The sequence below is a fragment of the Methanobrevibacter millerae genome (genome assembly GCF_900103415.1).
GTDB lineage: Archaea > Methanobacteriota > Methanobacteria > Methanobacteriales > Methanobacteriaceae > Methanocatella > Methanocatella millerae.
The window spans coordinates 1-54781 of the sequence record NZ_FMXB01000017.1 but is presented as its reverse complement, the minus strand read 5'-3'; the positions used below and the strand labels follow the sequence as shown (position 1 = coordinate 54781).

The 54781-nt window shown below is 36.0% G+C and carries 40 protein-coding genes; 27 read left to right on the top strand and 13 right to left on the bottom strand.

From position 1 onward, the window contains the following. On the top strand, positions 1 to 193 hold a 193-nt coding region (locus tag F3G70_RS12125; protein WP_223166062.1), incomplete at its 5' end, for a hypothetical protein. Positions 194 to 212: 19 nt separating this feature from the next. On the opposite strand, the gene F3G70_RS09410 is transcribed toward F3G70_RS12125, so the two are convergent. Beyond that, the gene (locus tag F3G70_RS09410; protein ID WP_149732451.1) at positions 213 to 806 is read right to left on the bottom strand and encodes an NAD(P)H-binding protein; all 594 of its coding nucleotides are present in this window, start codon (positions 804 to 806) and stop codon (positions 213 to 215) included. A gap of 185 nt (positions 807 to 991) precedes the next feature. On the opposite strand from F3G70_RS09410, the gene F3G70_RS09405 reads away from it, so the two are divergent. After that, the gene (locus F3G70_RS09405) at positions 992 to 1681 is read left to right on the top strand and encodes a hypothetical protein (protein ID WP_149732450.1); all 690 of its coding nucleotides are present in this window, start codon (positions 992 to 994) and stop codon (positions 1679 to 1681) included. Here the strand turns inward: F3G70_RS09405 and F3G70_RS09400 are convergent. Continuing rightward, positions 1678 to 2970, bottom strand: a complete 1293-nt coding sequence (locus tag F3G70_RS09400) for a cobalamin-dependent protein (RefSeq protein WP_149732449.1) — start codon at positions 2968 to 2970, stop codon at positions 1678 to 1680. The genes F3G70_RS09405 and F3G70_RS09400 overlap by 4 nt on opposite strands. A 580-nt stretch (positions 2971 to 3550) precedes the next feature. On the opposite strand from F3G70_RS09400, the gene F3G70_RS09395 reads away from it, so the two are divergent. The 14 genes from F3G70_RS09395 to F3G70_RS09330 all read left to right on the top strand — a co-directional run bounded on the left by F3G70_RS09395 (position 3551) and on the right by F3G70_RS09330 (position 17736). Further along, positions 3551 to 5569 (top strand): DEAD/DEAH box helicase family protein, encoded by a 2019-nt coding sequence (locus F3G70_RS09395; protein ID WP_149732448.1) that lies wholly within the window; start codon positions 3551 to 3553, stop codon positions 5567 to 5569. Continuing rightward, positions 5566 to 5745 carry a hypothetical protein gene (locus tag F3G70_RS09390; protein ID WP_149732447.1) on the top strand — a complete coding sequence of 60 codons (180 nt, stop codon included), beginning with the start codon at positions 5566 to 5568 and terminating at the stop codon, positions 5743 to 5745. The genes F3G70_RS09395 and F3G70_RS09390 overlap by 4 nt, the downstream gene beginning before the upstream one ends. Then, complete coding sequence (locus F3G70_RS09385; protein WP_149732446.1) at positions 5746 to 7722, top strand: AAA family ATPase; 1977 nt, start codon at positions 5746 to 5748, stop codon at positions 7720 to 7722. Next, a complete protein-coding gene (locus F3G70_RS09380) occupies positions 7712 to 8176 on the top strand; it encodes a hypothetical protein (RefSeq protein ID WP_149732445.1) in 465 nt (154 codons plus the stop codon). The genes F3G70_RS09385 and F3G70_RS09380 overlap by 11 nt, the downstream gene beginning before the upstream one ends. A 41-nt stretch (positions 8177 to 8217) precedes the next feature. Beyond that, positions 8218 to 8403, top strand: coding sequence for a hypothetical protein (locus F3G70_RS09375; protein ID WP_149732444.1), 186 nt, complete (start codon positions 8218 to 8220; stop codon positions 8401 to 8403). 1 nt (position 8404) lies between these two features. Continuing rightward, positions 8405 to 10378, top strand: a complete 1974-nt coding sequence (locus F3G70_RS09370; RefSeq protein ID WP_149732443.1) for an AAA family ATPase — start codon at positions 8405 to 8407, stop codon at positions 10376 to 10378. After that, positions 10368 to 10805 (top strand): hypothetical protein, encoded by a 438-nt coding sequence (locus F3G70_RS09365; protein WP_149732442.1) that lies wholly within the window; start codon positions 10368 to 10370, stop codon positions 10803 to 10805. The genes F3G70_RS09370 and F3G70_RS09365 overlap by 11 nt, the downstream gene beginning before the upstream one ends. Positions 10806 to 10832: 27 nt before the next feature. Beyond that, complete coding sequence (locus tag F3G70_RS09360) at positions 10833 to 11675, top strand: hypothetical protein (RefSeq protein WP_149732441.1); 843 nt, start codon at positions 10833 to 10835, stop codon at positions 11673 to 11675. Between the two features lie 61 nt (positions 11676 to 11736). Then, positions 11737 to 12054: a hypothetical protein gene (locus F3G70_RS09355; RefSeq protein ID WP_149732440.1), complete on the top strand. Its 318-nt coding sequence runs from the start codon at positions 11737 to 11739 to the stop codon at positions 12052 to 12054. Then, complete coding sequence (locus F3G70_RS09350) at positions 12051 to 12623, top strand: (deoxy)nucleoside triphosphate pyrophosphohydrolase (RefSeq protein WP_149732439.1); 573 nt, start codon at positions 12051 to 12053, stop codon at positions 12621 to 12623. The genes F3G70_RS09355 and F3G70_RS09350 overlap by 4 nt, the downstream gene beginning before the upstream one ends. Beyond that, complete coding sequence (locus F3G70_RS09345; protein WP_149732438.1) at positions 12620 to 15532, top strand: DEAD/DEAH box helicase; 2913 nt, start codon at positions 12620 to 12622, stop codon at positions 15530 to 15532. The genes F3G70_RS09350 and F3G70_RS09345 overlap by 4 nt, the downstream gene beginning before the upstream one ends. Positions 15533 to 15646: 114 nt before the next feature. Further along, on the top strand, positions 15647 to 16282 hold the full coding sequence (locus F3G70_RS09340; protein WP_149732437.1) for a zinc ribbon domain-containing protein: 636 nt from the start codon (positions 15647 to 15649) through the stop codon (positions 16280 to 16282). Between the two features lie 242 nt (positions 16283 to 16524). Next, entirely contained in the window at positions 16525 to 17121 is a 597-nt protein-coding gene (locus F3G70_RS09335) for a hypothetical protein (RefSeq protein ID WP_149732436.1), read from the top strand. Positions 17122 to 17139: 18 nt separating this feature from the next. Then, the gene (locus F3G70_RS09330; RefSeq protein WP_149732435.1) at positions 17140 to 17736 is read left to right on the top strand and encodes a zinc ribbon domain-containing protein; all 597 of its coding nucleotides are present in this window, start codon (positions 17140 to 17142) and stop codon (positions 17734 to 17736) included. 499 nt (positions 17737 to 18235) lie between these two features. Here the strand turns inward: F3G70_RS09330 and F3G70_RS09325 are convergent, their stop codons facing one another. After that, positions 18236 to 21565 (bottom strand): C1 family peptidase, encoded by a 3330-nt coding sequence (locus tag F3G70_RS09325; protein WP_149732434.1) that lies wholly within the window; start codon positions 21563 to 21565, stop codon positions 18236 to 18238. Positions 21566 to 21680: 115 nt separating this feature from the next. Continuing rightward, positions 21681 to 26468 (bottom strand): C1 family peptidase, encoded by a 4788-nt coding sequence (locus tag F3G70_RS09320; protein WP_188118143.1) that lies wholly within the window; start codon positions 26466 to 26468, stop codon positions 21681 to 21683. Between the two features lie 291 nt (positions 26469 to 26759). On the opposite strand from F3G70_RS09320, the gene F3G70_RS09315 reads away from it, so the two are divergent. After that, positions 26760 to 29027 (top strand): ABC transporter permease, encoded by a 2268-nt coding sequence (locus F3G70_RS09315; protein WP_149732432.1) that lies wholly within the window; start codon positions 26760 to 26762, stop codon positions 29025 to 29027. 681 nt (positions 29028 to 29708) lie between these two features. Here the strand turns inward: F3G70_RS09315 and F3G70_RS12120 are convergent. Together F3G70_RS12120 and F3G70_RS09310 are read right to left on the bottom strand one after the other, a co-directional pair. After that, positions 29709 to 29864: a hypothetical protein gene (locus F3G70_RS12120; RefSeq protein WP_188118142.1), complete on the bottom strand. Its 156-nt coding sequence runs from the start codon at positions 29862 to 29864 to the stop codon at positions 29709 to 29711. A 277-nt stretch (positions 29865 to 30141) separates the two neighbouring features. Then, positions 30142 to 33318, bottom strand: a complete 3177-nt coding sequence (locus F3G70_RS09310; RefSeq protein ID WP_149732431.1) for a C1 family peptidase — start codon at positions 33316 to 33318, stop codon at positions 30142 to 30144. 311 nt (positions 33319 to 33629) lie between these two features. Here F3G70_RS09310 and F3G70_RS09305 point away from each other — a divergent pair, with 311 nt between their 5' ends. The 3 genes from F3G70_RS09305 to F3G70_RS09295 all read left to right on the top strand — a co-directional run bounded on the left by F3G70_RS09305 (position 33630) and on the right by F3G70_RS09295 (position 43614). Continuing rightward, entirely contained in the window at positions 33630 to 38663 is a 5034-nt protein-coding gene (locus F3G70_RS09305; RefSeq protein ID WP_188118141.1) for a right-handed parallel beta-helix repeat-containing protein, read from the top strand. Positions 38664 to 39277: 614 nt separating this feature from the next. After that, positions 39278 to 42343, top strand: coding sequence for a hypothetical protein (locus F3G70_RS09300; protein ID WP_149732429.1), 3066 nt, complete (start codon positions 39278 to 39280; stop codon positions 42341 to 42343). 371 nt (positions 42344 to 42714) lie between these two features. Next, the gene (locus tag F3G70_RS09295) at positions 42715 to 43614 is read left to right on the top strand and encodes a hypothetical protein (protein WP_223166061.1); all 900 of its coding nucleotides are present in this window, start codon (positions 42715 to 42717) and stop codon (positions 43612 to 43614) included. 118 nt (positions 43615 to 43732) lie between these two features. On the opposite strand, the gene F3G70_RS12115 is transcribed toward F3G70_RS09295, so the two are convergent. After that, positions 43733 to 43873: a hypothetical protein gene (locus F3G70_RS12115; RefSeq protein ID WP_188118140.1), complete on the bottom strand. Its 141-nt coding sequence runs from the start codon at positions 43871 to 43873 to the stop codon at positions 43733 to 43735. Between the two features lie 215 nt (positions 43874 to 44088). Here F3G70_RS12115 and F3G70_RS09290 point away from each other — a divergent pair, with 215 nt between their 5' ends. Then, complete coding sequence (locus tag F3G70_RS09290; protein ID WP_149732427.1) at positions 44089 to 45276, top strand: acyltransferase; 1188 nt, start codon at positions 44089 to 44091, stop codon at positions 45274 to 45276. Here F3G70_RS09290 and F3G70_RS09285 read toward each other — a convergent pair whose 3' ends face one another. Next, positions 45277 to 46137 (bottom strand): alpha/beta hydrolase fold domain-containing protein, encoded by an 861-nt coding sequence (locus F3G70_RS09285; RefSeq protein WP_149732426.1) that lies wholly within the window; start codon positions 46135 to 46137, stop codon positions 45277 to 45279. A gap of 149 nt (positions 46138 to 46286) precedes the next feature. Between F3G70_RS09285 and F3G70_RS09280 the strand changes: the two genes are divergently transcribed. After that, a complete protein-coding gene (locus tag F3G70_RS09280) occupies positions 46287 to 46898 on the top strand; it encodes a DUF11 domain-containing protein (protein WP_223166060.1) in 612 nt (203 codons plus the stop codon). 40 nt (positions 46899 to 46938) lie between these two features. On the opposite strand, the gene dmpI is transcribed toward F3G70_RS09280, so the two are convergent. Beyond that, positions 46939 to 47127 carry a 4-oxalocrotonate tautomerase DmpI gene (gene dmpI, locus F3G70_RS09275; protein ID WP_149732424.1) on the bottom strand — a complete coding sequence of 63 codons (189 nt, stop codon included), beginning with the start codon at positions 47125 to 47127 and terminating at the stop codon, positions 46939 to 46941. Between the two features lie 65 nt (positions 47128 to 47192). On the opposite strand from dmpI, the gene F3G70_RS09270 reads away from it, so the two are divergent. Both F3G70_RS09270 and F3G70_RS09265 read left to right on the top strand, forming a co-directional pair. After that, complete coding sequence (locus F3G70_RS09270; RefSeq protein WP_149732423.1) at positions 47193 to 47651, top strand: dCTP deaminase; 459 nt, start codon at positions 47193 to 47195, stop codon at positions 47649 to 47651. Then, on the top strand, positions 47648 to 49183 hold the full coding sequence (locus F3G70_RS09265; RefSeq protein ID WP_149732422.1) for a thiamine pyrophosphate-binding protein: 1536 nt from the start codon (positions 47648 to 47650) through the stop codon (positions 49181 to 49183). Before F3G70_RS09270 ends, F3G70_RS09265 begins: the two co-directional genes overlap by 4 nt. Here F3G70_RS09265 and F3G70_RS09260 read toward each other — a convergent pair. The 3 genes from F3G70_RS09260 to F3G70_RS09250 all read right to left on the bottom strand — a co-directional run bounded on the left by F3G70_RS09260 (position 49176) and on the right by F3G70_RS09250 (position 50451). After that, positions 49176 to 49445, bottom strand: a complete 270-nt coding sequence (locus F3G70_RS09260) for a hypothetical protein (RefSeq protein ID WP_149732421.1) — start codon at positions 49443 to 49445, stop codon at positions 49176 to 49178. The genes F3G70_RS09265 and F3G70_RS09260 overlap by 8 nt on opposite strands. Then, positions 49438 to 49884: a DUF2953 domain-containing protein gene (locus tag F3G70_RS09255; RefSeq protein ID WP_188118139.1), complete on the bottom strand. Its 447-nt coding sequence runs from the start codon at positions 49882 to 49884 to the stop codon at positions 49438 to 49440. The genes F3G70_RS09260 and F3G70_RS09255 overlap by 8 nt, the downstream gene beginning before the upstream one ends. A 147-nt stretch (positions 49885 to 50031) precedes the next feature. Further along, positions 50032 to 50451: a GerW family sporulation protein gene (locus F3G70_RS09250; protein WP_149732419.1), complete on the bottom strand. Its 420-nt coding sequence runs from the start codon at positions 50449 to 50451 to the stop codon at positions 50032 to 50034. Between the two features lie 171 nt (positions 50452 to 50622). Here F3G70_RS09250 and F3G70_RS09245 point away from each other — a divergent pair, with 171 nt between their 5' ends. Both F3G70_RS09245 and F3G70_RS09240 read left to right on the top strand, forming a co-directional pair. Beyond that, entirely contained in the window at positions 50623 to 50772 is a 150-nt protein-coding gene (locus F3G70_RS09245) for a TfoX/Sxy family DNA transformation protein (RefSeq protein ID WP_149732418.1), read from the top strand. Positions 50773 to 51122: 350 nt separating this feature from the next. Further along, positions 51123 to 52010 carry a phosphate signaling complex PhoU family protein gene (locus tag F3G70_RS09240; protein WP_149732417.1) on the top strand — a complete coding sequence of 296 codons (888 nt, stop codon included), beginning with the start codon at positions 51123 to 51125 and terminating at the stop codon, positions 52008 to 52010. A gap of 98 nt (positions 52011 to 52108) precedes the next feature. Here F3G70_RS09240 and F3G70_RS09235 read toward each other — a convergent pair whose 3' ends face one another. Continuing rightward, entirely contained in the window at positions 52109 to 53497 is a 1389-nt protein-coding gene (locus F3G70_RS09235; RefSeq protein ID WP_149732455.1) for a DUF3100 domain-containing protein, read from the bottom strand. A 263-nt stretch (positions 53498 to 53760) separates the two neighbouring features. Here F3G70_RS09235 and F3G70_RS09230 point away from each other — a divergent pair, with 263 nt between their 5' ends. Then, positions 53761 to 54558: an MFS transporter gene (locus F3G70_RS09230; protein ID WP_223166059.1), complete on the top strand. Its 798-nt coding sequence runs from the start codon at positions 53761 to 53763 to the stop codon at positions 54556 to 54558. Positions 54559 to 54781: the final 223 nt, after the last annotated feature.

Below are 54781 nucleotides of genomic sequence, written 5' to 3'. Positions count from 1 at the left end.
TGTTATTTTGTATGGTGATATTATGTTTGATTTAGGAAAACCTATTAAGCCTAGAGAACCTGTAAGAGTTCTAGAAGCTCCTCAGCCATGGGATTATGATGATATTAAGCCTTTGGAAGGGGATGCTCTTAAGGAACATTTGCTGGAAATCTATCGTAAACGTCGGGAAGAGTCTGAGAATCAACGCTTTTAAAGGCGGTTTTTAGAAATCATTAACTCCCGCTCTTTCGGGTAATGCTGATGCTTTTTCTCGAATAGAGTTCCGGATCAGCTATTATCTCGAGGGCAACCTTTTCAACCGATTCGATGGTGGTGCGCTGCGTTTGAACTTTCTCGCCCTTTTCGGTTATGGTGAAGTCATCCTCATCCCCGAATTCAAGAAGGCCCAGCCTCAGGATGGTGTAGTCCACGCCGCTTGCTTCAATCAGGTCGGCGGCGTACTGGTTCGGGATTTGAAGAGGCTCATTGTCCACATTCAGATGCTCCGCATTTTCAAGCTCGTTGTAGATTCCAACCGTCGCCATGAATATTAATCTTTTGGGATTCGCATTAATGATATTGTCTGCAATGACTGGCATGTAATCGCCTGAAATTGCGCAATAGACCAAATCGCAGTCTTTTAATGCCTTTTTGATTTCCCTTGCATTGGTGGCGTCAATTTTTCTGGCCGTGATTCTGTAATTGTCCTCGAATCTGTCTGCTGCACTTCTTGAGAGAAGCGTTAACTTGTGGTCTGTAACCGCAAGCAGTCTGGCCGTTAATGCCAGTCCGAATTTTCCCGTTGCACCCAGTATAGCTATGTTCATGTTTTTCACCTTTAATTTTAGTTTGTTTTTTGAGTAAAACTATAAATTTAAATATTTTTTAAAGTATATCTATATTTAGATTTAATCTTAATTAAATATAAGATATTCGTTGAATTACTGATGTTTGTCTTATTTTGATTAATAATCAATTATTTAATTAATTGTCTATCGTTTAAGTTGATTTTATGATTGGTGATAAATTCATTTCAAATAAAAACGGGAAATATTTGATTCATAAAACTATTGATGGTGAAGAATATTTTTTTGGTGAATATTCAAATTTGGATGATGCAATTAAGGAACATGATTTATTAGAGTTCTTGGGTTGGCCAACATATGTGGCATTATCTTCTAATGATAATAAAACATCACAGAAAACTCTCGATGACAAAAAAACTAAAAATGCGATCCATAAATCAATTCCTACAAGAATTGATGAGCCTCACTCTACAGTATCTTTTAAAATCGGGTCTGCTTATAAACATGGATTTTTGGTATTGACTCGTAGCGAAACTGAAGATATTATTCCTAAATTGCCTTATGAAAAAGAATGTGATGTTATTTTCGATGGCATTAAAGCAAAAATCAAATTAAATGTTTTGTTGAGATTAAGCTTAACCAAAGGCAATGAGGAATTAAGAAATCATTTAAAAGAGTTAAGTGATTTCAATCCAAATATGCGTGCAAATATCGATATATTGCTAAATAAAGAAGATGAAAATCCAATCACTGTTGATAATTCTGAGTTAATAGAACAATTAAACGAATCTGAAAAGAAAATTGATGAATTGAATGAGTTAATTAAGGATTATGAAGAAATTTTATCTGAAAAGGAACTTTTAATTCATAAATTAAAAAAGGAAATTAAGAATTAATTCTTCATTTTGAAATAATCTTGTTGGGATGCATCATGGAATTCATAGGGGCTCCATGCATCGGGCAGATATTTTTTGGCTTCATCATAGTTCATTTCACGATATTCTTTAGCTTTATCTTGAGGCACTTTTTTACGTTCAAGAATGGTGGAATGGTAATCTACTTCATGTCTCATGCAGATATTGTGTCTGCGGATATTTCTTCTAAATTTCCTAACTTTCGAATCTGTCCATCCCGCTTCAGTGTGGATATGATAATCTTTTTCCGTCTGACCTTTAGTTTTATATGAACTATAATAGTCAAATGTTTGATTTAGGGGTCGGTATCTACAATCAGTTATTTGAACTCCCCATTCAGCACATTTTACTCGTTTTTCTTCCATTTCTTCATAAGTTAACTCGTAATTATATATCATGAATACGGATATTTCTTTTGCAGTAAATCCTGCTGAAATTAATAAGTCTATTTGTTGTTTAATGCTTTTAGCTTGTTTTATTCCATAATCCCATGCAATTTTTGGATTTTTAAAGCCCGCATCTTTTAACAATTTTGCAAGATGTGGTTTTTTCCTTAATATTCTTCCGTCGAAACCTGATTGGGATTCAAGGTAATTAATCTTTTTATCTTTCTTTAATTCTATTAATTCCTTTAAAATGTCTTCTATATGGGGATTTGCAAGGAGATTATTGTCATAAAAAATTAATCTTTTCTTTATGATTTCGTCTTTTATGCTTTTTTTACATTTCCATTCGGGTTCAATAATATAGGTTCCACAAAATCCGCATTGTCTAATGCAGCCTCTGCTGGTGTGTATTATTTGATAATCGACATCCACCAGACTATAATCTGGAATTAATCTTTCTACTTCGTCAATGGGTCCTTGTATAACATCATCGCATTTTGTGTATTTTAGGCAATGATCGGGCATTAATGATGCGTATACTCCGCCAACTATTATGGGGACATCTTTAAATTTATTTTTATAATAGAATACTGCATTTTTAACATATTCTGACCAATAGGTAAAAATTGATGTTACAAAAATAATGTCTGGTTTATATTCGTCTTCAGGAGCAAAATCAAAAGTTGTTTGTCCAAAATCTTTATTTTTTTCTTCAAAACGAATAAGTTTCACATCAACTGGTTTGTCCTTAAAATAGGCTGCTATCTTTAATAATCCAATTGGAAGAAAATTTGAATGATTTCTGCTTTTATTAGGTATTGGAAAATTCGGTTCTACCAATAGAACCTTTTTTATATCGTCATTCACCCAATCTTTAAATTGCATAGCATCACCATTCAAAAAGTAATATTGTTTATGTTAATATATATTTTTAAACATTTTAATATATTTTTTAATATTTTTAAATACAAGGGATTTTTTGATCAATTTTTAACTTTGAATAATTTTTAATTATTTTTAATCATAATTAAACATTTTTTATTTTTATTTTGATATTGTATTTCAAACACTTATTTTTTAACATTTTTATGTTTATTCTTATACTTGTTTTCGAAATAACTTTGTGTACATTGTTTATTATTGGTTTTTTGGACGATCAATTTTTTAAATATGATCGATCGATCTATAATTTTCATAATTTTAATGATCGTTATAATTAATTTTTTATAGATCAATTAAGGATCTGATCTTTCTCAAATTCTATTTTAAAAAGTATTGTGTGAGTTTAAATTTTTATTTTATTTGTTTTTATTGCCATGTTTTAAATATAATTGCATCTTATTCATCAATAATCAAATTGAGAAAGATTTAGTAATCTTTATATTCTGTCAATTAAAAATATATGATTAGTAATATCTTGTGTTTAAATCAATTATTGTAATTTTTGGTATGTGGGTAAAAGGTAATGTCATTTAAAAATATTGATTCGGATTTGAAGCCTAGTTATAATTCAGCTAATGATGATATTGTTGAGGATTTTTATAATATCGTATTATCGGAGTCTGTAAAATACGATAGGATTTCTGGTTTTTTTAATTCTACAAGTTTGGCAGTTGCTGCCGAAGGCATTGACAAATTCGTAAAAAACGATGGAAAAATGCGTCTTATTTGTGGAGCTAAGCTTGATGCTGACGATTTGGAATCAATCAATAATGCTGATGAATTAAAAGATTTGATACATGAAGAATTTTTAAGGGATTATAATTCAATTCAGGATGAAATAGTTAAGAATCATGTAAAAATCTTGGGTTGGATGATTGCTAATGGTTATTTGGATATTAAAATTGGAGTCAATGTTAAAGATGATGGGTTTTATGAACCAGGAATGCTTCATTCTAAAATTGGCATAATGTATGATGATGAAGACGACTCAATATTGTTCAATGGTTCAGTAAATGAAACTGCATCTGGTTGGAGGAATAATATTGAATCATTAAAAATTTTTAAGAGTTGGAGAAATTCTGAATATATGGAAGATGATATTCGGGATTTTGAAGATTTTTGGGATGGTTTAAATCCTTCTTTAGAAATTTTTGATGTGCCTGAAGCCAGTAAACGTAAATTAATCGAATTTGCTCCAAAATCTAAAAACGATGTTTTAAGCTTAAAATTAAGTTCAAAACCTACTTTAAGGGAATATCAGAATGAGGCATTAGAAAGTTGGGTAAATAATAACTATCATGGTATTTTAAGTATGGCTACGGGTACAGGTAAAACTATAACTGCTTTATCATGCTTTGATTATTTAAAAAGGAAAAAATCCAAATTATTGACGGTTATTGTTTGTCCTCAAAAGCATTTGATTAGTCAATGGGAAGAAAATCTTAAAAAATTTAATTTTAAAGGAGAAACTCTTGTAGCATCGGGAGATAATCCAAAATGGAAGTCTCAATTATTGGGTTTGATTGGAGATTTAAAATCTGGTTTAAAGAAGAATGTGGTCATATTTACCACATTTAACACATTCAGCAATCAGAAATTCATTAAAAACATGTCTTTATATGGTGAAGAGTCATTAGTAATTGTTGATGAAGTTCATGGAATTGGGTCTTCTGAATTTAGAAAAGGATTTGATGTTCCCTACACTTATAAGTTAGGATTAAGTGCTACTCCGGAGATTGAAGACGATTTTGAACGAAATGACTTTGTTTATGAAACATTTAATAATGTTGTTTATGAATATGATTTGGAAAAAGCTATTGATAATGGTTTTTTAACTCATTATAATTATTATCCTGAATTTATTGATTTGGACAACGAGGAATTGCGTGAGTATGAATATTATACTTATGAAATCGTTAGGTTGATAAATAAAAAGAATAAATCCGTTAACGATGAAAATAAGTTAAAAACATTTTTAATTAAAAGGAGGAATGTGGTCAATAACGCTAAAGCTAAAATGGTTTATTTAAAAGAGTTTTTATCAAAAAATTCTGATATGAAAGATTTGATTATTTACTGCACTGGTGAACAATTGCCTAAAGTTCAAAAGATTTTAGAGGACTTGGATATTCCAAATAAAAAATTCACTGGTGAGGAATCTACAAAAAAAGTTAGGGGGAAATCTGAAAGGGATAGAATTTTGGAATTATTTGCAAGGGGTCATTATCACGCGTTGGTAGCTATCAAATGTTTGGATGAGGGAGTTGATGTTCCTTCTACTCAAACTGCATTATTAATGGCCAGTACTTTGAATTCAAGACAACATATTCAAAGAAGAGGTAGGATATTGAGAAATAGTCCGGGTAAAAAAATTGCTAATATTTATGATTTAATTGTATTTCCATGCATGAAAGATCAATCTAGCTCTGTAGAAAGTATATTTCGTAACGAACAACGTCGTTATGATGAATATGCTGATTTAGCAGATAATTTTTCAGAATGCAGTAGGAAATTCATTGAAAAATGGGAGGAATGTAAATGACAAAAATGAATCTTGAAATAATTGATTATATAAATAATGCTGATTTGGATGATAATCTGAAGCAATTTTTTATTAATGCAATTATATATGAGTTAAGAAATCAGAATAAAACACAATTCACCGCAGCATATACTACGATGATTGAATCAGCCATTAAATCTGGAGGGGATGAATAAATGTTTCTGGATTATATTGAAATAACTAATTTTCGCCCTTATTATGGAACTCAAAGAATTGATTTCGGATTTAATGAAAAAGAAAATTTAACAATTATTTTAGCAGATAATGGTAGTGGAAAAACTTCTTTGGTTAATGCATTAACCTGGGCATTATATGGTAAAGAGCTTCATGATGTTCGTGACAAATCTGAACCTATTTATAATCTTAAGGCAGCAGAAATTGCGGAAGCTGAAGGGTATGATGAAATAAATGTTGAAGTTAAAATTAGATTTTATTATTTTGATGCAGATAATCATAAAAAATATTTCGTGGTTGATAGGGAAGTTAAATATCAACAATGGGAGGATGATCAATGGTCAGCAGAATTAACAAGCCATTTGATTGTAGATGAAACCGGTAAGGAACCTATGGATCAGGATATTGCTCAAAATGCTATTAATAATAAGATTCCGAAAAACATGTTTCATTATTTCTTTTTCAATGGTGCGACATTATCCAATTATTTTGAAAGCGATTCTGATTTAAATTTGAAAAATTCCATTGAACAGATATCTCAAGTTGGTTTAGTAAATAGCATGGCTGATCATTTGGAAAAAACATTAAATAATCTTAATAAACAATATGATAAATTACGTCCTGAAGGTCCAGTAAATTATAATAAATTAATCAATAAAAAAATATCTGAAAGGAAAGACCTGGAAGATGAAAGGAAAGCAAATCATATAAAAATTGATGAGGCTCAAAGATTAATATTAGAATTGGACGAAAAATTAAAAAAAGCCGATTCGAAGCATGTTAAAGAATTAACTAATCGTAGAAGTGTTTTGGAAAAGGAGAAAATATCATTATCTACTTCAATTAAAACAAATACTGTAAAATATGAGAATTTAATATTGGAAATTTATCCTATTGCTGTTTTATTTGATGAATTAATTGGGGCTATAGAAATTGCTGACAAATCCCGTGAAACAAAAACAGCTCCTCCTTTAATTGAAAGAACATTGTTAAATGATATTTTGGATGATGGATATTGTATTTGTGGTGTAAAATTAGAAGATCATCCTGAATGTGTTGAAGAATTACATAAAAGATTAAGAAAGACTACTAAAGTTCAAACAGATGAATTTTACAAAGATTATTATGATATAAAAAGCACATTGAAAAAATTAGAGAATATTCATGAAATCGACAATATGCGAAGAACACTTGAAGAAAACAATGCTCATTTGATTGCTGTAGAAAATGAGATTTCTGAAATTTCTGAGGAATTGATTTCAATTGATATTGCGGATATTAACGAATATGAAAAGCATAGGGATAATAATGTTAAAGTTAAGAAGAGATTAAGGGATAGAAATACAATAATCGGTAAGGATATTGAAAGGTTAAAAAATGAAATTGTTCAACTTAAAAAGAAACGAGATGATATTGAAGAAGCAAATGAGAAATTAAGGGAAATTAATCAAAAAATAGAATTTTGTGAGTCTGCTGTAGATGTTGTATCTACATTAAATTATGATGTACAAAAACATATTCGAGATAAAGTCACATCTAAAATCCGTGATCAATTTATTGGAATTGATTGGAAATATGATAAGTATACTGATGTAAATATCGAAGATGATTATAGGATACGGGTAACTAAAAGTTCTGGACAAAAAATACGTCCTGGAGATTTGTCTGACGGTGAAGAAAATCTACTGGCATTATCTTTTATGATGGCATTGCATAGTCTTAGTGGATTCGAAATACCATTAATCATTGATGCTCCTTTAGAAAAATTAGATAAAAGTAAACGTATTGACTTTATTTCTGATTTACATGAGTACACTAAAGACAAACAAATTATTTTCTTGTTTACTGACAGCCAATATACGAATGATGTAAGAGCAAGCATGTTAGAAAATGTTTCTGAAGAATATGAATTAAAACCAGCTGAAAATAAAACGGAGATTGTTAAACATGAGCAGTAAAGAAAAAACTGTTGCATCTAGATTGAGTCGTGAAGATGGAACAAATAAAACATATAATGGATTATTAGAACGTCCTGGACCATTAAGCAGTAAAAAGAAAAAATACACTAGGGATATCTTTACTTTAGCATTAGCTTTTGGTTATGAAAACAATATCCGAACACCTCTTGTAATTAAAGATAATTTCGCTAATAAAGAGAATTTTGGTGAAGATTTACCTTCTTTAATTAATGCATTGGCAATAACCAAAACTGATAAAGGTATTGATATTTTAGGTGAAACCCCTTCTGATATTTATAAAGTTGCAGAAGAATATGCTAATGGGGGGTTAGACTATTTAAACTCAGAATATCTTAGTGGCGCTGATGAATTCATTGAAACATTAAGAATCAAAATATTGGATTTAAATAAAGACGATAGAATTATTAATAAATTGAAAGAATTGGACTTATGATTCTTTTATTTCAATTTATTTTTATATTGTGAGGTATTATCATGGATCATTTAAATAAGGATATTAAAGAAGGGATTTCTAATTTAAAGTGTGATGATGATATGAAATCCTTTTTAAAAGAGATTCTTAATTATGAATTAGAGCTTTATAATAAACCTGGTAAAACCAAGAAAACTATTTCAGAGGAATATAATAAGCACATTTCAGTTTTTTCAGAAGAGGATTAAAATGAGGATTGAATCAATAAAAATTGAAAATTATAGGCAATATAAGGGGCCTGTTGAAATAGAATTCAGTGTGGATGAAGATAAAAATTTCACAATTATTCAAGGTACAAATGGTGCAGGTAAAACGAATCTTTTGAATTCAATAACTTGGTGTTTTTATGGTAAAGAACTCCACAAATCCCAAACAACCGGTAAAGGTCCAATTTATAATTTAATAACTAAAAATCAAACAAAACCTAATGAAAATTTTGATGTAAAAGTTGAAGTTACATTAGTTGATGAATACGACTTCAGAATCATCTGTACTCGTTCATTAAACTTCCGTTGCGATTCAAAAGGAGAAATTTTCCAGGATCCTCATGGATCTAACTTTCAAATATATCAAGAAATGCAGGATGAGAATTTAACCCGTCCAGAATTATTTGTGAACAATAATTTGCCGATTGATATTGAAGGATATTTCTTTTTCGATGGTGAAAAACTTGAAGATTATTTTGATGTAACATCTAAAAATTCCATTAAAGATTCCGTTTATCAGTTGTCACAATTACATTTGTTGGATTCTGCATTAAGTAATTTGGAAATGAGACGAAAGGAATATGTTCGTGATTTAAATAAGTTGGATAAAAACACAGGTAAATTCCTGACTGATAGAAATAATCTCGAATCTAAAATGAGAGTTTCTCTAAAAAAGAGAAACAAAATAGATAGTGAAATTGAAACGTTAAATACAGAATTAATAGAACTCAAAAAGGAGTTACGTCAAGCAGATAATAAAGATGTATCCATGTTAGAACGTGAAAGAACCAGATTACAAAAGGATGAACAAAGATTAATTAAGAATATTGATAAAACAAAAGAGAAAAAAGAAAAGTTTTTAGTTAAGAATGTTTCATTTGTTTTAGGGTTTCCTGCATTGAAATATGGTTCTGAAATATGTGATTCAGATAATGAGGAACTATTTAATTCATTATATAGTCCTGAGTTTTTAGAACATATTTTAAATAAAAAACAATGTATTTGTGGTTGTGATCTTTCAGAGAATGACGATGCATATCATCATTTAGAACATCTTATGGAATCGGTTTCCAATTTAAACAATGTATTTGATAAGGTTAAAGACTCTTCAAGAGAATTCAATACGCTGTTAATTGAATTAGAAGATTTTAAAAGAAATTTAAATTCAATTAATGAGGATATTTCTATTTATGAAGAAGATTTAATGGAGGTTAGGGAAGATCTTAAATTTAATCAATATAACTTTGAAGGAATTGACAAATCTAAAATAAAAAAATTAAATGAAGAAATTCTTGAAAAAGAAGAACTAAAATCTACTAAAATTTCTGAAAGAACTAAGGCAGATATTGATTATAAGGATGCTATAAGCAAGTTAGAACGTCTTGAACGCATGGAAAGAGATATAAAAATTAGGGATAAAAAAGTTTTATTGTTGAATAATAAAAATGCTTTTTGTACTCGAGCCATTAAACAAATTGAGAAGTTAAAAGGCAATCTTTCTGAAAATATTCGTTCTCAAGTTGAGGATTTAACTACAAGCCAATTTAAAAAATTGATGTGGAAAGATAATTTTGAAGAAGTTTTGGTTAGTAGAAATTATGATGTTAAAGTAAAAGATGTTGTTGGTGAAATTTCCTCCCCAGGTATTTTATCTGCAGGTGAAAAGTTAGTATTGGCATTATCTTTCGTTTCTGCATTAAATAATATTTCTGGCTTCTATTTACCATTTATAATCGATACTCCTATGGGAAGATTGGGCAGTGAAATGAAAAATAATATTTCTAAAACATTGCCTGAATATATGGAAGGTCGACAAGTTACTCTTTTAGTTACTGATGAGGAGTACAATGAAAATTTCAAACATGGTATTGCTCCTAAAGTCGGTAAAGAGTATTATATTAAAGTTAATGAATCAAAAGAAGGCACACATTCCGAGGTTGTTTTAAATGACAGATGATGAAAAAACAAAAAATAGGATTTTTATAAGAAAAAAAGATCGTGAAATTTATCAATCTATTAAAACTGCTAACGGTATTTTAAGCAAAGCATCTAATAGTGAGTTATTTGTCATGGCTATGGTTTTAGGATTTAAAGAAAAAGGTAAAGGCTCATTAAAAAATATTTCTTCCGATGCTAATGAGGGTTTTATACGTATAGAGAGTGTTGATGATGATTCATGGAATATGATAAAAGCATTTGCATTGTATGAAGAAGAGGATGTTAATGTATTGGGGGATATTGATAAAATGCTTGATATTGCCGAAAAATATGCGAATGAAGGAATTAAAGTTTTGAATAAAGTATATTTCGATAAAGATACTGATTTTACAGAAGTTTTGGAGGAAAAGTTGATTAATGAATTTGATTCACATGAAATCGGTTAATTTAAGTAGTTATTGTGGGTGAGTATTATGGGGCTTTCAGTTGAAGAATTAAGGCAAAGATCATTAGAAAACAGGTCAAAATTAAAAAACTCTTATTTCCATATTCCTATGGGTGATATAAGTTATGATTTTCAGATAACTGGTGTTGGGAAACAAGCTATTTTAATAAGTAAATACTTTTTCTATAATGAAATCATTAAAGGAATTAAGGACGGTAATTCAAATGGTTTTGAGGCGGCTATTCAACAGATAATTGTTGATCCGTCCGGAAATAAAAAAGTAATGATAGAAAATCCTAATGAATTAAAATTAAGAGCCATGTCCAATAAAAATGGAATTAAAACTTACCCAATTATGGTTCAAATTGGAAATAACCAATATTCATTTAGAATTGGTGGTGTTGGCGGCAAATCCATTAAAGTAATCCTGTTTATTAATTATCAGGATATTGCTAAAAATTCCGAAAAGGATAATTTTAGCTTAGAATTTATTTTAAAAGAATTAATCATTGGTAATGATGTTGAATATGATGTATTTGATAGGTTGAGAGACAATACTTATTTCATAACTGAAGAAGAGGAAGAATCTTCCGCTGGAGTAGATTTATCTGGCATTACCAAATTGGATCCTGATGAAGCTAAAGAAATCGCTTCCAATCTCAGAGGATGGTCAAAATTATTATTTGATTCCATAGATGATTTGGATAGTGATGTATTTACGTTTGATGATTTACTGGAAGTAGATCGTCTTAAAGCTTATCGTGTGGAAGGTAAAAGTTTAGAGCCTCTTGTTAATAAAAACTTGCCTACATTAATTGATTTGGGATTAGTTTCTGAAGTTGCAGATAAACAATATTCTAAGAATTGGTAATATTGTTTATCACCAAATTTATAACGTGGGCCGCATAATATTTAATTAGAGGTTTTAATTAATGTTATGCAACATTTCCATTTCAACAATCAACGATGAAAATCAGCTTACAATCCATAAAAGCAACTGTAACGTTAACTTATTCTATCCTTTTATTAATGAACTGATGCTTTTTGACACTGATGAGGATTTTTTGCATGACGAATTTTGCATAAGGCTTTCAAAAGAGGATTTAAACCAAATTAACACTTCAAATATAAAAGAAGAAGATAAGAAATTCTTAAATGAAATATCCGAACTATTCAACAAGACCAAATGCAAATCAGTCGAAATCGATGGAAGATTTCGCAGATTCATTCAAATCGGGGAATTAAATTGAAGACTTTAAACGTTGTTGCAGCTATTATTCACAAGGGCGACAAGATTCTAGCCACCAAAAGGGGCTATGGGGAATTCATCAACCAGTGGGAGTTTCCTGGCGGAAAGATTGAGGAAAACGAAACCAAAGAGGAAGCATTAATCAGAGAAATCAGAGAAGAGCTCAACGTTGAAATAGAAATCACTAATTTCGCTTTGGATTTGGAATATCAGTACCCTACATTCTACCTCAAGATGAGCTGCTATGACTGCATTATCAAAAGCGGAACCCCAAAGCTTCTTGAGCACAATGATGCCAGATGGCTTTCAAAAGCCGAATTGGACGACGTTAACTGGATTCCTGCCGATATCGCAGCTGTCAATTACCTGAAAGAAACAATGCTTTCAAACGAGGAAATCATGGAAAAGATGAAAGGCATTGATGAGAAGATGATGAAGGTCGGATACGATCTGGAAGCGCTATACAAATTGTATGACGAAACGGATGACAAGTTCGAAAGGGAACTCATTTACGCTGAAATCAGAAGCATTGAAATTTTAAACACCATAAAAATCGAAAACATAAAATGAACATCGAAGAAGACATCTTAAACGGAGCCAGGACGGCATTCATTGACGAATCATACAAATCCAGTCCGGACTTTAAGCCGAAGCTGCTTTTCAATTCTAAAGATTCTAAAGTCAGAAACGAAATCATAGATCGTCTCAGAACCTGTGATGAGTTCATTATATCAACCGCTTTCATTAACTTAAGCGGAATCACGCCTTTGCTGGAAGAGCTGAAAATTCTTGAAAAGAAAAACGTTAAGGGAAAGATATTAACCACGGATTATCTGAGCTTTACCGAGCCCAAAGCATTAAAAAAATTAAATAAATTCAAAAACATCGAAATCAGAATGTTTACAACCGAAAATGAAGGATTTCACACCAAAGGATATATCTTCAAAAGAGACGATTCATATTTGGCAATTGTGGGAAGCTCCAACCTGACTGCTTCAGCTCTTACCAAAAACAAGGAATGGAATGTCGAGTTTAGCACAAACGGCGACGGCGAAATCATAATCAACCTGTTAAATGAATTCAACGAATTATGGAGCAAATCACATGATTTGGATGAAATTCTTCCGACTTATGAAAAGCTCTACAACGACAATAAGAATTTCAAGGAATTAAGGCAAACGACAGAGGAATTAAGGAAAAGTAACATTGTCGATTTGGCTCCCAATTCCATGCAGGAGGAATTCCTTAAAAACGTAAGAAACTTGATAAAGCAGGGTGAGAAAAGAGCAATTCTCGTTTCCGCAACGGGAACGGGTAAGACCTACGCTTCAGCCTTTGCGGTAAGGGATTTCAATCCCAAAAGGTTTTTATTCATCGTTCACAGGGAACAAATCGCAAAGCAATCAATTAATGCCTATAAAAACGTTATAAAAAACAAATCATTTGGAATGTTAACCGGTAATAATAAGGATTTTAAAAGCGACTACATTTTTGCAACCATCCAGACATTATCCAAGGGTGACGTCTACACGAGATTTAAAAGTGACGAATTCGACTATATCGTAATCGACGAGGTTCACAAGGCCGGTGCATTGTCCTATCAGAAGATTTTCAGCTATTTCACTCCTAAGTTCTACCTTGGAATGACCGCTTCGCCTGAGCGTACAGACGGCTTTGACATTTACGAACTTTTTAATCACAATATCGCCCATGAAATCAGGCTTCAGGAGGCGTTGGAAGAGGATTTATTATGTCCGTTCCATTATTTCGGAATAAAAGATGTCACTTTTGATAACGAAGTCATAGATGACAATTTCACTGATTTCAATTGTTTGGCATCCGATAAAAGAGTTGATTACCTTCTTGAAAAGTCAGAGTTCTATGGATATTCCGGTGAAAGAATAAAGGCTTTAGTGTTCTGTTCAAGAAAAAAAGAAGCCAAAATGTTAGCCACCGAATTCAACAGGAGAGGCCATCCGTCCGAGGTATTAACGGGCGAGGACTCACAGGCCTACCGTGAAGAGACGATTGACAGACTAACCAACGACGCCAATCCCCGCAATCTGGAATACATATTCACTGTAGACATCTTTAATGAGGGTGTAGACATTCCCGAAATCAACCAGGTTATCCTTGCAAGGCCGACACAATCCCCAATCATCTTCATACAGCAGCTGGGAAGAGGCCTTAGGAAATTCAAAAGCAAGGAATTCGTCGTTATCCTAGATTTCATCGGAAACTACAAAAACAACTTCATGATTCCATTGGCACTTTCAGGAGACAGGTCATACGACAAGGACAATCTGAGGCGCTATTTGATGGAGGGAAACAAAATCATTCCCGGCGCATCTTCAATCAACTTCGATGAGATTTCAAAAAGGAGAATCTTCGAATCAATCAACAACACATCCTTTTCCAAAATCGCACTTTTCAAGGAGAAATACAACAACCTTAAATTCAAACTGGGTAAAATCCCTTCGCTTTATGATTTTGCCGTTAACGCAGAGTTCAATCCCGAACTCATTCTCTCACACAAGAAATTCGATTCATACCATTCATTTTTAAGTTATGTTGACGATGACTACACAGGAGAGCTTGACAGTGCTCAAATAGCTTCATTAAAGCTGATTTCCAAAAAGCTCCTGAAAGGAATAAGGCCTCATGAAATGATAATACTCAACTGCCTGAGATACAATAAGTATTTCAACATGGAAATGATTGAAAAATGTTTAAATGAAATTTACGGCCTTGATAATCAAAATGACTCAATTAACGGAGCCATTAACTTTTTGAGCCTGAATTTCTACAGAAAAGAAAACGGCGATGGCTATCAGGCAAATACCGTTCAGGGCTTTGTGGGCGATGCCATCCCTTATGAAAACATATTCTTTAATGACGATTTTACGATTTCGGATTACTTCTGGAACTGCCTTGCCAATCCGACTTATTTAAGGCACTTTGAGGATGCGGTTAATTACGCATTATTCAAATATGAAAACTATTACAGGGACGAAAAGCCGTTCAAGCTGTATGAAAAATACTCCCGTGAAGACGTATTGAGGCTTTTGAACTGGAAACACTTCATGAATGGCCAGAATATCGGCGGATATAAAATAAAGTACAATACGTGCCCTATCTTTGTAACCTACAATAAGGCCGAAGACATTTCAGAAACGATAAATTATGATGATCAGTTCATCAGCAAGGAATGCTTCTCATGGATGAGTAGGGACAACAGAAAAACCTCATCTGCCGAACTGGAAGCGTTAATTAATTATAACGACCTGGATGTTGAACTGTTCATACAGAAAAACAATGATGAGGGAATCGAGTTTTACTATATCGGAAAATTAACTCCCCTTACCTATAAGCAGCTTTACAGAAATATCGGCGGCAAGGACAAGCCTATTGTTAATTTCACATTCAAAATAGACAATCCGGTTAAGGATGAGCTCTATGACTACTTCACCAAAGACTAACAGCACCATTACAACATATTAAACACAACTAATAAATATCATTAAAACATAATATACTATATCTGCTCCATATATTCTACTTTTTGGGAGCAAACAATTGACAATTGGGATATTATGGCTTTTGAACAGGAATTAATGATGCTGGAAGGACAAATTGAACGCGCTCAGGATATGGATGAGCTTAACTACATTAGACTTACAAGCGAAAAGAAATACTGGTGGACAAGCATATTCGTTGCAGGACTTTTCTACGCCCTCAACGGAGATGTGGGAAAGATGATTATCACGTGGATCATTTCGTTTTTTACATTGGGAATATACGCATTATATATCATCTACACCAGCTACAGGGACCAGAACGAATTCAACAATAAGATGGAATACTGGATTCTGCAGAAGTCAAGGGAACTGAAGGGAAATCCTCAGAGAAATTCTCAAGCTTCAAGTTCAGCTGAAAGGATAGGCACCTGCCCGAACTGCGGATATGAACTGGCTGAGTCACACAAGTTCTGTCCCAACTGCGGAGACAAGGTTGAAATTAAGAAAAATAAGATTTCATTTTGTCCGAATTGCGGTGTAAAAGTTGAAGATAATGCAAGATTCTGCATGGAATGTGGAAATAAGCTTTATGAGGATATTCAACCAGTTAAAGAGGAAACAGTCGAAACAACCTCTGAGGAAACTTCTGAGATTGAGGCAAGTGAAGTCATCATGCTGCCGGAAAAAAAAATGAATAGCTTTTTTAAGTAGTAGGTACAATATAATAAATGGCGGCATTGAGATTTTTCATCGCTATCCAACGAAAAATCTTTTTTTTCCGCCATTATCTAATTAAACCACTTATTTTTCAATAATTAACCTAACAGCTATTTAAATCATGCTAATTCAATTAATATGATTAATTAATCCTTAAATTCCTGATTCCCTTAAGGATTAATCTCCATGAATACAAATCAGAAGTTATTTATACATTTTAAACACAATATATGAACATGGAGTATGAAGGTTTTCGCTTAAGAAGTTTTATTTTCCAAGACAAGGAAAAGATTCACGGAAAACGATTTTCACTGCAGGGTGACTCAAACGCAACATACGATTTTAACATTCACGGAGTCGGCCACAACGCACTTGACGTAACGGCATTCTGCAATTATGAAAAAATTGCAAGGAATTCAAACCGTATGGAAAAGGACCTGCATTATCTGATTGATTACAGGGCAAAACTTGCATCAACACTTGCAAGCGAGGCAAATAACAGAGCATACAGAATATATGAAGAAAAAATTAAGGTCAATATCGAAGACATTGATTACACGTTCATTATCGACGGTGTCGGTCCGAAGGCCATTAAAATGACCTGTCAGGTAACTTATGATGAGATTGCAACTTCACACCGTCCCCTGGAAAGTTATCTTAAAAATCTGATTTCTTCAACCTATCGGATGGATGATCCAGAATTAATCAGTAAAATCGATCGTGAATGGGCGCAAGATTTTGAAGAAAAGAAAAAGCGTAGACAACAGACCATTAAGGACGAAGAAGAAAGGAGAAGAAAGCGGGAGGAACTTGAAGAGTTTCTCAAGTCTTGATTAAGTGAGGAGGTAAATATGAGTAAGACCTGTCCGAACTGTGGCGTTAACTCGCCGGATAACGCCAAATTTTGCATAGAATGTGCACATGACTTAACAGACGTTCCGATTATCAAAGATGAAGTAAATCCTAAAAGCACTAATGGCAATGGTTTAAAATTGGGTTCAATCGCACTGATAGTTATTGCATTAATTGTTATTATTGCAGCAGGATTTTTCATTTTCGGCTCAGGAGATGATTCACAGCCGGAGGAAAACATTCAGATAACATTCGATGAAGTAACGGTCACCGATTTCACATCATCAGGTAAAATCTATTACAATTACTTTGTAAAAGGATTCATAACAAACATTCCCAAGGACTGTGACGGCTATATGCTCAAGACGATATACTGCGATTCACAGGGCAGGGAACTGACCTCCACGGTAGAGAAACTGTCATCTTTCAAGGATAATGAAAAGTATGATTTCTCATCAACAATCAGCTTCTATCAAACCCAGAACTATCTTGATGTCAATCACGTCAGTGTACAGCTAATCAAGGATAATGTCTTCATTAAGGAGTTCAATTCCACAATGAGCACCAATAAATTAACTTCAAACGCAACAGCCTGATTTATTCGGGCTTTAATCTTTTTTTATCATTAACTGGATGAAATTAAAGCAATGTATCTACATGCACCACATTAATTTACTCGGTTTTGAAATGACATTAATTAATATTAATTATTCTCTTAAGGAAAATGCATAATCACAACAAACATTAACGTTTAATCATTCATAAATCGCAGATGCTTAAACTTATTTCGCCTCGCCTGAGAATCAATTAATTTGACCATAAGTTTGTTTCGAATAGGCTTATTTCAAATTAATGTCGGCCATTCCCGGTTCAAAACCTGATTTGCGAACTCCTGGATATATATGCTGGCCTTTAAAACAGGCGGATTTTCAAAGGCACTGGCATTAATGCAAATTCCTCTCCGCCAGATTGAATGATTAAAAAAACATTCGTTTTAACGAGACATGAATTTAAGATAAGTGACCTCATGGAAATCGAGCGCATGCAGGTTAGGATAATCCATTTAAAAAAAGTAAAGAAAAGGATTAAAATTAATTAATCCCTTATTGTAATGGTGTTTGAAATTCTTAGCTCATCATACTCGGAAGTGATGATGTATTCTCCGGCCATTAAATTAATGTTGAGCCTTGCAATACCTTCGGAATCGGTTGTTCTGTTATAAAAGACTCCGTTGATGTTGAAGGTTACGTTAACGCCGGATAATGCCTGGCCTTCACCGTCCACAACACTAACGTTGAAGGTTGAACCGTCCTTGTACTTCATGTCCAAATCATCAGCTTCCAAGGTGGATAAAACCGTGATGTTATAGGACATCTGAAGGCCGGTCAATGGATCCAAAGCCGTTAATATGTACTCGCCAGGGTTCAAGTTAATGTTCAGCCTTGCAGTTCCGTTTTCATTGGTTACGCGGTTATAGAACACTCCATTGATGTTCATGGTAATGTTCTTTCCGGCTACTGGGTTGCCTTCACCATCAATCAATGTAATGTAGAACTGTGAAGCGTTCCTGAAGTATTTAACCAGATTGTCGGCAATTAACGTTGGCAATACGGTAATTGAGTTTTCAACTGTCGTTCCGTTGAACGTGGTTTTTATCGTGTAATTGCCAGGATTCAAGTTAATGGCTATTCTGGCAGTTCCGTTTTCATCACTGATTCTGTTATATGTTCCACCATTAATTTCAAATGTAACGGTTTGATTAGCAACGCCAATATTTGCCTCAAATTTGGAATCGTTTTTATAGATTTTAACCAAATCTTCAGTGTAGAACGGTAAAGCAACAGTGTAGACTTTTAGACATGCAATATAACCTAAGTCATAAGCATCTTGCCAAGGCTGTCCGTCAATACTGACAAATGAAATGTTTCGAGTATAATGAACTCTGGTATCAGAAAGATCAATGAATGGAACACCGTTTGAGGTAATCACTGCTTTGAAGACATCTCCTTTTTTGACTGGTATGTAATCGTTTAATTTGATGGTGTGGTAACCAAGATATGGAGATACTCCTTCCTGAGTTAGTTTTAACACATCATTAACAAAAATTTCGACTGTATAGTTGATGCCACTTTGGTTGAAGTATGTTCCAACTGCCGCAATCAAATCATCATCTACAGCTTCAAATACATTCATATAACTTGCAGTTGAATTGCCTGTATCGAAGCCTTCGTCCCACATTAAATCATACTGATAGTTCTTATTATATGGAACTGTATTTTCAATTATTATTGCAGTTGCATATCTAAATATTCCGCCTGGAGCATATTGCAACAAAGTCTGGTCATAATATGAAACATACAGGAATCCGTTTTCTCCAAAACCAGGTCCCCAGCTGTTCTTAACAATCCATGCACCGTCGCCAGATGGAATAATTCCGAAATTCTCTTTTGGATAGTTGTCATCCCATCCAACAACTGAAACAGCATGGTTCGGAGGAATAGTTACATTCACATACTGTGAATGAGTGTCAGGCCTGTAATAAGGAGTCACATCATCATATGTGGACTGTCCATTGTAATTTACATCTATGGAACCGTATTTCAGGATTGCCCATTTGAGCTGTGTGCCGTTCGGTATTTCGTTGTTAGGTATGAACATAAGGTCCTGAATATGGATATCATTTTGGGTTTTAATCACCGGTGAAAGCTTTCCTAAATCATCATAGGTATCGGCATCCTGTACAAATGCTCCAAGCCAGCTCAAGAGATAAGCTGTGGAATCAATGTTGCCTCCCCCTTCCAATGTTTGAGTATCGCCGTAAATTGAATATTTTGTCATGGTATTCTGCATGTTGTTTTCTGAAAAATCAGCTGCAAGGCCGGTTGCTTTCAATAACGCTGATTCCAGTACTCCTGACATTGCGAATGTCCAGCAGGCACCCGTCCAACCTTGATTTCTGACTGGTGAAACCCATCCCCAGTCACGTGAATCATATCTTGCTGGAAGAGCAGTAACATTGATTACATTGTTGATTAATGTTAACTGCAGGCCTTCTCCATCTTGGATTGTTGCATAGAATGTATTGTTAGTTGAGACATTATTATCATTGATGAAAATATTTGTTTTGTCTATAATGGATTGTTTATCGAAAAATGTGTAGATTGGGTTTGTATTATTTTCAAACAGTGTATTTCTAATGTTATATGATCCATCATAAGCATAAATTGCATTTCCAGCACTTGCAGTGTTGTTGATGAATCTAGAGTCATTTATACTTATTGTAGACATGTCAATGACCATTGCGCCACCGTAAGTAGGATATCCTTCAATAATGTCAACACCATTTGAAGTGAAATTACAGTCATTGATTTCAGCAGAATCAACATATGAAATGTAAACTGCCCCACCATTGTATGTAGCATGACAGTTTGTGAATTCAGTATTGTTTATGGTGAGATTTCCGCCGAATTGGATATAAGCACCACCAAATCCAGAAGAAGTGTTCCTGAATACCGTATCGAGTATGGTCACATTGCCCGGACGTGTGTTATCCATTCCGGGAATATCTACAAGAATTGCTCCTGCATTTTTAGCAGAAGTGATGTTGATGAATTCACAATTCCTGATGTATAGCACACCACCACTTTTATGGCCTATTGCACCTGAAGAGATGCTTGCGGCCAAATTAATAAATTTGGAATTGAGTATTGTAAGGGCTTTTGATTTTTCCATATATATTGCAGGAGTGTAGTTTGAAACGATATTTGCAAATGTGACATTGTCAACATAACCTTCTGCTTCTTTTATAATAATTTGAGCACGTTTGGCATGTACATCTGAAGTGAATTCTGTGTTGTAGAGGTTTAATTTACCGTTTTCAATATATATTGATGAGCCGCCACCTCCATAATTATCAATGAATTTTGAATTGTTAATGTTTAAAACATTATCAGATAAAAGTTCTATAGCCCCTCCTTCTGTGGTTGCGAAGTTTTTAATGAAAGTAACGTTGTTCAATGTTAATGATCCACTAGTGTATATTGCTCCGCCTTTTTCGGCATTACCTCCGGTTAAAATCAAATTGCTTAATGTAACGTTGTTTGCAGTAATGTTGAATATTCTTGATTGGTTCTTCCCATCTATTGTAAAACCGTTACCGTTAAGTACAAAATTATCCTTGCCGATAACAATTCCATTTTTGTTGTCAGTTGCATTGTTGAAGGCATAGTCCTTGGTTAAATCCAAAGTCGTGCCCGTATTATTTATTTCATCAGTCAAATCTGTGAATGAAGCTTCATCCACCATATACATATCTTCCTGACCATCATCGCTTAGGGTCTCATCGGAAATGTCGTCTGCTGCACAGACAGCCCCCACCGGTATGATTAAAACAAGCATGACGATTATAATCTTTAAGACCTTCATAATTATCACAATATAAATTTATGTAAAAAATCAGTATTTAAGTATTTATATTGGATTTCAGCGGTTAATGGTGTGTCAAGTTTTATTAAAAAAAGAAAGAAAGGATTAAAATTAATTAATCCCTTATTGTAATGGTGTTTGAAATTCTCAAGTCGTCATACTCGGAAGTGATGATGTACTCGCCTGCCATCAGGTTGATGTTTAATCTGGCAATACCTTCGGAATCGGTTGTCCTGTTATAAAAGACTCCGTTGATGTTGAAGGTTACGTTAACGCCGGATAATGCCTTGCCTTCACCGTCTACAACACTAACGTTGAAGGTTGAACCGTCCTTGTACTTCATGTCCAAATCATCAGCTTCCAAGGTGGATAAAACCGTGATGTTATAGGACATCTGAAGGCCGGTTAAAGGATCCAAAGCAGTTAAAATGTACTCGCCAGGGTTCAAGTTAATGTTCAGCCTTGCAGTACCGTTTTCATTGGTCACTCTGTTATAGAACACACCGTTGATGTTCATGGTAATGTTCTTGCCTGCTACAGGTTTGCCTTCACCGTCAATCAGCGTAATGTAGAACTGTGAAGCGTTCCTGAAGTATTTAACCAGATTGTCGGCAATCAACGTTGGCAATACGGTAATTGAGTTTTCAACTGAATAATTGCCGTAAATCGTTTTGATTGAATATTCGCCAGGATTCAAGTTAATGGCTATTGAAGCCGTACCGTTTTCATCGCTTACGCGAGTATAATTAACGCCGTTCAGCTCAAAGGTCACGTTAACGCCGGCAGCACCGACATAAGCCGCAAACCTGGAGGCGTTTCTGTAGAGTTTAACCAGGTCTTGGGTGTAAATGGCCAAATCCTTTGTATAGACTTTCAGGGAAATCGTTTCGTTTTCCAAAGCAAGGTCTTTCCATCCGTTGCCGAGATTAAGGAAAGTCATGTTTTCAAGGTAGTACTGCCTTGAATCGATGAATAGCCTGACTGAAGTCTTGTTGATAACTGCAGTGAAGACGTCTCCGGCCTTTACCGGAATCTCTTCGGTTAATTTTACGGTATGGTATCCGTTAAATGGTGCAGTTCCGTTTTGTGAATGAACAAGTTCATCATTTACATAGATTTCAAGGGCATAGTTTTCATTTTCATTGAAATATGTTCCAACAGCGCTTATCAGTTCCGCATCAACGGCTTCATAGCTGTTTTTATAAGAGACTGATGAATTATTCTCCAAGTTTATGACGTCTCCGCCAATGTCGGTCTGATAGTTTGCAGTGTATTTCTCGGTGTTTTCAATTATGAATCCTACGGCGTATGTAGTGTTTAAAAGGCTGGTGTCATAGTATGAAAGGTAGAAGAATCCTTTTTCTCCCCAGTCTTCTCCCCAGCTGTTTTTAACAATGAACGCGCCGTTGCCTGGAGCGGTCGTTGCAAAGTTTGAAGCAGGATAATTGTCATCCCAGCCGACAATGCTTATCGCATGGTTTGTATTGTTCTTTAGGGTCTGATAGTGTGCGAAAGTTTTGTCATTGTAGCAGCTGGCATTCCATGTGAATCCTGTTGTAACTGATCCGCATTTCAATATCGCTCTTTTAAGGGCATCGTTGTCTGTTGAATTTGCGCGGGATTTTGCAAAGATTACGTCGAATACGTGTATTTTATCTTCGCTTATAATCAATGGGGAGAGTTTTCCCAGTTCGTCATAGCTGTCATATTCCGTTGGAAGGACTCCGAACCAGCTGAGAGCATACTCGTATCCCATTTCCCTTGATCCGCCTTCTAAAGCATCTAATATGCCGTATTTTGAATATTGAAGCATGCTGTCCTGCATGTTGTTTTCTGAAAAGTCATATTCTATTCCGGTTGCCTTCAATAGTGCTGATTCCAGCGCTCCGCAGGTACCGAATGTCCAGCAGGAACCCATATTTCCCTGATCTTTAACTGAGCTTACCCATCCCCAGTCACGTGAATCGTATCTTGAAGGAAGAGCCGCTACATTAATGGCGTTGTTTATGAGTATGATGCTTTTGCCGACTTCCTTAATGACACGGCCATATTCTGTGCCGTTAAGGAATAATGTATCGTTTCCGGTATCGACTTTGATTAAGGTGCAGTCGCTGAAAACGGCATGAATCGCTTCGCCGTTATCTGAAAAGCTTGAATTTGCAATGTACAATACGCTGTCATACCCATAGACTGCATTAATGGCGTTGGCTGTAAATGAGCTGTTCAGGATGTTTGTGTTTGAATTGTCAATGTAAATTGCTCCTCCGTGGCTGTAACCCTCATCGGCAATTTTATTTTCATCAAATAATGTATCGTTGATGAGTGTTTGCGTAAATGAGACATAAATCGCTCCGCCATCAAATAATGCGGTGTTTCCTGCAAATTCACAGCCCTCAACATCCAATTCACCGGTCAGCTGAACCAGTGCGCCTCCATACTCGGCGGAGGAATTGTAGAATCTTGAATCGACTATGTTTACAGTGCCGGTTTCGTCTTCGTCCAAGTTTCCATCAATGTATATTGCACCGCCCTCTTTTGCTGCAGTGGCATTGAGGAATGTGGTGTTGGTGATTTCGATAGATGAAAGGTACTTGAATCCTATCGCTCCGGCGGTCTGGTTGGCATGCAAATCTCTAAAAGCTGAATTTTCAACAGTCAGTTCATTTTCGGCATATATTGCTCCGCCGTATTTTGCTTCACACTCGGCAAAGACTGAATTGTAAATCTCTGCTGAGAATTTGGAGTAGATGGCCCCTCCCCATTGTGCGCTGCTGTTTGTGAAGGTTGAATTGATTACCGTTAAGCCTCCATATGCAAATACTGCTCCTCCTTGAGGGGCGTTGTTGTTTTCAAAGGTTATGTTGTTTAAAGTCATTGAAAATAATGATAATATGGCTCCACCGTTCTTTATATCCCTATAACCGTTAATGATGTTGAGGTTGGATATTGTAACGTTATTTGCGATATTGGAAAAAATCCTGGCCTGATTTAAGCCGTCAATTGTGTGGCCGTTACCGTCAATGGTAAGGTTGTCTTTCGTTATCATGATTCCGGTTATTTGGACATTGTCGGTTTCATTGTTGTATGTATAGTCATTTTCCAGAACAATCACTGATTCTTCGGCATTGTAGATTAATTCCTGAAGTGCTGAAAATGTTCCTTCCGGTGCAATGCTTTTTAAGCTCATATTGTAGTTGTATGGGCTTTCAAATGTCAATATTATGTTTTGTGAATAATCCAGCTGTATTTTTGGCATTTCGTCAAGGTCGAATCCGAAGTATCTCAGGAATGCGCGCATTTCACTGTAGGACATTTCAGGAGTTCCGTATTCGACGGCCCTGTGGTTTGAGAGTGATTCGCAGGTTACTGAAGGAGTTCCCAGAATGTTGGCATAGTCCTCTATCGCTCCTGCATAAGGGTCTCCTGCCCTTGCGTACTCGTAAAGGTAGTATCCGGTTTCATCCGCAATGAATTTGGCGATATAATAGCTTTCTTCGGTTGGATAATGTGAACACATTGCGCAGGTAATTCCCACGTCGCTGTCACTGTGTCTTGTGTTGTGGAAATCTCCAAGTCCTGCTGCACCTACGGATATTGCAAATTTAACGATGTTGTTTGAAAGTGTTCCGTTAACGTCAGCAACGGTATTTAAGTTAATTCCGTTGTATATTCTAGTATTGTTGGCCGTTGCTTCAGGGAAAATGGTCGGAATGACATATATCGTTCCGTTAATTTCGCCTCCGTAGTCGGCAAGAAGGTTAATGAGTTTAAATCCGGCAACCTGTGAAGGAAGTTCTCCTCCGTGGGTTCCAACATTAACTACAACTGTTTTTCCATTTCCGTTTCCGAATTTGATGTATGGAGTGCCGTTATTGCATAAGTCAATGAGCTTGTCAGTCAGTTCGGTGTGGTCAAGGGCGTTCATTAATGGAACGTTTTGGCGGATATCCGCTTTTGATCCCCAGTCAAAGTAGCCGATTTCATAGGTGGCCGCTTTCGGAGTTTCATTGACTGCGTAGAACCTGAACGTTCCGTTTGTATCTACAATGATTGTGTGATTGTCATTAACGGTGATTGTTCCGCCAATTACGTTATTTCCGTCCTCGTCCAAAACGATTCCGCTGATCATTTTGCTGCCGTCCTCTAATTGAGCAACGTTTGTAATTATTTTAGTGTCCTTGGAAGCCTCAAAGCTGAAGAGCTTGGAGAATCTTGAAGGATTGAAATGATTCTTGCTGTTTGTAAACTCAGCAGTAAAGTTAATTGTCTTCCCTATAAGGTCTCTTGTCGTTTTCCACATGTACACGTAGTTTCCGTTAATGTCAACGTCACAGGTTCCGAGTTTTTCGCCGTCAACATAAACGGTTAAAAATCCTTCTGTTACCTCTTCATAATCGTCGTAATCCGGATATTGGGTGTAGTCTGACTTCATGTTTCCCGTGAAATACACGGTATCGTCATATCTTGTTGCAACGATATTGTTGCAGGTCGTATTTGCAACCGGAACGCTCAGCAAAAGGATAGTGCTCGCATTATTGTATCGGGCAGTCCCAATATACTGGCAGGTTATGTTGAACTCACCTGTTTCGCCAACAAAGACGTTGCTTTTGGCAGTTCCGTTCACAACGTTTGCAGTATAGTCTTTACCAAATACGTCCATAAAAATTACAGTTCCATCAGTAACGTTTTTTCCGTTACTGTCATGAGCATAAACTTTCAGTGTAGTGTCTGAATTGCCGTAAATCCCGACGGTATCCTTAGCAGTCAATTCCACATCAACCGCTTCGCCTTCTGAGATTACCTCATCTGCAGTTATTTCGTTCGCACTAATGACATCGTCATTAATGTCTGCTGCCGATGCCGGCAATATCAGGGCTAAACTGAAGATTAGCGCTATTAACATAATCATATATTTTCTAATAGTATTACCCCCATATTCTTTTTTATAGTGGTCTATTTATAAATTTTTTTAAAAAAATCGGGGAAATTTAAAAAATCATTCAAAAAAGTAAATGATTAAAATTAATTAATCTTTCATTGGACGTTTAACACAGCGCTATAAGAGGACTTTGTCTAAAATCATCTGCGGTGAAAATCCTTTGAAAAATTATGTTGGCTTAATTTACTAATATGATAAATAACAAATGTTAATATTAAAGAAAATAAATTCAAAAAAATTATAATGGTGAAATAAATGCTTGGAAAAAAGATGTTAAGGGACATATGGAAAAACAAAGCCCAATTCATATCCATCTTTTTAATGGCATTTATAGGAATTTTTGTTTTTACCGGAATCGGCAGTGAAATCGTCGGCCTTGAAAACAACGTTGCAGATTATTATGAAGAAACCAACCTGGCCGACGGCTGGATTTATTCGCCATATCTGAACGACCTGTTTTTAAAGCAGGTATGGCTTTTAGGCGCAACAACAGACATGGAAAGGCAGCTGGTTGTAGATTCGGTGGCGGACTTTGAAAATGAGCCCGAAATTACGCTGCACTTTGTTGAAAACAATACATTGTCCAAATTCTATCTTGTGGAAGGCGAACCCTTGGACATTAATGACAGCAATGGGGTGTGGCTTGACAAAAGATTTGCCGATGCCAAAGGATTGGAAGTCGGGGACAATATCAGCTTTGAAAGCAACGGATATCGGATTGAAAAGGAAATCAGGGGATTGGGATATTCGCCGGAATATGTTTATCATGCATCGGCGTATGCAGTGATTCCGGATTTCAGCAAAGTGGGATTTGCCTACATGTCATATAAGGCGTTTCCGGAAGATACTGTTCCATACAATGTTTTGAACGTCAAATTTGACGGTTCGCCGAGCACCTATTCAAAACTGTTGGATTATCGTCTGAACGGTTATTACGCCACATTTATTGAACAGTCTCAGCATCCGAGCGTTTATGAAATTGCTGGGGAAATCAATCAGCACAAAATGATGGCGGATATATTGCCGGTTGTATTCATTGTAGTTAGTTTGTTAATCCTTTTAACGACAATGACAAGAGTAATTACGCATCAAAGAACTCAGATAGGTATATTGAAGGCTAGCGGATTTAAAAACAAGACAATAATCCTTCATTATGTGTCATATGGATTCTGGCTGGTTTTGGCGGGATCATTATTGGGCCTTATCCTGGGGCCGATAATAGTGCCTCCGATATTCTTCCCTTCAATGATTAATTCATACACATTGCCTGTATGGAGCTCATTCTGGGATATTAATTTCATAGTTCTAATGATTCTGACGGTCATATTCTCACTTGCAGTTTCATATTATGCCATTTCAGGCATTGCAAATGAAAAGCCTTCTATCACCATCAAGCCCAAACCTCCTAAAGTGTCAACTTCAGGATTCATTGAAAGATCAAAGTTCTGGAAAAACGTGTCGTTCAATGTCCGCTGGAATTATAGGGATGCCAAAAGAAACAAGCTGAGGGGAATAATGACCATCATAGGTGTTATGGGATGCAGTGCACTTTTAATCGGTTCATTTGGATTATATGATGGATTGGATAGTTCAAAAAACTGGGAGTATGGTGAAATCAACCATTATGACACAAATATGGTAATTGATGAAAATGCTTCAGTGTCTCGGATTGATGAGATTGCCGGCGAGGTCAATGGTGATGAGATAATGAACGGAAAGGTTGAAATCGAATCGCAGCAGCATAAAATAATGGGGTCGATTCTGGTTTTAAACGAAACGGACCTGATTTCTGTGACTGACGATGACAGAAACGAAATGGAAATAGGCAATGATGAGCTTTTGATTTCAAAAAAGATGGCTGACATGCTGGGTGTGGGCATTGGAGACAGTATTAAATTTCATATAATAGGAACCAACGAATGGGCCGAAGCAAAAATTGACAATTTATATGCCGATCCGCTATCGCAGGGTTTGATTATGCATCCGGATAAGCTGGAAGATTTAGGTTTGAATTACACTCCAACAAGCATCATAACCGCAGAACATGTGAACAAAAGCTATGACGGTATCAAAACAACCAATACCCTTGATGATATTGAAGAAAGCTGGAATAAAATAACCGAAACCGTATGGCTGCTGATTTATGTGATGTCATTTTTTGCATGCGTTCTGGCAGTCATCGTCTTGTATAATCTGGGGCTTTTGTCATTCACGGAAATCGAAAGGGAAATTGCAACGCTTAAAGTGCTCGGATTCAAAACCGGCGATTTAAGAAGATTGCTGTTAACGCAGAACCTGGCATTTACGCTTATCGGATTCATATTGGGAGTGCCTTTGGGATCCTATATTCTCGGCATTATGTGGTCTTTAAGTGATAGGGTTTACATAACCAGTCCATTATCTATTACAAATGTGTTGTTGGCTGCGGCAATTACATTTTCATTGTCCATAATTGTAAACCTGATGTTTTCAAGCAAAATCCGGAAATTGGACATGGTTGAATCATTAAAATCCGGCGAATAGAATCCAATCCATTCCTTTTAAATTTTTATTTTTCTTAAATAGTTAATGTGGATTTAAAAATCAGTTTAAAGTGGCTAATGTCAATATTGTGTCGAAAACACAATATTCGGAGATGACATCAGCATTTTTCCACCAAAAGTGTGGAAGTTAAAAAATTAACTTCAATTATTATATGATGGGGTTATGGTATTTATAATTTATTTAAAAGTAGGTAATATTGGTTTTAAAATTAGTTTAAGTGGCTAATGTCAATATTGTGTCGAAAACACAATATTCGTAGATGACATCAGCATTTTTCCACCAAAAGTGTGGAAGTTAAAAAATTAACTTCAATTATTATATAATGGGGGTTATGGTATTTATAATTTATTTAAAAGTAGGTAATATTGGTTTTAAAATTAGTTTAAGTGGCTAATGTCAATATTGTGTCGAAAACACAATATTCGTAGATGACATCAGCATTTATTTACAAAATGGATTAGAAGTTAAAAAATTAACTTCATCACTTAATATATAATAATGCCATGGTATTTATAATTAACTAATCATGATGTATTCAACATTTAAACAGTTATTTTTAGGAAATAATAGGTAAGGAGAAGCCGTTTCAGGCGGTAAAACAAACCACGGGAAATCTACGAATTTCCTTAAACCATACCTTAATAGCTTCTCGCTCACATATTATCCGGTATCATCACGGAATATGAACCTGAACAAAATCATCAGAATGAGATTCCCTAAAACAACAAGGAAATCGGATTTTTGGACCAAAAAAATAAAAATTAACGCCCATATCAGTTCATTAACATCCAACGACATGTTAAAATCCGCATCCATTGACGACACCTCCATTTGTAAAAAGGATATGGATCAAATGCAAAAAACATTAAAAAATAATACATTTTAACCACCTCCTGAAATTTGGTGAAATGGCTTGTTTGAGATTAAAAATATGTTAAACAATATATAAAAATATATGTATTCTACTTTGAAGTAAATATTATAATAAACAAGTAATTTTTAAAAATTACTCTCTTAGAGCAATATTTGAATGTGGGAGTAAAAAGTAGTGAAATTAATGAATATTGTCAAAAAAAGAATGTAAGGATTAATATTAATCCTTAATCGAAATTGTGTTTGAAATTCTTAAATCATCATACTCTGAGGTAATGATGTATTCTCCGGCCATTAAATTAATGTTTAATCTGGCTATACCTTCGGAATCGGTTGTTCTGTTATAAAAGACTCCATTAATGTTGAAGGTTACGTTAACGCCGGCCAGCGCCTTGCCTTCGCCATCTAAAACACTAACATTAAACGTTGAACCGTCCTTATGCCTCATTTCCAAATCGTCAGCTTCCAGTGTGGATAAAACCGTGATGTTATAGGACATCTGAAGACCGGTTAAAGGATCTAAAGCCGTTAATATGTACTCGCCGGGGTTCAAATTAATGTTCAACCTTGCAGTACCGTTTTCATTGGTTGCGCGATTATAGAACACGCCGTTAATGTTCATGGTAATGTTAACGTTAGAAACAGGGTTTCCTTCACCGTCAATTAACGTAATGTAGAACTGTGAGGTGTTCCTGAAATATTTAACCAAATCACTGGCAATTAACGTAGGCAATACCGTAATGGTGTTTTCAACTGAATAATTGCCGTAAATCGTTTTAATTGAATATTCTCCGGGATTTAAGTTAATGGCTATTGAAGCGGTACCGTTTTCATCACTCATGCGCGTATAATTAATGCCGTTAAGCTCAAAGGTCACGTTAACGCCCGCATCACCGACATGGGCCTCAAACTTGGAAGCGTTCTTATAAATTTTTACCAGATCTTGTGTATAAACAGCCAAATCAAATGCATAGACTTTTAAACAGACTGTCATGTTAAGTGTTGCATAATCAATCCAGCTTTCGCCGTCAGAGCTTACAAGGCTTCTGTTTGCCAAATAATGCTGTCTTGATTTTGCCTGATAAGGAACTATACTGTTTTTGAATACTACCCTGAAGGTATCGTTTTCCTTAACCGGAATGCATTCATTCAATTTGATTGTTCTGAATCCTGCAAATTCGCTTGTGCCGTTCTGCGTAAGCTTCAGCTCATCATTTACATATACATTAAACTCGTAATCCACTCCCGTGTCATTGAAGTAAGTGCCGACAGCGCCCAAAAGGTTGTTGGCGGTAGCAGTGAATTCGTTGGAATAATATGTAAAGTTTGTGTCGAATTGCCTGAGTCCAATCATATCGGTCTGATAATTGTACCGGTAATTTTCAGTGTTTTCAATCACGAATGCAAACATGTATGGGATTTCCCCAAATCCTTCATTATCGGGTCCCATGATTGAAGTGTCATAATATGATACGTATGCATATCCTTCATTTCCCCAATCCGTACCCCAGCTGTTTTTTATTATCCATGCGCCGTCGCCCGGAGGGGTTGTTTTGAAGTTGTCTTTTGAATAGCTGTCATCCCAGCCGACAAGACAGACCAGATGATTGGCTTCATTAACCTTATTGTTATATATTGAAGAGGTTGTATCGTCGAAATATTCGCCGTCACCGGCTATTGATGCTGTAACGGCACCATATTTCATTAATGCCTGTTTAAGAAGGGCGTTTGTTTTATTGGTGACGATGTAATCATCGCTTTTTTCAATAGGGATTAAAATCGCATCCTGAATATGGATTTTGTTTACGGAGTCTATAACGTTGGATATCTTGCCCATTTCATCATAAATATCATATTCTTTAGGTATGAGGCTGAACCAGCTTAAAACAAGTCCCAGTGCGGTAGTTTGAATTCCGCCTTCTGAGTTTTCAACGTTTCCATAATGGCTGTAGATTATTCCGTTGTCTCCGATATTGTTTTCCGAAAAGTCATATTCCACACCGGTCGCCTTTAAAAGTGCAGATTCCAAAGCACCAACTGTTGCAAAAACCCAGCAGAAACCCTTGTTTCCCTGATTTTTAACGGAACTTACCCAGCCCCAGTCGCGCAAATCAAATCTGGATGGAAGAACGCTTACGTCTATTGTATTGTTGATTTGGGTGATTTCCAATCCTTCATCCTCATATCCAGATAGATAAATTTCATAATTCCACAGGAATTCATCGTCATTTACAGTATTGTTCTCGTCGAGATATTCGGAGGTGAAAAATGAAGCCAAGCTGTATTTTGTGTTGTTGAAAAATGAATTTTTAAGGTAGATGCTTGAATCATAGGCGTAAATCGTGCCGGGATTAAATAAGCTTGCGTTTTCAACTTTGTTTCCAGTTAACGTCAGATTGTCCAGTGTGGAATTTGTCAGGTCAATGAAGATTGCGCCGCCATTTCCTGAAGCGGAATTGTCAATGAATCTGGTGCTTTTCATGCTGATGTTGGCATGTGAAGTGTAGAATGCACCGCCGCTTGATGAAGCGCTGTTGTTGATGAATTCACAGCCTTCAATATCCAGCGTACCGCCCAGCTGCAGATAAGCGCCGCCGAATTCGCTGCTGCAGTCAACGAATCTCGTATCCGTCAGTTTCGCATATTGGGTTTTGTTATTGGAAAGTTTTCCACAGGCAGCATCAATATAGACTGCACCTCCATTTTTAATGGATTTGGAGTTTATAAATGTACAATTGTTGATTTTTATGCTCTCAAATTCAGAAATTCCTATTGCTCCACCGGTTTTATCCGCATATGAATCCTTAAAAGTCGAATTGATAATTACCAGGTTATTCTTGTTGGAGTATATCGATCCGGCATAAGTTGCTTTGGAGCCGGAAAACGTTGAACCGGCAACAGTCATCTCGTTCGTGGAGTAGATATCCCCTCCCCATTCGGCCGAATTATTGATAAATCTTGAATAGGTTATTATGAATGCTCCGTAGCCGAATAATGCTCCTCCATATCTAGCATTGCAGTTTATGAATGTTACGTTGTTTAAAATAACCAAACCATCATTGAATATTGCCCCTCCACCCTTTCCTGGCCTGTCGGCATTAATCAAAATAAGATTGTTTATGGTAAGGGTTCCGTTATTGTGGAAGAATCTGGCCTGATTTGAGGCGTCTATGGTGTGGCCGTTACCGTTAATTGTAAAATTATCCTTATTAATTGGAATTCCACTGCCAATATCTTTATCCGTCGAATTGTCAAATATGTAATCCTGAGTTATTTCTATGCTGTCCGTGCTTGAATTGATTTCATTATTGAGTGCGGTGAAGTTTCCATCAGCCGAAACGGCACCGATTGATATGAATAAAAGAAGCATAACTAAAAAAATCATAATCTTTTTCATAATTTTCTCCTAAAATTTCAGTTAATATATGCTTTATTTCATTAGATATTTAAAAACTTAAGATTTTCGCAAAATTTTTTTAGCTAATTCTTATTTTTTGGAAAAAATTTTGTTTGATTTATATTGTTATTTTTTTCAATTTAATTCAATTTGATAGAAATGCTCTCCAATTATAGTAAAAGGTATAAAATTCAAAGAACATAATATTACTTGTATATGGTAATTTGCCGTATAATATTTTGAAAGAGGACGTTAAGATTATGCAAAAAAAATATTTTATTGTTATCTGTTTAATTCTATTTATTATATCGATGGCTGCTGTTTCTGCCGGCGATATAAATAAAACAGATGCCGATACAGACGTACTAACTGTATCAAATAATGATGTACTAGTGGATAGTGTCGATTCGGGCACTTTTATTGAATTACAGGAAAAAATCAATAATGCTAGTGAAGGTTCAACAATAGAGTTATCAAATAATTATACTTATGATGATACCTTCAATGCAGGAGGAATAATAATTAATAAAAGTTTAACTATTGAAGGAAATGGTTTTACTATCAACGCAGCAAATCAGGCCAGAATATTTTTCATTAATGCTACAAATAATATCGTATTGAACAATATCGTATTTGCAAATGCAAAATCCCAACAGGGAGGAGCGATTCTATTTGAAAAAGCAATTACCAATGTCAGCATTACAAATTCAGTATTTACAAACAATTCATTATCCGATAATGGATATGCAGGCGGAGCAATCAACTTCAATGATGACGTATCCATGGCTTTATTTGAAAATGACACATTTGAAAATAACTATGCCCCTTCAGGATTTGGCGGGAGCATAACGTTTGATAAGAATGCGAATCTCATTGCCTTTGACGGATGCGACTTTAAAGTAACTAAACCTCGTGAAGGCAACATAAATGGTGGTGGAGCAATATACTTCATAGGAAATGCAACGTTCGTTGATATGGAGAATTGTGAATTCAATAACTTTACCGTGCTTACTGGTGGAGCAATATTTGTAGAAAAGGAATTATCCAATTCAATGTTCTTTAACAATAAATTCATAAATAATACTGCACTTAATAATAAAACAAAATATGGCGGAGGTGCAATTGCAGTAGAAGGCAATGCATCAAACAACATATTTAATGCAACATCATTTATCATGAATTCTGCCGCTACGCATGGTGGTGCTGTCAAATTCATGAACAACGATATAGGCAATGTATTTGTCAACTGTACCTTTGCTGACAACTTCGCACCATACGGCGGATCAATAGCCGCAAGCAACAACAGCGAAAGACTTTACCTAATTGACTCCACTTTCACAATGACTGGAGAGACTTCCGATGAAATCATCGGTGGAGGGGCAATATACTTCATAAACGATGTAAATCAATTGCTTATAAGCGGATGTGAGTTCGATTCACTCACCGCACGTACTGGCGGAGCAGTTTACATAGAAGGAAACTTGAACACCGGCCTAATAAACGGCACTAAATTTAAAAACAATAAAGCCACTACCAACAACACATATTACGGCGGAGGAGCAATTGCTATAGAGGGAAATGCAAACTACACAATAATAATGGGCAGTGAATTTACAAACAACACCGCATTAACCCACGGAGGTGCAATCAAATTCAGGGGAAACAATTCAAACATCGCAATAGCCTCATCAAAATTCAATGATAACTATGCACCAATTGCCGGGGGTATTTCTCTTGGAAACACAGAATCACTGATTATATCCCGCTCAGAGTTCAATGACAACAAAGGAACCAATAGAGATATTGTTGGGGGTGGAGCATTATACGTAATAGGAAACCTCACAAAAGCAAGGATAATAAACTCCAAATTTATAAACAACAGTGCACGTACCGGCGGTGCAATTTATGTGGAAGGCAATATGGACCAAAGCATCATTAACAATACTTATTTCGAGAATAACACTGCGTTTACCAATAACACCTACTACGGTGGAGGAGCGATTGCAGTGCAGGGTGATGCAACAAACAATGCCTTTATATTGGAAAAATTCGCATCAAACACTGCTACAACACATGGTGGAGCCGTTAAATTCATGGGCAATGATAAAAACAATACCTTTGATTCATGCATTTTCATTAATAACTATGCACCGTACGGAGGATCAATTGCAGTAAGTAACATGAGTGAAGATCTGAGCCTGATACGTTGTATATTTACAACTGATGAAGATTTAATGGAAGCTCCAATGGAAATTATCGGTGGAGGAGCACTATACTTCATAAACGATGCAAATAGATTGTTCATAAATGATTGTGAGTTTACCTCACTCACCGCACGTGCTGGAGGAGCAATCTATGTGGAAGGTGACCTGAACTATGCATTAATAAACAGCAGTTACTTCATGTACAACAAGGCTACTACTAACCAATCAAATTACGGTGGAGGAGCAATTGATGTTGAAGGAAATGCCGAATACCTGTTTGTAACTGAAAGTACCTTCGGATACAATACAGCATCAACCGCCGGAGGAGCAATCATGCTCAAATCAAACAATGATCGTTTAGCATTTTTCAAATCAACATTTGACGCAAACTATGCGCCGTATGCCGGTGCAATTTTCCTTGGTAATACTGAAGAGCTTCTCATATATGAATCCAATTTCACAAACAGCAAAGGAACTGACAGTGACATTATCGGCGGAGGAGCGCTATATGTATTGGGAAACCTCACATCCGCTTATGTCGCACATTCATTGTTTGAAAACAACAGTGCACGTGCCGGCGGAGCAATATTCGTAGAAGGAGATATGGATCAGTGGACATTTGAAAATGACACATTCAACAATAACTCAGCATTTACCAATAACCCATTATACGGCGGAGGAGCAATCTCAGTGGAAGGCGACGCAACAAACAACATATTCCATAATTCAGTCTTCACTTTAAACTCCGATACAACCCACGGAGGCAATATTTACTTCATGGCCAATGCCATCAACAATACAATTTCCGAATGCGAATTCAGAGATAACGCCGGAGGATATGGCGGAGCCTTGGCAGTATATAAAAACACTGAAAACCTCAATATCAGCAATTGTAACTTTACAATGCAGGGCGAACCTGTCCAAAGGATTGTTGGCGGAGGAGCATTATACTTCATCAACAATGTAACAGATTTAAACATTGACAATTGTCTCTTCAGCGGATACACTGCACGTACCGGAGGAGCAATCTTTTTCGAAAAAACCGTTGAAAAAACCGTAATAGAAAACTCCATATTCAAAAACAATGAGATTACCACAGATAATAAAAAATACGGTGGAGGAGCAATATATATTGAGAATAATGCTTCAGATTTTACCATTAGAAGCTGTGGATTTTTAGATAATATTGCAAGCACATTTGGCGGAGCCATTTTCATTAAAAATGCGAAAGACTTTTTGATTGATGACGTATTGTTCAGTGATAATGATGCTCAACAGGGTAATGCAATCTATCTCATCAACGGGGACAACGTAACGATACAGAATTCATATTTTGAAAGCACAGGATTGGGAGCAGACATCTATTATGCGGGAGAAATTAACTCCAGCGTAATCAATTCAACATTTGACGGATTAAATCACATCATTCTTGGCGAATCCGCATTTGTAAGATTATCCAACAATACGGAAGAGTATTCATATGAGGATGGAGATTACTTCGTCTACAGTAAAGGCGTATTATATCTTGAAGGCAATGATTTATTAAATGTAATATACAATGATGGTGAAATCATCTCCCCAACGCTTATGAGAATCGGATATAACGAAACTGTAAATACGACATCCTCATTAATTTATTTGATAGCTGAATGTCTGGATGATAGCTACAATTACATCGTAAGTGATTATGGAATATTCTTTATAAATGATTTAGTGTATAAAACATTCTATAACGATGATTGGGATCTTTATGATTCCTTTTATTTATGGGATTATGGCAGCTATTTGATTAATGCAACAACAAGCGGACTGTTGTCAAACTGCACATATAAATATGCCATAGTAAATTATATTCCTCCTAAAGAAGCCAATATTAGCGCCGATGATATTGTACTGGATGTCGGCCAATACGGTGAAATCGAAGTGGAATTGCCGGAAGATGCTGCAGGAACAGTATCCGCATACATTAATGATGAAATTTACCTGGCTTTAGTTAAAAATGGAAAAGCAACTATTATTTTCCCACCTTTGGAATCCGGCGAATATGAAGCACTAATTGCCTATTCTGGAGATTCTTCTTATCGAGGCAACTACACCACGGCCTTAATAACCGTTCTTGAAGGATTAACTGTTGAAGCGCCTGACGTAACGAAATACTATCATGGACCTGAAAGATTTGTCGTTAACGTAACAAAATCCGGCAAGGCACTTAACAATGCAACCGTTGAAATTACAATCAACGGAGCAACATACACAAGACAAACGGATGAAAACGGTACTGCATCAATCGGATTGGGTCTGTCAAGCGGCAATTATACTGCAACCGTTAAAGTGGACGATACTACAGTTAATTCAACAGTCACAATATTGCCTACAGTTAACGGAACGGACATTACCAAAGTCTACAGAAACGCAACCCAATACTATGCAACATTTTTGGACAGTGAAGGCAACTACCTCAAAGAGGGAACCAATGTTACATTCAACATTAATGGAGTATTCTATAATCGTACAATCTCTGGAGATAAAGGTTTAGCCAGATTGAACATTAATCTGGAACAGGGCGAATACATCATTACCGCCATAAACCCGAATACTACAGAACAGGCATCAAATACCATTATTGTTATTCCAAGAATCGTTGATAACCATGACATAGTCAAATACTTCAGAAACGCAACCCAATACACCGCCACTATCCTTGGTGATGATGGAAACCCTGTCGGCAAAGGAAAAATCGTCAAATTCAACATTAACGGTGTATTCTATGAAAGACAAACCAATGAATCCGGTCAAGTTAAATTAAACCTTAACTTAAACCCTGGAGATTACATCATAACTGCCGAATATGAGGGAAGCATGGTGTCCAACAATGTTACGGTTTTACCGACATTGACTGCTGAAGATTTAACTAAAAAATATGGTGATGTTAATCCATTTGAAGCAAAATTGGTTGACGGTTCAGGCAATCCGTACGGAAACCAGATAATAGAATTCAACATTAATGGTGTGTTCTATAATCGTACAACTGACAGCAGCGGTATTGCAAAATTAAACATTAATTTACAAGCTGGTGAATACATTATTACTTCAAAATATGGCGATGCTACCATAAGTAATAAAGTAACCATCATAGCTTAAAAGAGATTATTTAATCTCTTTTTTCTTTTTTTTTTAAGACGTAGTGCAGATATTGTTTTTTTTCCTGTAATGCGATGTTAAATTATCGGATAATGTTTCTGACGTTATGTGTGAAAATTCCTTCATTCAAATAGTATTTTTAAATAATATAATGGCGTAATCTTATCAAACAATAATTTTTTAGTTTTAGCAAAGCCTTAACGGAGCTCTCCTTAAGTTTTAAATGTTCATGCATTGGCTTAAAAATAATGTATGCAAGTGCTTACTTACATCATTAGCATTCATATATGGCTTATTTTCAAAAACTGAATGCATGCAAGCGGTTACTTGCGAAAATCTTTATATATGCTCCAGTATAAACTATATTCTAGAGTAGTTATTGTTGGATGTTTTGAAGTTACATATAATTTCAGATTCATTCCGTTATTTTTACTGATTGTGTGCACATGTCTTTTCGCAGGCATATCATCATACATGCGGCCGACATGTTTGCCCCAGTTACAATTTAAACTACTTTTTCAAGAAAGCTTTAATGCTTACCTGGCCCATCATAGGATAAGCTCCCGATTTATGTCCCGTGATGAAATTGCCTTTAATATTATGGAGAATACAAGATGCCTAATTTAAGAAAACCAATGATTTTATTGATGCTATTTTTATGCATTGTTATTGGCGCATCCTGCGTATCTGCAAGCGAAGTCAACCAGACTGCCGGTGTTGGCCTTGCATGTGTCGATGAATGCGAAATAACAATAGATGCAGAAGAAATGGGATGTACTCCATTGGCCGGATCATACCTTGCAGCCTGTGGAGATGAAACTGTCGAAATTGATAATGAAACTCTAACTAACGCAATTGAAATTCCAAACTACAACGACCTGGCACATGACCTTGAAAACCTTCAACCTGGCGATGTCTATGACATCCAAAGGGACTATGTAATTGAAGACGTAGATGATGACCTTGCCAAAAACCGTATTATAAACATCAACGCAGACAATGTGGTAATCAACGGTAACGGACACTATATTGATGCATACGGAGATAACGGATACTTTGCAATATTCAAAGTAACCGGAAACAACGTAACAATAGTGAACTTGAATATTCTAAATTCAAGGGCACGCAATGATGAATACAGTACTTCCTGCTGGAACATCTATGGAGAGGACTACACCAGAGTGGTAAGTCCTGTCGAATGGTATGGAGACAATGGAGTCCTAGAAAACTGCAAGTTCAATAACAATAGGGGTGAAGATGGTGGAGCAATCTACTGGGTTGGAAACAATGGTCTTATTGACAACTGCCTATTCAATGAAAATTTCGCAACACGAGGCGGCGCCATTTTCATTGGAGGATATGACAACACTATCAGCAATTCCGTAATGTTCAATTCAAATTCAGACTATGCAGACTCAATATTTATAAATAACTTTGATGAAGGCGACAAAACATTAATATTAAATGTAAACAACTGCAGATTCCTTAACCTCTTCGGCCAATCTGTTGATGATTTCCATATTGAAGGATCATGTTTGGTAATGAATGGTGACGAACAAGTTTATCCGGAAATAACTGAAAGCGAAGCAGTAATTTCTGACGGAACATATGATGAATTGCGCGATATCATTTTTGATTTAAAAGATGGTGATGTTTTAAATTTAACAAAAGACTATTATTTTGAACCGGGCAATTGTTTTTATCCAATTTCTGCAAACAATGTAACAATCAACGGTAACGGACATAGAATTTATGGTAATGATATTTTCAGACTCTCTCTGATTTGGGTTAACGGAAACAATGTGAATGTAAACAACCTTATTTTTGACTTCAATATTACAGGCGAAAAATTCGGTAGCAGTTATGTCGAATGGGATGGAAATAATGGTATTCTTACAAACTGTACTTTCATTGGAAATTATGCGCAAAACGGTGGTGCGATACTCTGGTCCGGAACAAACGGTGTTGTTAAAGACTGCATTTTCGTTAACAATCGTGCAGAAAACGGTGGAGCTGTAACATGGACTGGAAATGAAGGTGTTATTGAAGACTGTCTTTTCATAAATAATACTGCTGACATTTCAGGCGGTGCAATTTTCATAGAAGGCACATCCAATGCAATCAACAACACACTGATATTGAATTCCTCTTCCAGCAGCTTCGGTAATGCAATATTCATTGATTACAAGCGTAAAAATCTGACTTTGGCAAATGTCTATTTCGATAATCCGGATTCAGCTGTTTTCGATGAAGGCATTATAGGCACTCACATCAATACGGACAGTATTATAGGCAAAGAATATTACATATTTGTAGGCGGTGAAAGGTATGAAATCACTTCATTGATTTATAATTCCATTATCGGTGGCGGAGTAAATTATTTGGATGACGGATCTTACTATTACAGCACATATTATGATGAAAGTGGGGACTTTGTATTTACCATACACAGTGTTAAGTATGCTCAATACAATATTGACTATTCACAAAGTTACTACTTTAAAAACATTAAAAACAACAATTTCAATAATGTTTTCACGAAATTGACGAATAATGACTATGAAACCAGATTCACAGTAATCGAAACACTATATGTTTCCAGCACAGAGGATTATTTAAAAGCTCTTCAGGAGTTTTATCTGCCTGAAAAAATATGGGTTATTAGTGAAGGTTTGGATTTGGATTGCGCAAACGCCAAAAATGTGGCTGAATTAAATCCTATTACTTTAGGAATGAATTTAATATTCTCCCCATACCTGCCAGTATATAAATGTACCACTCCATGGGACATGAGCACAAGTTTATTCAATGTGCTTAACATGAACGGTAACGGAGCTTATATTTCAGGCACATTTGATGAGGACGATGAATATAAATGGGTTATTTTAGGTGAAGGAGATGTATTTTCCGCAACTGATTTGACCGTTGCAGGTTACAATACTGCTGTCGAAAATATGGGTGGTCAATGTGTCTTTAATCGTGTAAACTTCCAATACAATCAAATGGATTACTGGTTTGAAAGAGATTGGGGTGGAGCAATACTCAACACAGGAATGGTCACATGTATCAACTGTACTTTCAAAAACAACTACGCAAAAAACGGTGGAGCAATATTCAATCAAGGATTGCTGGTCTTGCAGGACTGTATCTTTTCAGAAAATGAGGCATACGGTGAAGGTAATGATGTCTGTGTCGGTGATAACGGTATGGTAATTGTTAATGGTGTATCAATCACTGAAAATGGTCAAAATTCAGCAGTATACTTTGCTGAGAGTATGTCATTAGAAACAGCCACTGTAGTCGCAACATTTACTGTTGTAATAGGCACTATCGTTGCGACTGTTGTCAGTGTGGTTACAGCAAATCCTCTGATCGGTATGGCTGTTGGTTTTGCTGTAGGTGCTGCTATAGGTGCTGGTGGTGCCGGAATCATTATTGCAAACACTTATGACGTAAATTTCGACAGGTTGAAATGCGTATTGACATTAAGTATCGCAACCGGTGTAGCCGGTGCATTAGGAGGAATGTTCGGTGGCGGACTTGGTGACGGAATAGTTGCTTCTCTTTGGACTGGAGGGGTAGGAGCTATAAAATGGACTCCGATTCTCGTAATCTTCGGAATAATAGATACAGTTCCTAGTTTTGTTACCGGAATCACCTATTACTGCACAAACGATTAGGGAAATAATCTTTCCCTTTTTCTCTATTTGGATTTGCATTGCGTTAAATCTAAATCATTGATTATAGGCATTTTGAAATGCTGAATTAATGGGTTGGTGCGCAGCCATGGGAGATGGGGCGTGATCAATCCGGATTCTTTTTTTTAATTTTTCTAATTTTCATTTGATTTTATCTTATAAATGCAAGGATGCCACAACTTCTTTTATCTGATAAAGATTACTCGCTTTTTGAATATTACTCTCTTCTTGTGAATTCACTCGTTCATTATAATATTGCCTTTAAATCAAAGAAAAAATATTTATATTGCTCTAAATAAAATATTAATAAACAAAATAAGGATTTGAAAACAATGAATGATTATTATGCACATATGGATGTGGCTATGAAATACGCATTTCTTGTACTTGGAAAACATATTCATGAGTTTTTTGATCTGGAAGGTGAATATTGCTACAATATGGGAACTGAAGTCATCACTCCGGGTAAAAAAAATTTGAGAATGGATGTTGTCTACTATAGAAGCGATAATATAATCAATAACATAGAAAATCAAACAACATTGGTTGATGAAGAAAAGTTAAAAGCCATAGCTGAATATGCAAAATTTTTGCTCATTTATAATTCTGCATTAGTAAATTCTTATGTTATCAGCAAAGTCGATCCAGAAGACTGCATGAAAGAAATCGGGTTAACGGAGACGTTAATGTTGAGGCCGGGTTATCTTTACAAACCTGAAGACGAACTTCTTCAACTTTTAAATACTATTAAAGATAAAATTAACTCTAACAAAGTCTTGAGTAGCTATCAAACAAGTGGTCTTGCAATGATTCCAACACTGGCTCAAGACAATATTGCCGAAGAAGTCACCGAAGATGTTTGTTACCTGATTGAAAAAGACCAAACCATTGATTTTGATGTTAAACGTGAGATTTGTTTCATTGTAGACATCATGATTGATCGAAACATTGCCGATGAAAAGAAAAAACAGGAATTGAGGAAGGTATTGAAAATGAAAGAAAAAAGATCATCATTAGAAATATTTTTAGAACAGCAAACTAAAGAAAAAGATGATATAATTAAAAATAAAGATGAGGAACTTCATAATAAGGATAAGGAACTTCATAATAAGGATAAGGAACTTCATAGTAAGGATGAGGAACTTCATAATATGCGCGCTCTAATTCAATCAGTGAAAGATATCCTGACAAATGAGGATATTGATTCAAATACGAAAGAGAGTGTATTAAACTCATTAATCTTGTTTAAATAGTGTTATACTATTGCTAAAAAGGGTTATTCCGTTGAGGATATTAACTCCTTTTTTTAAATTTTAATCAAAGATTAATTCAGCTCGGGAAATATCTCATCATAGTCTATTTCCATGCCCATCATCTCATATAATGCGTGGATTCTATCTTTTCCAGACAATAATGTCTGTTTTCTCTTTCACGAGCTAATCTGATTATTTCGGGATCAATAGTCCTTTTAAAAGCAGTGTATTCAGCCGTCTGAATATCGTTTTCTTTCATTTTTACATACTCCTTTTTGGTTAATTGTATATCATTTATGTTTTTATCATAAATATATTTTTCAAAGCAATTTTACTCACTTATTAGAATATTTCATTCACAATAGAATAATCATTCAATGTATAAATTAATAATGTTTTTTAACATTTTTTCATCAACAATTTATATACATAAAAGAGATAAATATAAAAACATAAACTATTTTAGGTAATTTGATGGAATATGGGGGTTCATTCCCTGTTGCTGTTTGCACCTTTCAAAGGGAAAAGCCGAAAAACGAAAGCGACGCAAGCCTTGATTCCATTTTTGCCTACGAACGTTGGTACTTATTAATAATTGATATGGAGAAAAAAATTTCAATGAGTAAAAATAGGATTGAATGGATTGATCTCGTACGGGCAATTGCAATCATGACCGTTTTATACATTCACGCAACGGACGGGATTTTTATCATATCTTCAGATGCGATTATGAATTACACGATATATTCAAGGATATTCAATTTCGCATCACTATTTATTGGCCGTATCGGGGTTCCGTTCTTTTTAATGATTACGGGCTATCTGCTGCTGGACAGGGCCTATGATGACGAGCGGGTTCGCAAGTTCTGGACCAAAAACTGCAATGGATTAATCATAGTCACGGTCATTTGGGCAATCATCTATGCAGTCAGCCTGATGCTCGTCGGGGCCAATTCTGCTCAGGTTAACGTTGCCGAAGCCGGAAACCTCTTTTTCAGCCACATGTGGTATATGCCGATGATTATCGGAATGTATCTGTCAATGCCCTTTGTTGCAAGCGCCCTCAAGCACTTTGACAGGGAAACCATCTGGCAGGCAACGGTGGTATTCACGCTTTTGGCCTTTCTCCTTCCGTTCATTTCATTGCTTCTTGACATGCACGGAATTCAAAACGTCAATATCCAGTATTGTCTCGGATTCAGTGGCGGAATCTATGGTATCTACATAATTCTGGGATATCTGGTTAAAAAAGATAAATTTAAAAACATTTCCAGTTGGATTTGGGTATTAATCACAATAGTATCATTTGCAATATGCGTTCTCTTCCAGTATTATGCATTTGTAAGGGGATACGATTTCGCCTTATGGTATGAGTTCCCGTTCATTCTCACAGGTTCATTTGCGCTGTTTGAATTGTGTTCAAGAATGGGTGAGGTAAGGGCATTTCCACTGGTTTCATTCCTGTCCAAATATTCATTTGCAGTGTTTTTAGTGCACAACCTGTTCAGACTGCCTCTGCTTCCGCTGGTTGTTCAGCTGCCTTATTCAGAGCCTGTAAAAGCCATAGTCCTTTGGATTTTATTAATAATCTTAAGCTATATTGCAGTTGTGATTATCTATAGAATCCCAAAATTCGGTAAGTTTATACTTTATATGAGATAATCATTGCATTATCTCTTTTTCTAATTCTTTAAACGCTTTTTTTGCCTCGGGTATGGGGAATAACGGATAAATGTGAAACAAGCCCTGACCTGTTATAAATTTCACGTTAACACCGTCGGATTCAAGCTTTTCAACGTATTTTTTGATGTCCCTATAAAATATCTCCTTTTCACCAGCAAAAATAAGACAGTCGGCCAGACCTTCATTATCACCAAATAATGGACTTACCCTGTAGTCTTTTACGTCCATTTCTCCTGCCCAGGACTTTCCGATTTCCCGAAGCCCGATTTCGCCTAAAATCGGATCGTTTGCGCTGTCATATGGTGGATTTCCCATTGAAATGTCAACCCATGGCGAAAAGGTTATTATCTTTTGAGGCTGGGCTAAATTAATGCTTTTAAGGTGCTGGCAGAATGAATGGACAAAGCCTCCTCCTGCTGAGTCTCCCATAACTATAAGATTTTGCCTTGACATTAAACTTTTATACAGTTCACCAATCACTTCATATGTTTCCTCCACTTTATGCAAAGGGGCGAGCGGGTAAACGGGCACTACCACATAAGAGTCCAGTTTTCCGGATAGCTTGCGGCAATATAACAAATGCTGATAGTTAACTTCATTGATGTATGCTCCCCCATGCACATACAGTATTGCGTTTTCGGAGTTTTCATCGCCGAAAGTGAAAACCTGCGTTCCATTAAAATCAATGCTTTTGAAAATGCTTTTAACTGGTTTTTGGGGTGAGTCAAGCCTATCATTTATAAAATCATCTACCTTTTGTTTTGAATCCATATAATCGGGTTTGGTGAATTTTAAAATGATTTCAGCCATTTTTGCAATAAATGATTTTTCAGATGACATCTTGCTAGTTATTATGTCGGTGATTTCTAATATAACTTTCTTTTACACATTGGTATTTAAATCATTAATGCCATATTATTGAATAAGGAGGTTTTAAAATTAAAAATACGATTTTAGTATTATTTATAATTTTAACGGCCTTTTTCTCTTTGACGTCTGTCAGTGCAATGGAAATTGATGATGGCGGCGATGAATTGGCGTTGAGTCAGGAGCCTGATGAGATATTGTCTGAAAGTTTCGTGGTTGCAGAGAGCGATTCCAATTCATCAGCCTATCTGGTATTGGACAATGATGCAGACAAGGAGAACATTGAAATAGGCGAAGAAGTTGTCTGGGAAGTCAGCGTTATTAATTTAGGCAACGACACCGCCAAAAATGTGAAAGTATATGATCAGTTGCCGGACGGTTTGGAGTACGTTTCACACACTACAACAAAAGGAACTTTTAATCCTGATACGGGCATTTGGCTAATTGGTGATTTGGCCGTAAGCGATGGAGAAGTCTTTTTGCACATTACAACAAAAGCAGTTGCCGTCGGGGAAATGATTAATAAAGCATATCTCACGACCGATTCTCTAAATCTCAATAACGAAACCTATGAGGAAGAGGAAATCGACGTTGAGGATAGTGATGATGACGATAAAGATGTATCCAAGTCAATCGCTTCAGCTAAAATGGTGCCTGCGGGCAATCCGCTAGCTTTGATACTGCTTTCAGTATTTGGTGTTTTTACAGCTTCCTTTAAAAAATTCAAGAGATAAGTTATAAGAAAGGAAAGTTAATGGTTTCCTTTCATTTTTTTTATTTTCGGTCACTTAAAAGTTCTCCGGCCACTCCGATGCTTTCCTTTGGATAGGCCTGCACCAGGACTGTAATCGCATCAACAGGCAAGTCGTAGGCATCGGCAACGACTTCGGATACCTTTTTAACCATTTCTCTTCTTTTCTCTACACTAATTCCATCGTTTCCAGCAATTGTTATAACAGGCATTTTAATTCCTCCAATTAAATATATTTAAAACAAGGTATAAAAATTAACCTAAGGAGATATTTAAAATGCTTGGCCAAAACGAACTTGTTAAAATTTTCCCGGATTTCGCAGATTTAGTACAGCCTTCAGGCATCGATTTGGAATTGGATAAGATTTATCAGCAGACATCTGAAGGCTCTCTTATTGACAACGAAAAGAACTTGCCCGATTTAAAGGAGCTTCCAGGTCCCATATATACATTAAAGCCCCATACTGCATATCTGGCAAGCATCAAAAGAAAAGTGAAAATCCCTAAAGGATACACTATGCTTTATCTTCCGCGCTCAACTCTTCTTCGGTCATTTGTTTCAGTCCAGACGGCAGTGGGAGATCCTGGATTTTACGGAACGCTGATGTTCATGATTTACAATCACGGAGACTTCGAGTATAAAATCAAGTCAGGCGACAGGATAGCTCAGGCGGTCGTTTTCAAGGTGGAAGGCTCAGGCGAGTACTCAGGCTCCTATCAGGAGGAAGAGGAATGAACGTAGCGCGCCGGATGGTGGAGCTTCTTGAGGAAGAAGGAATTGACCACATTTTCGGGATTCCGGGCGAGCAGATAATGCCCATGTATGAAGCATTGTCAAATTCAAATATCACTCATATCCTAACGCGCCATGAGCAGGCGGCGGCTCACGCAGCTGATGCATATACAAGAACCTCCGACAGTATCGGAGTCTGCATGGCAACCGCATCGCCGGGAGCATTGAATATGGTCATGGCAACGGCCGCAGCATTCAAGGACAGCGTTTCGATGCTCATATTAACCGGAGACAACGATTTGGCAAAAAGGGACGGCAATTTCTTTCAGTCAATTCCCTTAAGGGACGTATTTGAAAAGGTAACTTATGAGAACTATTCTCCATTGAACGGAAGCGAAGCCGTTCACGCCCTTAAGACCGCTTTGTACAAGCTTAAAAACAATCCGAAAGGCCCAATCCACATTAATCTGTCAAGGGACGTTTTATTAAGTGAGGATTTCGTCGAATTCGACTTGTGCTACTTGTGTGAACATGACGTTTCAAGCATTGAGGACGCTCAAAAACTGATTTCAAGCTCACAAAAGCCATTGTTCGTTTTGGGAGCAGGCGCAATATCTGAAGCCGAAAACATAAAGATGCTTGCTGAAATGTACCGGATTCCGGTAACCACCACCTACAATGCAAGGGGAATCATATCTGAAGACAATCCGATCAATTTAGGCATGGTTGGAATCAGGGCAACTCCAAGGGCCAAAAAGGCAATTGATGAATGTGACTGCATAATCGCCTTAGGCTCAATAGCAAGCGAGAGAACGTTTCCCGAAATCGATGAGGACAAGTTCATTCACGTTAATATAGATAAAGATGTACTTAAAGGCAAATATCAGATTCAGGGAAGCGTTGGGGAAGTTATCGCATCTTTGGAATTTCATAAGGTGGACTGGCTTGACGGACTGCTTGAAATCGACAATGCCGTTGAAGTGGAAGGCGTCGATGATGAACTGAAACCGCAGGCAGCCATTAAAAGGATATTGAACAGGTTTGACAATGAGATAATAGCCAACGATGCGGGCTCACACACAACATTCTCAACATTATTGTATCATGCAAAATACCCGAATCACTTTCTCTTTCCGGGCGCAACGGCTCCTATGGGCTACGGACTGCCGGCGGCTATCGGAGCGGCAATAGCGACGGGCGAAAAGGTCATCTCCATTAACGGCGACGGCGGCATTCAGATGAACCTGCAGGAGCTTGCAACGCTTAAGGAAAACAATCTGGATGTTATCGTATTCATTTTAAACAATTCTGAGTATGGTATCATCCGCCAGTGGGAAGAGCAGATCTATGGAATGGATTCGTATCAGACAGACCTTAAAAATCCGGATTTCATCAAATTGGCTTCCTCATACGGAATCGATGCCGTTCAAATTACGACATTGGAAGATCTGGAATTCTTATTAAAAAAAGATTTGAAAGGCCCATTAGTTGTTGAAATCATTGTGGATAGGCAAAACATTCCTCTTCCTAAATGAACTCTTCACAGAATTTTCTAACGACTTTCTTATCCATTTCCTTTTTATCGAGCGGACAGTAGTAGTATTCGCCGCCCATTTTCAAAATGAAGCCAATCGGTTTGATGCTTCCGGAAGTCACCTGTCCCCGGATGATTTTCTGGCTTTCCTTAAAGGCGAAGTAAATGACCTTATCCGGATTTATTTCAATCTCCTTAATGCGGATTTCTTTAATGTTTTCTATTTCAGCGATTCTGTAAAACAAATCCTTCAATTCATCCATTTATAACACCCTTAATTAATGTTCTTACTTCCTTTTTCAAAAGCAGATTGATGACAGGCCATATCAGTTTTACAATGCTTATGTCAATGTTTGCGCTTCCCTTGAAATTCAGCACTTCGCCTGCAAATGAAGGCTGAGCCCTGAGGCGGGAATTGGGAATGATTTCATTAGCGACAGCCAAGGCGGCCCAGATGTAGCCTATGTATTCTCCGGTTTTGGCAAAACTTGAAAAGCCGATAACCAAATCGTTTTCAAGCCTGTTTATGCTGATTGCATTAAAGACCTGTTTAATGAATACTTTAAAGTCGTTAAAACAAGGTTTGGCAAGTTTATATATCTTTTTAATGTCTATCTTTTCATCTTCGTCCTCTTCGTCCTCGTCTTCCTCTTCGTCGTCATCGGATTTAAGGTCGAAAGTGTAGACTTTCAGTTTTTTCAAAATAAGTATTTGTACACATCCGTCATATTCACTATCAATTTTTACCCATTTTAAAGTAATTCTGACTCCAATGAGTATGATAATAAAAATAAGAATGATGATTAATAGGATAATCATCAATAGGATGTTTAACATAGAATATAATTCCTATTCTTTGCTTTCTTTTTCTTCATCGTATGTTGTAAATTCAGGTTCAATAAACTCTTCCTCATCGATGTCGTCGTTCGTGTTCATGTAACTTTTTACAATGTCGGTAATGATTAAACCTATGTCGGATAAAGCCTTGTTGGTTTCATTTCCTTTGCTTAAGTCGAGTACGCGAACGCCTTCAGCGTCATTTCCTTTTTTAGGAATCATGACCATTGAAATCGGTTCAACACCGGCACCTGCTCCTGCAGCGTTTCCTCCGTCCTTACCGAAAAGGCTTTCACCTGCACCGAAACCCACTCCCATTCTCATTACTGGAATGAGGATTTTATCTTCGGTTTCAATAGGTGTTCCAATCACATTGTTGACATTAACAAGTTTACGCAATTCTTCAACCGTTGTTTTTATGTTGTCTACCATTATATTCACATCCTAATTTAGATTAATTATACCTTTGAATCTCGTGTTTTAAATATTTTGTCAATAGCGAAAAATTTGAAAAATACTGCAATGTATAAATCCTAAAATGACCAAATCTATTTAAAGAAGAAAAAATCGATTTTATCTAAAACAGCTATTTGGAGGCATTAAATGGGTGATTTGTCTAAACTGCCCAATATAGGCAAAGTCCTTGAGAGGCAATTGAACGACGTTGGAATCAACACTGAGGATGATTTAATTAATATCGGAAGCAAAGAATGTGATGAAGCAAATTATAAACCTGGGGCATTGTCCACATAATGGATTTAAAATCTCCTTTGAGACATTGTGTAATGGAGGATAAATATCATGGACATCTGCTTTTTACTTTATAGACATTCAAAGTTCACATCATTTAAGTATATTTTCATGATTTTCTATTCCCATTATCTGAATTGTTGATTTTGAACATATTTTTTTCATTAATTTCGTTCACTTTTTGTGAATAAAAATTCACATTTTAGTAAAATTTAAATACTCTTAAATCATTCTTTTTATTAAGCAATAGGTTGTGATGAAAAATTATAATCCATACAATTAAATGGGGAGTACAATGCTAAATATTCCTTTGAAGTTGAATTTTTCAATTAAATTATTGGGGAGGATTTTTGATGGCGCGAAGCGATAAGACTTTAGAAGATATTTTGGATGTTATATTTTTTGATAAACCCTCTACTCAGGACGAAATTGCCGAAAAATTAAATATTAGCCGCAGATATGTCACTCAATTGCTTAAACCGTTAATTGATGAAGACATTGTTAAAAGGGCTTATGTCATTGATTTAAATAAGTATGATGAAATCTATGGTTCATCAAACCCTGTTTTTAATATCAGACAGCATTCCGCATTTTTTTTAATTGAAAACATGCTGAGTAGCATGAGTAAACATGTTAAGGAACAGGTTCAAATGTCTTTTGATGCTATTTTAGGCAATGATAAGGAATTGGCAGAAGAAGCTTTAAAATCTGATTTTACCACAAACAATATGTATGAAAAGGTTCGAGCCTCTGTTGAAACTGTTGTTGATGTTGATCCCCATTCAAAACTTTCCAAGATTTTATTGTTTAATGAGGCGGCTTATAATTATGAACGTATTGGAGATTATTCGGGCCATATTGCCAAATTTGTTATTAATGAGAAGTCTCCGGTTGATGATGAACTTTTGGGGATATTAAAAAAGATGCATAAATATGCGCAGAAATCTATTTCATATTCAACGGAGGCTTTTATCAATGGAAATATAGAATTGCGTGGAGATTTGATGGATACCGAAGAGAAAATCCATGAAACTCAACAAAAGGCCATGAATCTTATTGCCAATCAGATGATTGAAACCTCCTTTGATGATATTGAAATGTCGAATTATTATATTTACATATCACGTGTGGTGAAATCATTCGAAAGAATGGGCGATATCTCTGTTGAAATCATGGATTTGGCTATAGAATTCCATAAAGATATTCCAAGGCCAACTACACCACGTTCATTCAGGAAATAACATATCTGGATTTTTTTTTTGACTTGCGAATAATTTTCAATTCAAATTAGTGAAATTAAAATAAGTTGAAATTTTTAAATGAGAATTAATTAAAAAAATTAAATCATGCCTGTAACTGCCAGCGTCAGATGTGCAATAGTTGCAGAACCGAGATATGTTCCGGAAATGACAATCATGGTAATGATAATTCCTTTCCATCCGATTTTTTTAAATTCGCCCCAATCATTACCTATTGCAATTCCAACATATGCTAAAAATGCAGTACAGATGGTGGCCAGATTAATTTGTGAAACATAATGCATGACAAAACTGGATGTTGGAACGCCGGGAATAGCTATAATTATGCCAATCAGGCTGATGTAGATAATTGACTGAATGTCATATGGAATAAGTCTTTCAAGAGACATTCCGATAATAGTAATAAGAGAAATTATTATCATTCCAATAAATGAATCGATTACCCTGGTGTGATAACCTACAACATTTCCAACGGTTACAATAATTGAAAAGACAAGAAGCAATGCGCCCCATCTTTTAATCTTACCTAAAGTTAATTCCTCTTTAGATAAATACTTGTCCTCCTTTACCTCCTGAATATCGTACTCATCATCAATGGAGTCTTCATCACCCTTCAGTATGTGGGGAGATAACCACGCATACAATTTTTCTGCAAGAGGTATGGAAACAAACATGCACATGTAAATACCGAAACAGAATGAAAGCAAATTGCTGCAACCGGCAAAAGCTTCAAACTCAGTGGCCATTGATGGAAAAGCATGGGATATTGAAGCCAAGGATGCCGCATTCATACTTGCACTCCCTATGCCTGATGCCATTGCAAAAGCATATGGATGAATCGGCAAAACTGAAATGCTGATACTTGACAATAAACTGATAAAGGCTGTTCCGATAATGGATCCGATAACAAAAATTGCTAAAACTCCGCGTGCCTCGGGAGACTTGAAGCCGTATTTGTCAATGATAATTCCTAAATTCGGTTCACGACAAATAGAACTGGTCATACCAATAACTTCTCTTCTAAAACCCAATAATAAAGCGACAGGTAATGCTATAAGAGTCCCCAAATCTCCAAACTGTTGCAAAATCAAAGCAGGACCAACATTAAAAATATCATCCAATGACCGGCCGCTTGAAATAGCCAATTTAGCAATCAAAACACCAATGAATAAAACCATTACTCCTTCAGCTACTTTAGCCTGGTCACGACCTACAAATTTAATGGGTTTTGCCAAAAAAAGAGCCAAACCCATAATCAGGGCATATAATAAAGGCAATAAAACGATTTTAATGTTGTCAGTTATATTAATTTCAATGACGCCTATAAACATGGAAATGATTACTAAACCCAAAACAATAATGTGCAAGTTATATTCAACCCAAGGCGGCCTCTTTTTAATGGCCCTATCGGTTTTTTCTCTATAAATGTGTGTCTGATCAGTAATAAAATCTCCTCCGGTATGGCGCATAATCACAAGTATAAATTATATCAATTACTGATAATTATAAAAAAAGAAGTATATAAACTCATAAGACTTTATGCTCAATAGTTCTCAAATTAGGAAAAGATTATGCGCTTAAATAAGGGATATTGCTTAATAGATGACATTATAGGAATTAATATTGAACCTCCCCGACCTCTAAAAGGTCGGAGAGGTTCAAAATCGTTCTTGTCGTTCTTGCGCTTCAGGGCAAAATACCTTATTTCGAAGCGACGGGATCCAAAAGCGATTTGGACATTACCGGTTCCATAATTTCATTTGTAGGTCTTGTCCTCTTTGTTTTAGGTATTTTAATGCTGACTGACGATACCACTTTCAGTATAGCTGCAATGGTTGTTGGCCTGATTGTCCTGGCGGCCTTTGCATTGTTTGAAATCAAAAGAAAAAGAAAAGGCAATGTGCCTTTGCTTGACGTTGAATTATTAAAAGACAGAAATCTGCGTGTGGGCACTATCCTTAGGTTAATGGTTAATCTTGCTATGGGTGGAACATTGTTTGCTGTTTCCGTTTATCTGCAGAGCGTATTGGCGTTATCCGCATTCAACACAGGTTTGACTTTGCTTCCGATGACTTTGGGTCTTCTTCTTTTCGCATTGACGGCTCCAAAATTATCCGCAAAGCTGAATCACAAGATACTCATGTCCATAGGATGTATAATAGCAATCGTAGGATGTCTTATTTTAAGCCAGCAGTTTACAATGGATACGACAATGCTTGAATTAATGCCTGGACTCTTTATACTCGGAGCAGGTCTCGGTTTCGTAATGGCTTTAGGTGTGGACATTGCATTAAGCAATATTCCTGAAGAAGGCCAGAATAACGCGTCAGGTATTGTTACAACCGGCCAGACATTGGGTCAGTCAATGGGTACGGCAATTATCGGGGTAATTTTAATTCTTGGAATTATCGGAGGTATCAGCGATGGAGTAAATACTTATGCTCCGGAGCATTCCAGTGACCAGACATTCGAGAAAGGCGTTTATCATAATATTGCAAGAATACCCCAACCTCTTCTAGGTTGGGGATGAATTGCACAATGGGGGGGGTGTTTTTTTTATAATGTGTTAGTATTGGTATACGTTTGTAATAAACGGTTTAAATACGTTTTTGATTATATGAATTATTTTGATTAATTATTTGAGTAGGAATCAACATTCAGTATACAAATTAACTTTTCATTTTTGGTGTTGGTTTATATAAAATAATCGTAGGAAAGTGATTAATCACGATATTTTTTTTTGATTATTTTTT

Excerpts from the sequence above, each read along its gene's own strand:
- F3G70_RS09340 (WP_149732437.1), top strand. The coding sequence starts at position 15,647 with ATGGCTTTTGAACAGGAATTAATGATGCTGGAAGGACAAATTGAACGC.
- F3G70_RS09335 (WP_149732436.1), top strand. The coding sequence starts at position 16,525 with ATGGAGTATGAAGGTTTTCGCTTAAGAAGTTTTATTTTCCAAGACAAG.
- F3G70_RS09250 (WP_149732419.1), bottom strand. The coding sequence starts at position 50,451 with ATGGTAGACAACATAAAAACAACGGTTGAAGAATTGCGTAAACTTGTT.
- F3G70_RS09300 (WP_149732429.1), top strand. The coding sequence starts at position 39,278 with ATGCCTAATTTAAGAAAACCAATGATTTTATTGATGCTATTTTTATGC.
- F3G70_RS09240 (WP_149732417.1), top strand. The coding sequence starts at position 51,123 with ATGGCGCGAAGCGATAAGACTTTAGAAGATATTTTGGATGTTATATTT.
- F3G70_RS12115 (WP_188118140.1), bottom strand. The coding sequence starts at position 43,873 with ATGAAAGAAAACGATATTCAGACGGCTGAATACACTGCTTTTAAAAGG.
- F3G70_RS09365 (WP_149732442.1), top strand. The coding sequence starts at position 10,368 with ATGACAGATGATGAAAAAACAAAAAATAGGATTTTTATAAGAAAAAAA.
- F3G70_RS09265 (WP_149732422.1), top strand. The coding sequence starts at position 47,648 with ATGAACGTAGCGCGCCGGATGGTGGAGCTTCTTGAGGAAGAAGGAATT.
- F3G70_RS09345 (WP_149732438.1), top strand. The coding sequence starts at position 12,620 with ATGAACATCGAAGAAGACATCTTAAACGGAGCCAGGACGGCATTCATT.
- F3G70_RS09290 (WP_149732427.1), top strand. The coding sequence starts at position 44,089 with ATGGAATATGGGGGTTCATTCCCTGTTGCTGTTTGCACCTTTCAAAGG.
- dmpI (WP_149732424.1), bottom strand. The coding sequence starts at position 47,127 with ATGCCTGTTATAACAATTGCTGGAAACGATGGAATTAGTGTAGAGAAA.
- F3G70_RS09400 (WP_149732449.1), bottom strand. The coding sequence starts at position 2,970 with ATGCAATTTAAAGATTGGGTGAATGACGATATAAAAAAGGTTCTATTG.
- F3G70_RS12120 (WP_188118142.1), bottom strand. The coding sequence starts at position 29,864 with ATGGATGCGGATTTTAACATGTCGTTGGATGTTAATGAACTGATATGG.
- F3G70_RS09385 (WP_149732446.1), top strand. The coding sequence starts at position 5,746 with ATGTTTCTGGATTATATTGAAATAACTAATTTTCGCCCTTATTATGGA.
- F3G70_RS09325 (WP_149732434.1), bottom strand. The coding sequence starts at position 21,565 with ATGAAGGTCTTAAAGATTATAATCGTCATGCTTGTTTTAATCATACCG.
- F3G70_RS09305 (WP_188118141.1), top strand. The coding sequence starts at position 33,630 with ATGGCTGCTGTTTCTGCCGGCGATATAAATAAAACAGATGCCGATACA.
- F3G70_RS09375 (WP_149732444.1), top strand. The coding sequence starts at position 8,218 with ATGGATCATTTAAATAAGGATATTAAAGAAGGGATTTCTAATTTAAAG.
- F3G70_RS09310 (WP_149732431.1), bottom strand. The coding sequence starts at position 33,318 with ATGAAAAAGATTATGATTTTTTTAGTTATGCTTCTTTTATTCATATCA.
- F3G70_RS09390 (WP_149732447.1), top strand. The coding sequence starts at position 5,566 with ATGACAAAAATGAATCTTGAAATAATTGATTATATAAATAATGCTGAT.
- F3G70_RS09360 (WP_149732441.1), top strand. The coding sequence starts at position 10,833 with ATGGGGCTTTCAGTTGAAGAATTAAGGCAAAGATCATTAGAAAACAGG.
- F3G70_RS09245 (WP_149732418.1), top strand. The coding sequence starts at position 50,623 with ATGGGTGATTTGTCTAAACTGCCCAATATAGGCAAAGTCCTTGAGAGG.
- F3G70_RS09285 (WP_149732426.1), bottom strand. The coding sequence starts at position 46,137 with ATGTCATCTGAAAAATCATTTATTGCAAAAATGGCTGAAATCATTTTA.
- F3G70_RS09395 (WP_149732448.1), top strand. The coding sequence starts at position 3,551 with ATGTCATTTAAAAATATTGATTCGGATTTGAAGCCTAGTTATAATTCA.
- F3G70_RS09410 (WP_149732451.1), bottom strand. The coding sequence starts at position 806 with ATGAACATAGCTATACTGGGTGCAACGGGAAAATTCGGACTGGCATTA.
- F3G70_RS09295 (WP_223166061.1), top strand. The coding sequence starts at position 42,715 with ATGGATGTGGCTATGAAATACGCATTTCTTGTACTTGGAAAACATATT.
- F3G70_RS09315 (WP_149732432.1), top strand. The coding sequence starts at position 26,760 with ATGCTTGGAAAAAAGATGTTAAGGGACATATGGAAAAACAAAGCCCAA.
- F3G70_RS09320 (WP_188118143.1), bottom strand. The coding sequence starts at position 26,468 with ATGTTAATAGCGCTAATCTTCAGTTTAGCCCTGATATTGCCGGCATCG.
- F3G70_RS09235 (WP_149732455.1), bottom strand. The coding sequence starts at position 53,497 with ATGCGCCATACCGGAGGAGATTTTATTACTGATCAGACACACATTTAT.
- F3G70_RS09330 (WP_149732435.1), top strand. The coding sequence starts at position 17,140 with ATGAGTAAGACCTGTCCGAACTGTGGCGTTAACTCGCCGGATAACGCC.
- F3G70_RS09355 (WP_149732440.1), top strand. The coding sequence starts at position 11,737 with ATGTTATGCAACATTTCCATTTCAACAATCAACGATGAAAATCAGCTT.
- F3G70_RS09270 (WP_149732423.1), top strand. The coding sequence starts at position 47,193 with ATGCTTGGCCAAAACGAACTTGTTAAAATTTTCCCGGATTTCGCAGAT.
- F3G70_RS09370 (WP_149732443.1), top strand. The coding sequence starts at position 8,405 with ATGAGGATTGAATCAATAAAAATTGAAAATTATAGGCAATATAAGGGG.
- F3G70_RS09380 (WP_149732445.1), top strand. The coding sequence starts at position 7,712 with ATGAGCAGTAAAGAAAAAACTGTTGCATCTAGATTGAGTCGTGAAGAT.
- F3G70_RS09405 (WP_149732450.1), top strand. The coding sequence starts at position 992 with ATGATTGGTGATAAATTCATTTCAAATAAAAACGGGAAATATTTGATT.
- F3G70_RS09260 (WP_149732421.1), bottom strand. The coding sequence starts at position 49,445 with ATGGATGAATTGAAGGATTTGTTTTACAGAATCGCTGAAATAGAAAAC.